The 57,671-nt window shown below is 41.7% G+C and carries 53 protein-coding genes (2 of these 53 running past the window's edge); 1 reads left to right on the forward strand and 52 read right to left on the reverse strand.

Annotated features, from left to right (window positions below):
* The 42 genes from infB to A3O17_RS07070 all read right to left on the reverse strand — a co-directional run.
* A protein-coding gene (gene infB, locus A3O17_RS06870; protein ID WP_064213247.1) for a translation initiation factor IF-2 crosses the window boundary here: on the reverse strand, window positions 1-278 show its start. It extends 2,077 nt beyond the left edge of the window; only the first 278 of its 2,355 coding nucleotides appear in the window; the start codon lies at window positions 276-278; its stop codon lies beyond the left edge, outside the window.
* Between the two features lie 63 nt (window positions 279-341).
* Window positions 342-647, reverse strand: coding sequence for a YlxQ-related RNA-binding protein (locus A3O17_RS06875; protein WP_064213246.1), 306 nt, complete (start codon window positions 645-647; stop codon window positions 342-344).
* Entirely contained in the window at window positions 640-942 is a 303-nt protein-coding gene (rnpM, locus tag A3O17_RS06880; protein ID WP_057827961.1) for an RNase P modulator RnpM, read from the reverse strand. The genes A3O17_RS06875 and rnpM overlap by 8 nt, the downstream gene beginning before the upstream one ends.
* Before the next feature lie 11 nt (window positions 943-953).
* Window positions 954-2,105 carry a transcription termination factor NusA gene (gene nusA / locus A3O17_RS06885; RefSeq protein ID WP_064213245.1) on the reverse strand — a complete coding sequence of 384 codons (1,152 nt, stop codon included), beginning with the start codon at window positions 2,103-2,105 and terminating at the stop codon, window positions 954-956.
* Window positions 2,106-2,130: 25 nt separating this feature from the next.
* On the reverse strand, window positions 2,131-2,604 hold the full coding sequence (gene rimP, locus A3O17_RS06890; protein ID WP_064207656.1) for a ribosome maturation factor RimP: 474 nt from the start codon (window positions 2,602-2,604) through the stop codon (window positions 2,131-2,133).
* Between the two features lie 123 nt (window positions 2,605-2,727).
* Window positions 2,728-2,919, reverse strand: a complete 192-nt coding sequence (locus tag A3O17_RS06895; protein WP_064213244.1) for a hypothetical protein — start codon at window positions 2,917-2,919, stop codon at window positions 2,728-2,730.
* A gap of 150 nt (window positions 2,920-3,069) precedes the next feature.
* Window positions 3,070-5,733 carry a YfhO family protein gene (locus A3O17_RS06900; protein ID WP_191979383.1) on the reverse strand — a complete coding sequence of 888 codons (2,664 nt, stop codon included), beginning with the start codon at window positions 5,731-5,733 and terminating at the stop codon, window positions 3,070-3,072.
* Window positions 5,734-5,737: 4 nt separating this feature from the next.
* Complete coding sequence (locus A3O17_RS06905; RefSeq protein ID WP_155728931.1) at window positions 5,738-7,447, reverse strand: glycosyltransferase family protein; 1,710 nt, start codon at window positions 7,445-7,447, stop codon at window positions 5,738-5,740.
* Between the two features lie 83 nt (window positions 7,448-7,530).
* Window positions 7,531-8,493: a glycosyltransferase family 2 protein gene (locus A3O17_RS06910; RefSeq protein WP_064213241.1), complete on the reverse strand. Its 963-nt coding sequence runs from the start codon at window positions 8,491-8,493 to the stop codon at window positions 7,531-7,533.
* Between the two features lie 258 nt (window positions 8,494-8,751).
* Window positions 8,752-9,585: a hypothetical protein gene (locus tag A3O17_RS06915; protein WP_064213240.1), complete on the reverse strand. Its 834-nt coding sequence runs from the start codon at window positions 9,583-9,585 to the stop codon at window positions 8,752-8,754.
* Between the two features lie 182 nt (window positions 9,586-9,767).
* Window positions 9,768-10,874 carry an acyltransferase gene (locus tag A3O17_RS06920; RefSeq protein ID WP_155728930.1) on the reverse strand — a complete coding sequence of 369 codons (1,107 nt, stop codon included), beginning with the start codon at window positions 10,872-10,874 and terminating at the stop codon, window positions 9,768-9,770.
* Window positions 10,875-11,088: 214 nt separating this feature from the next.
* Window positions 11,089-11,607 carry a hypothetical protein gene (locus A3O17_RS06925; RefSeq protein WP_064213238.1) on the reverse strand — a complete coding sequence of 173 codons (519 nt, stop codon included), beginning with the start codon at window positions 11,605-11,607 and terminating at the stop codon, window positions 11,089-11,091.
* A gap of 137 nt (window positions 11,608-11,744) precedes the next feature.
* Entirely contained in the window at window positions 11,745-11,903 is a 159-nt protein-coding gene (locus A3O17_RS07880) for a hypothetical protein (protein WP_155728811.1), read from the reverse strand.
* A gap of 38 nt (window positions 11,904-11,941) precedes the next feature.
* Window positions 11,942-12,682 carry a Panacea domain-containing protein gene (locus A3O17_RS06930; RefSeq protein WP_064213237.1) on the reverse strand — a complete coding sequence of 247 codons (741 nt, stop codon included), beginning with the start codon at window positions 12,680-12,682 and terminating at the stop codon, window positions 11,942-11,944.
* A gap of 13 nt (window positions 12,683-12,695) precedes the next feature.
* Window positions 12,696-13,301 carry a nucleotidyltransferase family protein gene (locus tag A3O17_RS06935; protein WP_064213236.1) on the reverse strand — a complete coding sequence of 202 codons (606 nt, stop codon included), beginning with the start codon at window positions 13,299-13,301 and terminating at the stop codon, window positions 12,696-12,698.
* A 172-nt stretch (window positions 13,302-13,473) separates the two neighbouring features.
* Window positions 13,474-17,823: a PolC-type DNA polymerase III gene (locus A3O17_RS06940; protein ID WP_064213235.1), complete on the reverse strand. Its 4,350-nt coding sequence runs from the start codon at window positions 17,821-17,823 to the stop codon at window positions 13,474-13,476.
* 125 nt (window positions 17,824-17,948) lie between these two features.
* The gene (locus tag A3O17_RS06945; RefSeq protein ID WP_064213234.1) at window positions 17,949-19,658 is read right to left on the reverse strand and encodes a proline--tRNA ligase; all 1,710 of its coding nucleotides are present in this window, start codon (window positions 19,656-19,658) and stop codon (window positions 17,949-17,951) included.
* A gap of 54 nt (window positions 19,659-19,712) precedes the next feature.
* A complete protein-coding gene (gene rseP, locus A3O17_RS06950; RefSeq protein ID WP_064213233.1) occupies window positions 19,713-20,993 on the reverse strand; it encodes an RIP metalloprotease RseP in 1,281 nt (426 codons plus the stop codon).
* Between the two features lie 29 nt (window positions 20,994-21,022).
* Window positions 21,023-21,814, reverse strand: coding sequence for a phosphatidate cytidylyltransferase (locus A3O17_RS06955; protein WP_064213232.1), 792 nt, complete (start codon window positions 21,812-21,814; stop codon window positions 21,023-21,025).
* Window positions 21,811-22,608 (reverse strand): isoprenyl transferase, encoded by a 798-nt coding sequence (locus tag A3O17_RS06960; RefSeq protein ID WP_064207673.1) that lies wholly within the window; start codon window positions 22,606-22,608, stop codon window positions 21,811-21,813. Before A3O17_RS06960 ends, A3O17_RS06955 begins: the two co-directional genes overlap by 4 nt.
* 77 nt (window positions 22,609-22,685) lie before the next feature.
* Window positions 22,686-23,249 (reverse strand): ribosome recycling factor, encoded by a 564-nt coding sequence (frr, locus tag A3O17_RS06965; RefSeq protein WP_057827945.1) that lies wholly within the window; start codon window positions 23,247-23,249, stop codon window positions 22,686-22,688.
* 2 nt (window positions 23,250-23,251) lie between these two features.
* Window positions 23,252-23,971 (reverse strand): UMP kinase, encoded by a 720-nt coding sequence (gene pyrH / locus A3O17_RS06970; protein ID WP_064213231.1) that lies wholly within the window; start codon window positions 23,969-23,971, stop codon window positions 23,252-23,254.
* A 113-nt stretch (window positions 23,972-24,084) separates the two neighbouring features.
* Window positions 24,085-25,104 (reverse strand): lipoate--protein ligase, encoded by a 1,020-nt coding sequence (locus A3O17_RS06975; protein ID WP_064213230.1) that lies wholly within the window; start codon window positions 25,102-25,104, stop codon window positions 24,085-24,087.
* A gap of 64 nt (window positions 25,105-25,168) precedes the next feature.
* A complete protein-coding gene (gene lpdA / locus A3O17_RS06980) occupies window positions 25,169-26,572 on the reverse strand; it encodes a dihydrolipoyl dehydrogenase (protein WP_064213229.1) in 1,404 nt (467 codons plus the stop codon).
* A gap of 2 nt (window positions 26,573-26,574) precedes the next feature.
* Complete coding sequence (locus tag A3O17_RS06985; protein ID WP_064213228.1) at window positions 26,575-27,885, reverse strand: dihydrolipoamide acetyltransferase family protein; 1,311 nt, start codon at window positions 27,883-27,885, stop codon at window positions 26,575-26,577.
* 12 nt (window positions 27,886-27,897) lie between these two features.
* Entirely contained in the window at window positions 27,898-28,875 is a 978-nt protein-coding gene (locus tag A3O17_RS06990; RefSeq protein WP_064213227.1) for an alpha-ketoacid dehydrogenase subunit beta, read from the reverse strand.
* A gap of 1 nt (window position 28,876) precedes the next feature.
* Complete coding sequence (gene pdhA / locus A3O17_RS06995) at window positions 28,877-29,965, reverse strand: pyruvate dehydrogenase (acetyl-transferring) E1 component subunit alpha (RefSeq protein ID WP_064213226.1); 1,089 nt, start codon at window positions 29,963-29,965, stop codon at window positions 28,877-28,879.
* A 689-nt stretch (window positions 29,966-30,654) separates the two neighbouring features.
* Window positions 30,655-31,011 carry a 50S ribosomal protein L19 gene (gene rplS / locus A3O17_RS07000; protein WP_057827939.1) on the reverse strand — a complete coding sequence of 119 codons (357 nt, stop codon included), beginning with the start codon at window positions 31,009-31,011 and terminating at the stop codon, window positions 30,655-30,657.
* A gap of 106 nt (window positions 31,012-31,117) precedes the next feature.
* Complete coding sequence (gene trmD / locus A3O17_RS07005; RefSeq protein WP_057827938.1) at window positions 31,118-31,849, reverse strand: tRNA (guanosine(37)-N1)-methyltransferase TrmD; 732 nt, start codon at window positions 31,847-31,849, stop codon at window positions 31,118-31,120.
* Window positions 31,849-32,361: a ribosome maturation factor RimM gene (rimM, locus tag A3O17_RS07010; protein ID WP_064213225.1), complete on the reverse strand. Its 513-nt coding sequence runs from the start codon at window positions 32,359-32,361 to the stop codon at window positions 31,849-31,851. The genes trmD and rimM overlap by 1 nt, the downstream gene beginning before the upstream one ends.
* A gap of 67 nt (window positions 32,362-32,428) precedes the next feature.
* Window positions 32,429-32,674, reverse strand: coding sequence for a KH domain-containing protein (locus A3O17_RS07015; RefSeq protein WP_064207682.1), 246 nt, complete (start codon window positions 32,672-32,674; stop codon window positions 32,429-32,431).
* A gap of 15 nt (window positions 32,675-32,689) precedes the next feature.
* The gene (gene rpsP / locus A3O17_RS07020; protein ID WP_057827935.1) at window positions 32,690-32,965 is read right to left on the reverse strand and encodes a 30S ribosomal protein S16; all 276 of its coding nucleotides are present in this window, start codon (window positions 32,963-32,965) and stop codon (window positions 32,690-32,692) included.
* Window positions 32,966-33,055: 90 nt separating this feature from the next.
* On the reverse strand, window positions 33,056-34,495 hold the full coding sequence (ffh, locus tag A3O17_RS07025; RefSeq protein WP_064213224.1) for a signal recognition particle protein: 1,440 nt from the start codon (window positions 34,493-34,495) through the stop codon (window positions 33,056-33,058).
* Between the two features lie 14 nt (window positions 34,496-34,509).
* Window positions 34,510-34,848 carry a putative DNA-binding protein gene (locus A3O17_RS07030; protein ID WP_057827933.1) on the reverse strand — a complete coding sequence of 113 codons (339 nt, stop codon included), beginning with the start codon at window positions 34,846-34,848 and terminating at the stop codon, window positions 34,510-34,512.
* 10 nt (window positions 34,849-34,858) lie between these two features.
* Window positions 34,859-36,475, reverse strand: a complete 1,617-nt coding sequence (gene ftsY, locus A3O17_RS07035) for a signal recognition particle-docking protein FtsY (RefSeq protein ID WP_064213223.1) — start codon at window positions 36,473-36,475, stop codon at window positions 34,859-34,861.
* Window positions 36,476-36,491: 16 nt separating this feature from the next.
* Entirely contained in the window at window positions 36,492-40,031 is a 3,540-nt protein-coding gene (smc, locus tag A3O17_RS07040) for a chromosome segregation protein SMC (RefSeq protein ID WP_064213222.1), read from the reverse strand.
* Between the two features lie 19 nt (window positions 40,032-40,050).
* Window positions 40,051-40,746, reverse strand: a complete 696-nt coding sequence (gene rnc, locus A3O17_RS07045; protein ID WP_064213221.1) for a ribonuclease III — start codon at window positions 40,744-40,746, stop codon at window positions 40,051-40,053.
* Between the two features lie 141 nt (window positions 40,747-40,887).
* Window positions 40,888-41,130, reverse strand: a complete 243-nt coding sequence (acpP, locus tag A3O17_RS07050) for an acyl carrier protein (RefSeq protein WP_064207687.1) — start codon at window positions 41,128-41,130, stop codon at window positions 40,888-40,890.
* Window positions 41,131-41,196: 66 nt separating this feature from the next.
* Complete coding sequence (gene plsX, locus A3O17_RS07055) at window positions 41,197-42,207, reverse strand: phosphate acyltransferase PlsX (protein ID WP_064213220.1); 1,011 nt, start codon at window positions 42,205-42,207, stop codon at window positions 41,197-41,199.
* Between the two features lie 19 nt (window positions 42,208-42,226).
* On the reverse strand, window positions 42,227-44,332 hold the full coding sequence (recG, locus tag A3O17_RS07060; protein WP_225354721.1) for an ATP-dependent DNA helicase RecG: 2,106 nt from the start codon (window positions 44,330-44,332) through the stop codon (window positions 42,227-42,229).
* 18 nt (window positions 44,333-44,350) lie between these two features.
* The gene (locus A3O17_RS07065) at window positions 44,351-46,039 is read right to left on the reverse strand and encodes a DAK2 domain-containing protein (protein ID WP_064213218.1); all 1,689 of its coding nucleotides are present in this window, start codon (window positions 46,037-46,039) and stop codon (window positions 44,351-44,353) included.
* A gap of 31 nt (window positions 46,040-46,070) precedes the next feature.
* Window positions 46,071-46,433 carry an Asp23/Gls24 family envelope stress response protein gene (locus A3O17_RS07070; RefSeq protein ID WP_057827926.1) on the reverse strand — a complete coding sequence of 121 codons (363 nt, stop codon included), beginning with the start codon at window positions 46,431-46,433 and terminating at the stop codon, window positions 46,071-46,073.
* Between the two features lie 258 nt (window positions 46,434-46,691).
* Here A3O17_RS07070 and rpmB point away from each other — a divergent pair, with 258 nt between their 5' ends.
* On the forward strand, window positions 46,692-46,877 hold the full coding sequence (rpmB, locus tag A3O17_RS07075; RefSeq protein WP_004047397.1) for a 50S ribosomal protein L28: 186 nt from the start codon (window positions 46,692-46,694) through the stop codon (window positions 46,875-46,877).
* A gap of 46 nt (window positions 46,878-46,923) precedes the next feature.
* On the opposite strand, the gene A3O17_RS07080 is transcribed toward rpmB, so the two are convergent.
* From A3O17_RS07080 to gmk, 10 genes are all read right to left on the reverse strand, one after another.
* The gene (locus A3O17_RS07080; RefSeq protein ID WP_064213217.1) at window positions 46,924-47,565 is read right to left on the reverse strand and encodes a thiamine diphosphokinase; all 642 of its coding nucleotides are present in this window, start codon (window positions 47,563-47,565) and stop codon (window positions 46,924-46,926) included.
* 12 nt (window positions 47,566-47,577) lie between these two features.
* On the reverse strand, window positions 47,578-48,444 hold the full coding sequence (gene rsgA, locus A3O17_RS07085) for a ribosome small subunit-dependent GTPase A (protein WP_064213216.1): 867 nt from the start codon (window positions 48,442-48,444) through the stop codon (window positions 47,578-47,580).
* 18 nt (window positions 48,445-48,462) lie between these two features.
* Window positions 48,463-50,172, reverse strand: a complete 1,710-nt coding sequence (gene pknB, locus A3O17_RS07090) for a Stk1 family PASTA domain-containing Ser/Thr kinase (protein ID WP_064213215.1) — start codon at window positions 50,170-50,172, stop codon at window positions 48,463-48,465.
* Entirely contained in the window at window positions 50,163-50,915 is a 753-nt protein-coding gene (locus A3O17_RS07095) for a Stp1/IreP family PP2C-type Ser/Thr phosphatase (RefSeq protein ID WP_064213214.1), read from the reverse strand. Before A3O17_RS07095 ends, pknB begins: the two co-directional genes overlap by 10 nt.
* Before the next feature lie 8 nt (window positions 50,916-50,923).
* Window positions 50,924-52,261: a 16S rRNA (cytosine(967)-C(5))-methyltransferase RsmB gene (gene rsmB, locus A3O17_RS07100; RefSeq protein ID WP_064213213.1), complete on the reverse strand. Its 1,338-nt coding sequence runs from the start codon at window positions 52,259-52,261 to the stop codon at window positions 50,924-50,926.
* Window positions 52,245-53,204, reverse strand: a complete 960-nt coding sequence (fmt, locus tag A3O17_RS07105) for a methionyl-tRNA formyltransferase (protein WP_064213212.1) — start codon at window positions 53,202-53,204, stop codon at window positions 52,245-52,247. Before fmt ends, rsmB begins: the two co-directional genes overlap by 17 nt.
* 16 nt (window positions 53,205-53,220) lie before the next feature.
* Complete coding sequence (gene priA, locus A3O17_RS07110) at window positions 53,221-55,638, reverse strand: primosomal protein N' (protein ID WP_064213211.1); 2,418 nt, start codon at window positions 55,636-55,638, stop codon at window positions 53,221-53,223.
* A gap of 1 nt (window position 55,639) precedes the next feature.
* Complete coding sequence (gene coaBC, locus A3O17_RS07115; RefSeq protein WP_064213319.1) at window positions 55,640-56,851, reverse strand: bifunctional phosphopantothenoylcysteine decarboxylase/phosphopantothenate--cysteine ligase CoaBC; 1,212 nt, start codon at window positions 56,849-56,851, stop codon at window positions 55,640-55,642.
* A gap of 84 nt (window positions 56,852-56,935) precedes the next feature.
* A complete protein-coding gene (gene rpoZ / locus A3O17_RS07120; RefSeq protein WP_057827919.1) occupies window positions 56,936-57,142 on the reverse strand; it encodes a DNA-directed RNA polymerase subunit omega in 207 nt (68 codons plus the stop codon).
* A gap of 14 nt (window positions 57,143-57,156) precedes the next feature.
* Window positions 57,157-57,671: the 3' portion of a guanylate kinase gene (gene gmk / locus A3O17_RS07125; protein WP_057827918.1), read on the reverse strand. 112 nt of this gene lie beyond the right edge of the window; the window shows 515 of its 627 coding nt (coding positions 113-627); its start codon lies off the right edge, out of view — the gene reads right to left on this strand; the stop codon is at window positions 57,157-57,159.

Here is a 57,671-nt window from a genome sequence, read left to right on the forward strand (position 1 = left end):
TTTTGTTTCATTTTATTATTGTTGTTGTGAGAATCTTTAGCTTGAACCGGCTTTGAAGCGGCCTTTGGTGCAGCCTTCTTAGCTGGAGCTGGTTGAGCTTGGGCTTTTTGCGGCTTTTGACCTTTGCCTAAGCTCTTTTTAACCATTTGTTCTTCATTTTCATCAAGCATTGACATGTGATTGCCAACCTTGATGCCATTCTTCTTCGCAGCGGCAATGACTTCCTTGCTGCTGACATCTAATTCATGTGCGATTTGATATATTCTCTTTTTACTCATATGCAAATCCCTCCATTTCGCGTATTTCAAATCATTATGTTTTCACGCGAAATGGGATTCGCATTATTCAGAAAACAATAATGATTTTAACTTCTTTCCAAAACCGGAATCTGTAACTGCAATGATCGAACGCACCTGTCCAATCGCAACGCTTAGCTCTGCCCGCGTAAAGTTCGTTGCCAGTGGAACTTGATAACTCTGACACTTATCAGAGAACTTCTTTTGCGTTGTTTGTCCGCAATCCGCAGCTAAAAAGACGATCTGTGCTTGATGCTTTTGAATCTTCTTCAAAACTAAATCTTCGCCCGTCGTGACTTTGCGTGCTCGTTGCGCTAATCCAAGCAGATTTAAAACTTGCTTTTTATTCATGACCAAACAACTTAATCCGTGCGACCTTGTGATCAACGTAGGCAATCAATTCATCGTAAAAATCATCGCTGATCTTAATTCCGAATGCCTTATCAAATGTCTTTTCTTCCTTGGCCTGCTTGGCAACATCAACATCGAGGTGGATGTATGCGCCACGACCGTTTTGCTTGCCTGTCGGGTCGATTGCAACTTCATTTTCCTTATTCTTCACAACCCGAACAAGTTCCTTTTTAGGAAGCATTTCGCCAGTTACAATATCTTTTCTCATCGGAATTTTCCGTTGACGTTGTGCCATTTTTAAACCTCTTATTCTTCTGAACCTTCGTCAGTTGCTTCGGTTTCAACTGAAACTTCTTCAACTGGTTCCTCTTCAACAGCTGGTTCAACTGGTTCTGCAACCGTCTTATCTTCTAAGTTTTCTTCTGCAGCATCGGTTTCTGATTTAATATCGATCTTATAACCAGTCAACCGGGCAGCTAAGCGAACATTTTGCCCGCGCTTGCCAATTGCAAGTGAAAGTTGATCGTCAGGAACGACCACGGTGCAGTCATGTTCATTTTCAGGATCAAACCGAACTGCTAATACATCAGCAGGATTCAATGCGTTGGCAATAAAGGTTGCCGGATCTTCATCCCACTTAACGATGTCCATGTTTTCCCCCTTTAATTCGTTAACGATCTTTTGAACCCGTTCACCCCGCGGTCCAACACAGGTTCCAACCGGATCCAAATTGTCGATTGTTGCCCGTACAGCAACTTTCGCGCGATCGCCAGCTTCCCGGGCAATTGAAACAATTTCAACTTCACCGTTATAAATTTCAGGAACTTCTTGTTCGAATAACCGTCTTAACAAGTCAGGGTGTGAGCGGCTAACAAAGACTTGCGGGCCCTTTGAGCTGTTTTCAACCTTATAAATGTAAACCTTGATCTTGTCGTGAGACTTGTATTCTTCACCTTGAATTTGGTCCTTGCGTGACAAAACGGCTTCAACTTTACCTAAGTTAACGTAGATAAAGTGGTTATCCCGCCGTTCAACTTCACCCGTCACGATTTCATTTTCATACTTAATGTATTCATTGTAGATGACGTTGTGTTCTTCTTCACGTACGCGTTGCATGATGACTTGCTTGGCAGTTTGAGCGGCGATCCGACCAAAGTCTTTTGGTGTAACTTCAAACCGAATTTGGTCGCCGATTTCATATGCCTTGTTTAATTGCAATGCATCGTCCAAGCTGACTTCCAACCGGGAATCAAAGACTTCATTAACAACATCCTTAACTGCATATACGTGAATGTCGCCCTTCTTTTCATCAAACTCAACTTCAACGTTTTGAGCCTGGCCATAATTCCGCTTGTATGCAGAAACCAATGCATTTTCCAATGCTTCAATAACAACTTCACGCTTAACGCCTTTTTCCTTTTCAAGAACGTCTAACGCAGTTAGTAATTCCTTACTCATGAAAATTTCTCCTTAGTATATTTGATTAAAACTTAATTGCTAAACGAGCTTTCGCAATTTTATTCCGAGGAATCGTAATTGTTTTGGTCCGTGTTTTATCTTGATATTCGATCGTCAATTCATCAGCTGACAAATCCGTCATCGTTCCTTCATATATTTTACTGCCTTCAAGCGGTTGATACAAAGAAACGTGGATGTATTTGCCAAGTGCGCGTTGATAATCCTTTTCCTTTTTCAAAGGACGTTCGGCACCCGGTGACGAAACTTCAAGATAGTATGCTTGCGGAATTGGATCCGGATCGCAATTATCAAGCTTTTCGCTTAATTGATCACTGACCATTGCACATTCATCAATCGTGATTCCTTCCGGCTTATCAATGAACACGCGCAAGTACCAACTTTTACCTTCTTTTACAAATTCAACGTCCACCAATTCAAAGTGATGGTCGTCTAAAATCGGTGTAACTAAATCAGTTACAGTTTCTACTACACTGCTCACTCAATATCCTCCTCGTTTTGCTAAATAACTCCACTCATCAAAAAGAGTGAGCATCGCTGCTCACTCTTACCGAGTTATTAAAATACAATAACTAATATAACAGATAAAGTTGGATTTTTCAAATTATTCTGTTATCGAACCTAATTTTTTAAAGACATCATCCAATTCAGCATGAATCTTCTCAGAATCAGTAATGAACTCCGCCTTTCGTTTTAACTTAATATCAACTCGTTGTGAATTTTCTAATGCATCAACTAATGAGGCTGCTTCTTGAGCATTCAAAATAAATTTCCGCTGAAAAATATTGGTTGTCATATAGTTTCTCCTCTTTAATTCAATAAAATTTGAATGATGTTAGTTTAACATGAAAATTCAGTTGCAGCATATTAAAAATCAAAAACGGCTTTGTAATAAAACAAAGCCGCTAAAGATTTTGTCAATATCTTTAATGATATTGAAATTCTTTTATTTTTTATTTTTCTTCTCATATTTCCAACAGAGAACCAAAATTGCCCACGTAATCAGTGTAACAATAATCCCTAATGTCAATAACGGTGGCCAGAATGACAATTCAATTCGATGTTTTCCTTTTGGAACATGAATTGCTAGGAATGTGTTAAAGGCTTTTTCAGTTTTCACTTTATGCCCATCAACTTTTGCAGTCCATCCTTTATTGTAAGGAATTGTAGTCATCATTACATCTTTCTGTCCGCCAGGCATGTCAATGTCTCCACGTAATTGAAGTCTTCCATTATGAGTTAATTGCAATTGGTTATTCATAACGCTATAAACTGAATTTTCGAGTTTTGAAAGATTCAACTTATACAACTGAACATCATTCATACTAATTGGCGTGCCATTATTAGGTGAAATATTAATCTTAATTGTATTTCCTGGATCATTAGCACAAACATTGACAAGAACTGGTTGTCCTCCGTTTTCAAATCCCGGAATTGTATTACCGTTAATTGTTACATTTGCATTCCAAATTATATCTGTTGTTAATTGTAAATAGTATGGTTCAGCTGAAACGTTTTTCAAAATTATTTCATAAGATGAAGGTTTATCTTTATCAGTCGTTACCAGCGTCCCATTCACGCCACCGACTAATGAGCAGTTTCTCATTATCACGTGATATCCAAGGAGGTCAAAGAATTTTTCATTAGTACCTGTAATTCGGTTTAATAAGTAGGATTGATCATCTGCAGTATAGTCTCCTGACGGAAAATCAGATGATGAAAGAACTTTATTATCTGCTGCAAACCCTACGGATAAAGCTAACGGATTTTGATAAATCGTCACCCCGTTTAATTTCTTTACTGAATCATAAAACGAAATATCCGGTCTATAAGATGAAGCCGGAGTCATCGCATTTGAACTTGCCAAATTACTAAACTGATTATTAGGCGCTAAGAAATATTTCACGCCCATAACAGAATCTGTAAGTAATGTTCCTTCAATATAGTCTTCTTTACCTAAATAATTCGGCTGTCCCATTGCTCCCATAAATTTCGTAACTGCCGCATTTTGAGTAGACGTAAAACCTGACATTCCATGATATCCTGCGCTTAATGAATCATTTTCACTTCGTTGGAAAGTTTTTCCAATCCGATAGAAATCATTTGGTTTTTCTTGAGCCTCAATCCAAGCAATATCTGGATCGAGGTTAGCAACAAAATCTGTATATGTATTTGCTGGAGCAAAACCTAACGTCTTAATTGATTGATAACCATTAATTCCGCATTCAACAACCGTAAATAACAACAAGAAGAATCCAGCAACTGATTGCAATTGGATTTTTTTGATTGTTTTTTCACGGCCAAATAACATCCAAACCATGATAAGATCAGTCAATAACATAAATACCAATGTTGTAATCATGTTTGGAACTGTCAGATAATCAAATTTCTTGTGTTTAATAAATACAAAAACCCAACATCCAACTGGAATGATAAAGCTAATTAACAGTTGATATATTTTAGGCTTTCCAATTTTAGTAAGACCTCTAACTGCAAGTAAAATCATCCAAGCACTTACAATAAAGCTAAAACGATATGGATAATCAACTGGCCCTTGAAAAGCATGCCACATAATATCAAGGGGTTGCCAACACATTGCCAAAATCATAATCGCTGATACAATTCCAGCAGAAATTTTTTCTTTCCAAGGGATTTCTTTAGCTAAAAAGTAAATAATAAATCCAGATAAGATTAATGCTCCAACGAATAAGTTAGGCGGTCCGCCCTGAATTGCATTATCATTCAATGAACCAACCATAAACTTCGTTAACATTTTCCACGGTGCATATTCAAATACAGCTTGAATTGATTTTTGAGTATACACGCCCTTACTCTTTGTAATGTCGAAGAAAGTTGGCAGTAAAAGGAAACTAACAGATCCAGCCGCTAAAACCGAACTGATTCCAAAGCGTGAAAATTTCTTTTCTAAATCTTTCCAGCCGTTCCACTTTCGCGTTGCAGTCCAAGCAAAATATAAAACCGCAAAGATACATACCATGTATCCCATGTAAAAATTAACAAAGAGTAATAATGCTAAGAATACCGTATAATAAAACGATTTGTCCTCATCGAAAATCTTTTCAATTCCCAATAAAATAAACGGCATGAAAATCAAAACATCTAACCACATTATGTTCAGTTGGTTAGCAATAACCCATCCCATCATTGAGTAGCATACAGTAGCAGCTGGAATCCATTTTTGATCTATCCAGTTTAATTTTTCTAAAAAGTAACCAAAAGCAAATCCTGCACAACCATATTTAATTAAGGTTAAAAGTAAAACTCCAATTGGTAATGCGCTTCGACTAAAGAATAATAAAATCAAATTAAACGGACTTAATAAGTAATATGCCCATAATCCAATGGTTTCACCGCCGATTCCGTTCGTAAAAGAATAAAGCAACTGACTGGGATGATGTAATAATGTATTACGATAAAATGAGAAGAAATCAATATATTGCTCACCCATATCCCACGTCATGACTGAAGAGTTTCCAAATGGAGCCATTCGAAGAATCATGAAAACAATTAACATTGTTATAAACGGTAATACAAAATATAACCCTCGTCGTACTATTTTTTCTTGATTTTCACTATTTATCTTTTTCATCAAATTAATTTTCTTTCTTATATTCATAACCGCTTACTCCAGATTTATATTTCCCCCGATTTTGTTGAAAAATACCCCAACAAAAAATAAAAAATGCAATTAAAGAAACTATCCATGAGATTCTAGCAAGGAATGTGTAGCCGTACTTTATCTTGATATTATTCACGCCATCAACAAGACTTACTTGAGTTGCACCATCTGCACCTGCAATTTGAGTTGCTTGCTTAACCCCATTAACAGTCACTTTTTCACCTGGGAATACATATACTGGGAGAATTGCTGTCGTTTCAGACTTTGAATTATATCTGAACGTTCTTTCAGTAGAGTCAACCATCTTTTGTTTTACGTGTACCCATTCCTGATTTACACACATTTTCTGGTCACTGATATGTCCAGCATCCCCATTTGAACTTGCAGGATAATAATCCCCTAAGCCGTTAAAATCTGCTTTGTGAGTAATTTGACTTAAATAATAATGACTATTTGAACCAACGTTATAACCGTCAATTTGATTTACACCCGTCATTGCTCCCCAGTGCGTAAATACTACTCCTAAAATCAAAAGGCCAAATACCTTAACCGATTTATTGACTGGATTATTTAACTGGTAACTCTTAACCAATTCACTTGCTGCAACTGGGAATAATAATGACGCCATCGTAATAAAGCGCCATGGGAATTGAAGTAATCCAAACATCTTTTGAAAAACATCCCATGGGAATAAAGAAGTTGAGATAAATGTAAAGAAAGTTGCTGCAAACAGCACATCTTTATAAAATCCTTTGATCTTCTTTAAATTTAAAACAATAACTAAAATTAAAATCAAAAAGACTGGATTAAACACATCACGGCTATCAGCAGCATTGTTTAAAGACCAATCAAGTAATTGACGCGGAATCAATGAACATGTGTATAAATTCATCGTACCAGGACCATTTACTTTACCATTAAGCATCGTTTGAATCATTGGAACAAGGAATCCTAAACCTAATAAAATCGTCATTCCAACTGATTTTAATAATGCTTTAAAACGTTCTTTAGTAAATTGTTTTCTTACTAAGCTTACGCAAATGAAGAATAAAACTAATAATGACGCAATTGCTAAAGATAAAACGTGGGTATATACAAGAAATGTCATTCCAACTACAAGCGTCTTCCAATTTGGTTTTTCTTTATAGAAAATTTGATAAATCCCTAACAAAACAATTGGGAAAAACGTCATTGAAATAACTTCACCCATATCAACCCGATAATAAATATCTGAAGTTCGACAAATTGCAAAGGCATAAACTACAGATGCAAAAATTGATGGTAAAGATGATTGTCCCATCTTCTTCACACATTGATATGTAATTTCAAGAGTTGCAAAGGTTATCAAGAAGAAATAAATATAATAACCGCCAACTATACTCCCAGTTAACTTAATGAGCAAATACATTGGATAAACCGTTGCCCATGGATACATCAAATTAACAGCTGAAGCATTATGCTGGAAATATTTAAAATTGACTGGTGATTTCCAAATATTTTCAAGACTCATAACTCTTGAAAAATTAAATTGTCCGTCAATATCTGCCTTAATGATTGGTTGTCTTTGAGTATTAAAGAAAAAGATCAAATAACAAAAACTGAGAATTATAAAGAAAATAATCCTAATTATATTTTTCTTAGTCTCATCATCAATCTTAATTTTACCCTCTTTTAGCTTTTGCAATCCGCTCACTCCTTCTCTGTTAATTAAAATAAAATAATAACTCTTTGAGTTAAATTGTTATCTAATTAAAGGTAAATAATATCTTAAAATTTATCAGAATAATCATCTTCTTCAATCGTAAATCTTGGACGACCTTTTACCTCAGAATAAATCTTACCAATGTATTCTCCAATTACACTGATACAAATCATCTGAACTCCACCAAGAACCCAGATTGAAATCATCATTGATGACCATCCAGCAACAACATGTCCGAAACAACGTTGAATAAAGGTATAAATCATTAAAACAATTCCAATAAAGACAACGCCGATTCCTAAACCCATGATCAATTTAATGGGGACTGTTGAAAATGAAGTGATCCCATCTAACGCAAACTTGATCATTTTCTTTAATGGATACTTTGATTCACCGGCAAAACGTTCTTTTCGAGCATAGTAAACCTTAGCTGATGGAAATCCAACCATTGGCACCATTCCACGAAGGAACAGGTTTCGTTCCTTAAATTGAAGCAATGTTTCAACCGCCCGTTTACTCATTAAACGGTAATCGGCAGAGTTTGGAACCATGTTGACCCCTAACTTCTTCATCAAATCATAAAAAGCAAGCGCCGTTTTTCGTTTAAATGCTGTGTCGGTGTCACGATTATTCCGCACACCATAGACAATATCCTTCCCTTCATGGTACTTCTGAACCATCTTTGGAATGGCATTGATATCATCTTGAAGATCAGCATCAATTGTAATCATCATATCTGAATAGTTAACTGCCGTTGTTAAGCCAGCAACAAGCGCATTTTGGTGACCAAAGTTCCGGCTAAACTTGATTCCAGTAATATAATCATGTTCTTTTTCAAACTTTTGAATTAAACTCCATGTTTTGTCCTTGCTGCCATCATCGACAAATAAAATTTTACTGTTATCAGCAACTTTTCGTTCGGTAATCATATTTTCAAGAACTCCGCCAAGTTCCTTAACGGTTTCAGGCAATACTTCTTCCTCGTTGTAACATGGAACAACGATCGTTAGCATTTTTTCTTCTTTCATTACTTGACCTTTCAATCCAGTAACTATTGTACAGGAAAAGATTGTGAAATATATTTTACAAATAATTTCTCTTCATACTCATTAAAAAAAGCAACTTCTCCGTACAGCGAAATTGCTTAAACATCAGTATTAATTAACTCAAATTAATTGTAAAAAAATTTTGATTAAACGTCAAATACTTCTCGTTGGATTATCAAAAATACAAATTTTCTGATAAAGGACTTTTATCCATAATCTGACATTTATTTTAATACAAACTTATAATTTACTCTGTTTTTTAAGTTGTATATATCCGTTCAAAGTATCACCCTTAAATATGAAATCCGCATACTTATTAAATCCAATACTATTTTTGGTAGGATTTAAAACTGACTGACTAGCCTTCATTTTTGTCGAAGCGTAAACTACTCCCAAACTATTACAATTGTTAATCATATCTCTATTAGATAACCAATTAGTTATCCAATAAAGTTTTTCTTTTATAGTTTCAGTTGCTTCCTTTGTAAGTATCTTGTTTTTAAAATATAACAATTGTTTAGCAATCTTTCGATCATCTTCTGTTACATTTTGCATACATACAATATTATCAAAATAACAATATAAAACCGGTATGTCGTTTACAACTTCATACTCATTCAAATAATTCTTCTGAAATTCAGGAACCTCTCTTAAAGCTACTTTCTCATTGAAAGCAGTATATAACACTGGTTCCCCCTCTTCATTCATTCTTCCAAGATGGGAATTAAAATTGATTCCCTTATAATTCTTGTCTTCTACAACCCTATACAATTTTGTTCCTTTTGAAATTACCTTTTTAAAAGGAGAACTTACTGAAAATCCCCCTTTTCCTTCTGAGTTCTGTAAATTAACAAAATTATAATATATATTTTGAAACATTTCTAAACATTCATCTTTTTCAGATACCTTTGTATTATAAAGTAAATCATTCACTTCATTTAATTGCTTTGAACAATCCTTAGTTTTCTCTAGCATTTTCTTAGCTCGTTGCCCCTTAGAAATGTCTGTAGAAAAAGCTTCTCCAAAATGATTTTCCGTAAGTTCATTGGTGTCCCATAATTCTAATTTTTCCATAAACTATTTCTCCATTCACGTTTATATATTTATAATTTTCTTAACAAAGAATATAAACCAATATTTAATTGTATACCCATAAAACCATTCTTTAAATAGTGTTACACCTTTTACATTTAAGACTCTATTCATTAATATTCAAAAAAGGATGAAACACTTTTCAGTGCTCCATCCCTTCACAATTATTTACTTCTGCTGAATTTGCTAAAAATAAATGAGATCGCATTAAAAATCAAAATTCTGACGTAATCGATCAGAGAACAAATAATGAAAATCAACGGACATACAATTACCGCTGTAACCAAATAATGTTTTACATTTGGAACCAATAAAGCTGGCATTTTGAGCCACTTCAGCCAAATCATTTGTTCCATGATTGGGTTATCGTGGATCAGATAAACGCCAAACGTGGTTGCTGCAATTGTATTGATCAGTCGATTATGACCGAGATGCATATTCTTGAAAAGCAAAATGATCCCGGTTGCCATTAAAACGATTGACGGACTAAATTGCCCTGCAATGTTGATGAAGCTATTGTGATAGAACTGTTGATTATGCGTCGTTGCTCCCATGTAATCATAGTAGAAGATTACGACCGCCATCAAAGCGGCACCGGAAATTGTCAAAAACGTTCCTAAAAGACATTCATGCTTTGTTCCGTAAAGTCGGATATAACCACCAATAAGATAGTACAGAATAAAGACTACCAGCTGACCATACCAGCCATAACTTCCAAAGTTTGGAATAAGCGTTGGAACCAGCGTAAACGTGATGGCAATAATGATAATCAGATTACGGTATTGCTGCCGGGTAATGTTATGTAATGCAACGTTGATGTACGGGTAAACTAAGTATAAAAGAATATACTCACTTACGAACCAGCAACTGTTATAGAAAAGCGGTAAGAACGTTTGTTGAAGAACAATCGTACTCTTCGGATTTACCCACTTAAAGTGCACGGCAACAAAGTAAATGATGATCGAGTAAAGGTAAACTTGAACGATCAACATCAAAATCTTTTTGAAAGACTTCTTGCCATTGATCGAAGAATTTACTAAGAAATAACCTGAAATCATTACGAAAATTCCAACGGCAACCTTTCCGAGCGTTGCGACCATTTGCCCCGTAAATGTCGTTAACCAAACCTTAGTAGCAACTGGCGTCCAGCCACCAATACTTGTATTGTTATTCAACAATCCATGAACAACCGAATGGTGGAAGATAATGAAAAGCATTGCGATAATTCTCAATAATTCAAAGTTCGAATTTCTCTCTTTCGTTGATCTCACAATTACACCTCTAACTATTTATGTATCAGTTCTTAATTTAATGAAAGATTGACTAAAGGTCAAATATTTTTAATAATTTTCCCCCACCAAAAAAGTGGAACACAGCATTGCGCTCCACCTTACAATCATTAATTTGATATTTTTATTTTATCCTTAATTCTTCATAAATCAAGCTTGATTTAAATTTTTTAGGGATATTTAAGGTTTTGTGGAATTACCGCTTTTTCTTTATTGCATGCCGGTTCCTTTCAGGATCCTTAGAAGTTAAAATGCTGCTAATCCAATCCTTAACCTTATCTGGCAAATTATTCCAAAATAAATCAGCTAAAATGGTATATAATCCAACAGTTAAAAAAAACAGGTTATATGCCCAATCAATCAACTGATTCAAAGCCGAATTTTGATTTTTACTATATATTCCGCTGCTTATATGATAATACGATGAACGGTGTCCATGCCAATCCTGCGGAATCAAATAATTAAATGTATCTTTTACCCTTAATCCAAAAGATTGAATTCCATCATTATAACTTATTACTGAACCTTCACCATCATAAAAATGATCATGGCTAATTAGTGATAAATCTGGCCCCACGGATATTAAATATTCATCAGCATGAAATTCGATGTGACCTCCTCCGCCATCATCATGAAAGCCTTTCGCAAAAGCAACCCTTGGCGTTAAAATCGTCAACAAAACAATTCCAATTACAATCCATTTATTCCTTTTCAATCACTTTAGCTCCTTTATAATTTCCCTAGATTTTTACATAGCCAGATAAGGATAACAATTATATATATAAAATTCAATATTCAAAAATAGCCTGCAACATTAGGGTTACAGGCTAACATATCTATTTTTCCAAATCATTAAAAAATTTCACGTCCCTGTGGCATTCCCCAATTTACCATTCCAGGAACATCATGTTTTTTATAATACTTGTCAGGATCAAAGTCGTTAAATAATTCATCAATAACGTCATGTTCTTTTGGTTTCTCTAAAATGATCTCGTTCACTGTAATCGACATATTGTTCCCTCCTCGATTATTATTCAAGTGTATGTTGATTATCGACACTCAAGTTGATGATATTTAATAATATCACTATCTAAAATTTGACTGTTTTGTCCCCTTTGATAGGCACGGTCCCAAGGTGTACCTTTCTGGTGAGTTAAATTATAATCTGAATTTTTGCCTTTATAATTCTTCCAAACTCGATCATAATAGTCTGAATACTTAGTAATATCTTCATCTACAAGCTTTATAATTTCCTCACTTTTACTTAAAAAAGGAACCTTCAACTCAAATGCGTTACTTTGCTTTAATTGATCTTTAAAGTATTTTTTAACTTGATACACTTCCGTATCAACCGGTCCATGATCAAAGGCTTTAAAATGTGACGTAAATAATGACGTTCCAAATCTTTCTAAAAAATCAGCGTAAATATAATAAAGTGTTTTTTGCAACGCAAAGTTCCCAATTTCTGGAACTCTTTGCTCAATATAACCCGCAACATCAAGGGCTGTTAAGTTGAGATTTGAATCAATTATCTTGATAAACTCATTAATGTCTTTCACTTGTTCTGCCTGCTTGAAATAAGGATCCAACTTCTTTACACTCTCAAAAGTTAAATCATCTGTTTTCAAAGTGTGAACTGTATATAATGCCTTTTCTGCATCGGAGGTCATATCTATAAGTTCTTGGTTTTTCTTACTAATTAATTCTGAATCAGATTCAGTAGCAGAAAAATCATATCCAAATTCTTTCCCATTATCAAAACGAGCAAATGCTATTAAATGAATATACATAGTGTGGCCTCCTTTAATACATTCTTTTCTCTTTTTCGTGAATATCATGCGATTGAGTGTTCATTACTTTATCTTGAACATCCCAGATTTGTAATTCCCATGGAAAATACTTATTTTCTGCTTGAAAATAACAATGTACTGCTCTATAACTGCCGTTATTCTTTATATAGTACTTAAAATTATTATCCTTGGTACTTAAAGTATCAAATAATTCTTTTAATTCGTCAATATCATTGTTTACATTCGGAATAACAATTCTTGCTCCCCAGATATCATTTAATGATTTTCCAATGTAAAAGGTTCCATGCTTTTTTTCAAGGTAATGATAGTGTTTTAGCTTAATATGAATACTATCTGATAATTTAATTCGAATTCTAAAATCATAGTTAATAATATAATTCATAAAGCACAAATCAAAATTTATACTCATTAATGTTTTTCGATACATTGGAAGCAGTTTAAACATGAAATAATTATCTTTTAACGCTTTTCCAATTCCATACTTTTTTAAATTTTTTATTCTATTAATATCATTTGAACTATAAAATTCATCTGAAAATTCCAAATACTCTGATTCAATATCTTGAATCAATTGCAATAATAAAGTTTGATTAACCATTAAAGCTTTATTCCTCTTGACACACCAAACTTGTTTGATTAATTATATCATGATCAAAAGAATACATTCTATAGTTTTTTGTTCTTAATGTGCTCTTTTGCGTTACTTCAAACTTTCACTGTATAAAAAACAAAAGCCTATGAACGTTAAATTCATAGACTTTATTTTCTATTTAAAACATATTATCAAACAAACTCAACTGGTTTTCATCCGGCAAATCATCGAGAACGTGTTGTTCGTTCATAAATTCAATGATCGATTGGGAAACCTTTCCACGCTTAGCTAAGTCTTCCTTTGAGAGGAAGGCTTTTTCTTCCCGCGCCGCGATGATTTGTTTAGCAACGTTCAATCCTAATCCTGGAATGGCTGAGAACGGTGCCAGCAAAGTCTTCCCGTCTTCCATGATCAACCAGTCAGAAGCATCCGACTTATTGATGTCGACCATCTTGAACTTGAAGCCGCGTTCGAGCATTTCGTTCGCAATTTCAAGCACCGTCAACAGGTTCTTTTCCTTCGTTGAGGCATCCATTCCCTTGTCGTTGATCTCCTTCATTGCATTCTTAACGGCTTCTTTTCCATGAGCCATTGCGACCAGATCAAAGTCATCCGCCCGCACAGAGAAGTATGCAGCGTAGTAGATGATTGGGAAGTAAACCTTAAAGTACGCGATCCGCAATGCCATCAAAACGTAGGCTGCCGCGTGGGCCTTCGGGAACATGTACTTGATCTTCAAGCATGAACCAATGTACCAGTCAGGCACATCGGCTTCGCGCATTTCCTTTTGCCAATCATCCGGAATTCCGCGCCCTTTCCGCACATGTTCCATGATCTGGAATGACGTTTCTGAATTTACGCCGAAGTGGATCAGATCCATCATGATATCGTCACGACATCCGATGATTTCACTCATCTTCGCCGTGCCGTTTTCAATCAATTCTTCGGCGTTGCCTAACCAAACATCTGTCCCGTGAGAAAGTCCTGAAATCTTCAGCAATTCCGCAAAGGTTGCGGGGTGCGTCTTTTCAAGCATTCCCCGAACAAACCGCGTTCCGAATTCAGGAACCCCTAACGTTCCGGTCTTCGATTGAATTTGTTCCGGCGTAACGCCTAAAACATCCGTTCCAGAGAACAGGGACATCACACCAGGATCATCAGTTGGAATCGACTTCGGATCAATTCCGGAAAGATCTTGCAGCATCCGAATCATCGTTGGATCATCATGCCCCAGGATATCAAGTTTCAAAATATTATCGTGAATCGAGTGGAAATCAAAGTGAGTCGTCCGCCATGGAGCATTCAGATCGTCTGCCGGGTATTGGATCGGTGAAAAATCATAAATTTCCATGTCATCCGGAACAACCAGAATTCCGGCCGGGTGCTGGCCAGTTGTCCGTTTAACGCCAGTTGCGCCCTTTGCTAAGCGGTCAACTTCAGCGCCGCGGAAGGTTTGTTCCGTATCCCGTTCATATGCTTTAACATATCCGTACGCCGTCTTGTCAGCAACCGTCCCAATCGTTCCGGCCCGGTAAACATTATTTTCCCCGAACAGAACTTTCGTGTAGTTGTGCCCGATTGGCTGATAGTCCCCCGAGAAGTTCAAATCGATATCCGGAACCTTGTTTCCCATAAATCCAAGGAACGTTTCAAATGGAATTTCCTGCCCGTCCTTGATCAACGGCGTGCCGCATTCAGGACAGTCCTTATCCGGCAAATCGTATCCCGAACCGTATTCACCCTTTGTGAAGAATTCCGAATACTTGCATTTTGGACACCGGTAATGCGGCGGCAATGGATTAACTTCGGTGATTCCGGTCATGGTAGCAACAAAACTTGAACCAACGGACCCCCGGGAACCGACCAAGTACCCGTCTTTGTTTGACTTAAATACCAGTTTTTGGGCAATCAAGTAAATAACCGCAAACCCGTTCCCAATAATAGATTTCAATTCTTTATCCAGCCGCGCTTGAACCAATTTCGGCAACGGATCGCCATACCATTCATGCGCCTTGTTCATCGCTAATTCGCGGATTTGATCATTGGCACCCGGCATATTTGGCGTATACAATTTATCCTTAACTGGCGAAATCTCATCGCACATTGCCGCAATCTTGTTCGGATTATCGACAACGATTTCCTTGGCCGTATCTTCACCTAAGAAATCAAAGGCTTCAAGCATCTCATCCGTTGTGCGAAAATGGGCATCCGGCAACTTGCGCAACCGGTTCAACGGATTAGCCCCGCCTTGCGAGTGAATCAGAATCTTGCGGTAGATTGCATCTTCCTTGTTCATGAAGTGCACATCGCCCGTAGCTGCAATCGGAATATTCAATTCATGCGCTAACTTCACCATGTCAGCAATAATTTCTTCAAGGTTGTGTTCATCTTTGACCAATTCCTGTTCGATCAACGGTGCATAAATGGCTTTCGGTTGGACTTCAAGGTAGTCGTAATCCTTGGCCTTTTCCTTCGCAACCCCGTAGCCCTTTTGCATCATCGCCGTAAAGACTTCACCGTCAGCGCATGCTGAACCAACAAGCAAGCCTTCACGGTATTTATCCAACACGGACCGCGGAATCCGCGCAACACGATAGAAGTACTTCGTCATTCCATCTGACATCAGCTTGAAAAGATTCTTCAACCCCGCCTGCGTTTGCGCCAGGATCGTTGCATGGAATGGATGTTCATGCTTATAAGCATCATTTTGCCCCATGTATTGATTGAACTGATCATGGAACCGGATGTCATACCGTTCTTCTGCGTCCTTCAACATTGCATAGTAAATATACCCGGTGGCTTCAGCATCGTAAATTGCCCGGTGGTGGTGTTCCAAGTTAACATCCAACTTCTTCGCCAAGGTATTTAACCGGAATCCTTTCATTTCAGGGTACAGGAACCGCGCTAATGGTAACGTATCGATCCACGGTTCGCTGATCAACGGCAAGCCATGCCGCTCGTAACCGGTATTCATAAAGTCAACGTCGAACGTTGCGTTATGCCCAACGATCACACAGCCCTTGCAGAAATCTTGGAACATCTTGAAGACTTCTTCTTCCGACTTAGATCCCCGAACCATATCGTCCGTAATACTGGTCAGATTGATCGTCGTTTCTGAAAGCGGGTGTCCCGGATCAATAAACTGTTCAAACTGATCGATGACCGTCCCGTTTTTCATCTTGACGGCCGCCAATTCGATGACCTTGTTATACCGCGCCGACAGCCCCGTTGTTTCGGTATCGAAGACGACATAAGTGGCATCTTTCAAATTGACGTGCTGTTCGTTGTATGCAATTGGGGTGCCATCTTCAACGATGTCCGCTTCAACGCCATATAAAATTTTGACGTTGTTCTTCTGCCCTGCCGTGTGCGCTTCGGGGAAGGCTTGCAGGCCACCATGGTCAGTAACCGCAATTGCCTTTTGGCCCCACTTAGCAGCTTGTGCGACGTAATCCGAAATGCTGTTCGTAGCATCCATTTGACTCATGTTGGTGTGCAAGTGCAGTTCAACCCGTTTCTGATCTTCCGGCGCAGTATCCTGGCGTTCCTCATGATGGACTTCCATAATGTCATATGCATTGATCGTCAAATCCCGCATGTAAGTATCTTCCTGGACACTTCCACGCGCCTTGATCCATTTTCCCGGTTTCAACGCGTCAAACAGAGCTTCATCATTTTCATCCCGCGAAAACTTCTTGATAACGAATGATGAGCTGTAATCCGTAACTTTCAAAATCAGCAGTTTGCGTTCTGAACGTAATTGCCGAATTTCACGGTCAAAAATATAGCCTTGAACAACCACTGACCGTTCTTCTTCATTAATATCGACCATTTGCCGAACCGGAATGTCATCGGCAATTTTCCGGCCAATCACAACCGGACCGTCAACTGGAGCGGCCTTCTTCGCAGCTTTCTTGCGCTTTTCATTTTGCTTTTGGATCGCTGCCATTGCTTTTTGCGCTAATTCAGCATCGCTTTTCGCTTTGCGTTCCTTAAATTCGTTGATTTTTTCTTGGGATTTAGAATCATCAACGATCGTCGCAAACGTCATCTTCGGAAATCCAAGTCGTTGATACTCCTCTTCGATCGGGCCAAGGGCTTTCGTCGTCAAAAAGTCCTTAATGACTTCGTTTTCCGCAACGATCATTGGCCGTTTATGATCCAAGTACGGCACTTTGCCGCGAAAAACTTCATGAATCATCGGTGAATGAACTTCACTGTGCGTCACCGCCCATTCCCAGTAATCCGCTAAATTGTGATCCGTGACCGTCGGAGCTTCCGTTTCAACAATTAACCGGGTTGCGGCAATTTCCTTAAAAGCAGCGGCAACATGGTTCGCTAAGTCCTGATAAGCATTGAACGGCAAGATATCATTGACCTTTAAATGAAAATCCCACCGGTGCGAATTTACATGAACTTCAACCTGGTCGATTGCTGCATCTTTGAATGCTTCTTGAAATTCCGCATCCGGTTGCCAATCAACCTGTTCAAGCAACTTTTCAAATAATTCTTGTTTACTAAGTGCCACGCTTTTGGTCCTCCCTCGTATTTATGTGCTTGTTCTATCATAACAAAAATAAGACCGGGACAAAAGAACCCAGTCTTATCTTTCTTCAGTTTTTGACGATCTGACGTGGCGGAAAAATTCGCTAATTAGTCGACATTTTTCAATAGAATTGCAAGAGAATCAACTAATTCGTCAACCTTAACTTCAACCGTTTCGCCAGATTTCCGTAATTTAATTTCAACAATACCATCATCAGCCTTCTTGCCGACCGTGATCCGCACTGGCAAGCCCATCAAGTCTGAATCAGCAAACTTAACACCGGCCCGTTCCTTCCGATCATCAAGTAAGACTTGGTAACCGGCATCTTGCAACAGCTTTTCAATATCTTCAGCTAATGTCCGCTGAGTTTCGTTCTTCACGTTAACCGGAACAACATGGATATCAAATGGCGCAATGCTGCGTGGCCAAATCATTCCATTGTCGTCATGGTTTTGCTCAATGATTGCTGAAAGCAACCGTGAAATTCCGATTCCGTAACATCCCATAATCATTGGAATTGAACGCCCATTAGCATCTAAAACGTTGGCGCCCATCTTTTCTGAGTAGCGGGTACCTAACTTAAAGATGTGGCCGATTTCGATTCCGCGGGTAAACTTCAACTTGCCTTCGCCGTCTGGAGAAGTGTCCCCTTCGCGAACCGTCCGTAAATCAACAAACTGGTCGACCTTAAAGTCGCGGTCAAGGTTAACGTTCAAATAGTGATGACCGTCTTCGTTGGCCCCGGCACTCGCATTGACCATGCCTTCAACGTCAAGGTCAGCGTATACCTTAAGGTTTTCATCGATTCCGACCGGGCCTAACGAGCCAAAGCTTGCACCTAAGTACTTTTGGGCTTCTTCTTCAACGGCTGGCCGTAAGTTGTCAGCACCTAAGAAGCTCTTCAATTTCGTTTCGTTTAATTCGTCATTTCCGCGCATCAAAATGACGATTGGTTCATCATCTGCGACAAACAACAACGTCTTAATTTCATCTTGCGGATCAACACCTAAGAATTCAGCAACTTCGTCAATCGTCTTTGCATTCGGGGTTTCAACCTTCTTCAATTCTTGCGGCGTTTCATGTGACTTTTGAACCGTGCGTAAGTTCGTTGCCTTTTCAATGTTAGCGGCGTAATCACTGCTGTCAGAGTACACAACGGTGTCTTCCCCGATTGGAGCAATCGCCATAAATTCGTGGGAATCTTTCCCCCCCATTGTTCCTGAATCCGCAATAATTTCCCGGAATGTCAATCCAACACGGTTAAAAATGTTCCGGTAAGCATTTCCCATGTCATTGAAGACTTGGTCAAGGCTTTCGCGATCAGCGTGGAATGAGTAGCCGTCCTTCATAATGAATTCGCGGCCCCGCAATAAACCAAACCGTGGCCGGTTTTCATCACGATATTTTGGTTGAATTTGGTATAAAACCAACGGCAGTTTCTTGTATGATTTCACTGAATCCTTCACAACTTCGGTAAAGGTTTCTTCGTGGGTTGGCCCTAAGATAAAGTCGCGCTCATGGCGATCCTTTAACTTAAACAATGTTTGACCGTAAGTATCATACCGGCCAGATTGTTGCCATAATTCGGCTGGAATTACGGCCGGCGCAAGCATTTCAACGGCGCCAATTTTATCCATTTCTTCGCGAACAATTGCTTCGATTTTTTGTAAAACGCGGTTGGCTAACGGTAAATATGTATACATTCCGGCTGAAATTTGCTTAATGTAACCGCCCCGCAGCATCAGTTGGTGACTGACTGCTTCCGCGTCGCTCGGGACTTCTTTCAGTGTCGGAATTAACATCCGTGTTTGTCTCATTAATATCCTTCTTCCTTCGAACAATTATTTTAATTCTAAGTTTACCATAAACTTTTAAAAGAAGTAACGGCGAATATCATTCCAGGTAACCAGAACCATTAAGATCATCAAGAACGTAAAGCCGATCATCGTAATGACAACTTCCTTGTTCGGATCCATTGGTTTCTTGCGGATTCCTTCAATGATATTCAGTAAGATCTTGCCACCGTCAAGGGCTGGGATCGGTAACAAGTTCATGATTCCCAGGTTGACAGATAACAAGCCCATCAAGTTGATGACGGTAATTGCCCCGTGGTGGGCCGCTTGCGCCGTCATCGAGTACATTGCGACCGGGCCACCCAAGTCATTCAGGCTGAATCCGTGGGTGATCATGTGTCCAATTGCACTAAAGACTAACATAATGATATTCCACGTTTGGGTAAATCCAAATGCAAGGATTGCCCCAATTGAGTGGTCATTCTTAATTTTTTCAGTAATTCCAATTTGACCGGTCTTTTGACCATTTTGTTTAACTGTCTTGGGTGTTAATTTGATCTCCTTAGTTTGTTTTGCTTGTTTGACCTTTAACGTGGTCTGCTTACCGCCGCGATCACTAAGATCACTTACAAGATCTTGCCAATTCGAAACTTGGTGACCATCGATGGCGACGATTTGATCTCCCGCCTTCAAGCCGGCCTTCGCAGCAACGGAGTCCTTTTGAACCGTTCCAATCACATTTGAATTCGTTGGAATCTGGACGCCGCCTTGAAGCATTGCGACCAGGCCAAAGGCGATGATTGCTAAGATAAAGTTATTAAACGGCCCGGCAAAGTTCGTCACGATTCGCTTCGGAACACTGACGGATTGATATTGAACGTCTAACGGTGCAACTTGAATTTCAGTTCCATCTTCTTCAGTGATCATTGCATCGCGTTTAACATTGAACCGTTTAACCTGACTTTCATCGCCATTTTCGTAACCTTCGATCCACATTTCCTTTTGCAGATCCCAGTCAGTCACGATCAACGGTAACCCGCCCTTTAACATTTTCTTTTGACTTGTGTTGATTTTGGTAACCTGGTCCTGCTTATCAAGCAACAAGGTTACCGGCGAACCCTTTTTTAGTGATTCTTCATCATCTTCAAGGCCGGCCATTCGCACGTAACCACCTAACGGCAACAACCGCCACGTATACGTCGTGCCATTTTTATGATATGCAAAAAGTTTCGGTCCCATTCCGATCGAAAATTCCCGGACCAAAATTCCTGACTTTTTGGCTGCATAAAAGTGACCAAATTCATGAACAAATACCAGCACGCCAAAAACGATCACAAACGCAATAATTGTTACAATCATTGTTTTGGGTTTACCCCCTTCTTTTTAAATTAAATCAAACCGGCAAAGTGCATTAACGGTAAGACAAATAATAATGAATCAAACCGGTCAAGAATGCCGCCGTGACCTGGAAGAATCTTGCCTGAATCCTTAACACCGTAGTGCCGTTTAAAGGCTGATTCGATCAGATCGCCGAATTGGCCCCCAATTGAAAAGACAAGAGTCAAAACAAGCATCAATGCGAAATTGTACTTGAAGTACGGCTTCATAAAGAAGACATATGCCCCCACAATGACAACTGCGGCAAGCGTTCCGCCAATTGAGCCTTCCCAGGTTTTATTCGGACTGATTTTTGGAGCCAACTTATGCTTCCCGATTTTCCGGCCAATCAAGTATGCGCCGCTATCAGTGATCCAAACGATCAGCAACGCATACAAAAGCATCCATAAACTTTCGGTCCGCGCCTGAATCATAAAGTGAAAACCGAAGCCGGCATAAACTGCTCCTAACACAAGCGCCCCAGCATCGTCAAAGTTGAACATGTTCTTTGAAATCACGCTGAATGCTAACAAGCACAGTAAGAAAACAAAGAAAAGATCCATGTAGCTTTCATCCTTGGGCAAAAACTTCAACCATGTCCGTGGAACCAGTAAACTGGCGATTGCAAAGTAACTAATAAATGCCGCTGGTGAAACGACAAATAATTTTTTCATTGAAACAAATTCAGTCATTGCAACGATTCCCATTGCAACAACTAAAATATTAAATGGTGTTCCGCCAATAATTAAAAGCGGAATAAAAATAATTAAAGCAATAATTGCGGTTGTCACGCGTTGCTTCATTTCGATTTTCCTCCCTTAGTATCCTTTACGCCACCGAAACGCCGGTCGCGTTGTTGGAATTCATAAATATCATGGACCAGATCATCTGGTTGATATTCCGGCCATAATTTATCGGTAAAGACTAATTCGCTATATGCAATTTGCCATAACAAGAAGTTTGAAATTCGTTCTTCACCGCTTGTCCGGATTAGCAAGTCTGGATCATTGTATGGCGCAACTTCTTCTGTCATCAAAGACTTCGAAAGCACCTCTTCATTGATCTCATCAACGGCTAAATCGCCATTTTGAACTTCAGTGGCGATTTTCTTTACCCCCGTGATGATTTCAGCCCGACTGCCATAATTCAAGGCAAAGTTCAGCACCATTCCGGTATTATTTTTCGTTTGTTCGATTGCATCATTGACCGCCTTTTGCGTTTTTTTCGGTAAGTATTCCGTGTAACCCATTACGTTGACCCGGACATTGTTTTCGATCAATTCCGGAACAAACGTATCAAAAAATTTAACCGGCAGATCCATTAAAAAGCTGACTTCGCTTTCGGGGCGTTTCCAGTTTTCGGTTGAAAAGGCATAAAGCGTCAATACTTTGACCCCTAAGTCGCTTGCTGCTTTCGTAATATCCTTAACAACTTCCATTCCGCGTTTATGACCGGCAACCCGCGGTAATCCGCGGCGTTGAGCCCACCGGCCATTGCCATCCATAATAATGGCAATGTGTTGCGGCATCTTTGCGGGATCTAAGTTAACTTCTTCAGTTTCGCCCGCCGTTGTATTCTTAAATAAGTTCTTAAACATTGTTCTTCTCCATTCACTGATGACAATAAAAAAGGGTAAAAACAGCCACTGCCTGTTTTACCCCAAATCTGTTGATCTTAGCCTTCAAGAATTTCCTTTTCCTTGTCAGCAACAATTTCGTCAACCTTTTTTACTGCTTCATCAGTAACTTGTTGTGCTTGATCTTCTAAATCATGTAATTCGTCTTCTGACATTTCGCCGTCTTTTTCAGCCTTCTTCAAAGCTTCGCGAATGTCCCGCCGTGCATGGCGAACTGAGCCCTTGGCCTTTTCGCCAACAGCTTTAACTTCTTTTGCTAATTCTTTCCGGCGTTCTTCAGTCAATTGCGGAATAACTAACCGAATCACCGTTCCATCATTGACCGGATTCAATCCAAGATCTGAAGCCAATAATGCATGTTCAATATCATCCAATGATGACTTGTCATATGGTGAAATCAACAATACCCGGGCTTCAGGAATTGAAATTTGAGCAATTTGATTCAATGGAGTCGGTGCTCCATAGTAATCAACCGTTACCCGGTTAAGCAAGCTGGCATTTGCCCGGCCGGCCCGAATGCCGCCAAGTTCGTGTTGCAAGGCTTCTTCAGCCTTAACCATCTTTTCTTGGCCTTCTTTAATAATTTCATTTGTAATCTTCATGATTATTTTCCTTCCACTGTTGTTCCGATATTTTCACCTTGAACAACCTTCTTGATATTTCCACGTTCATTCATGTTGAAGACAACCAACGGAATATCATTATCCATTGACAACGTTGAAGCCGTTGAGTCCATGACATGAAGACCCTTGTTGATGATGTCTAAGTGAGTCAATGTTTCAAACTTAATTGCACTTTCATCCTTCTTCGGGTCAGCTGAGTAAATCCCGTCAACCCCGTTCTTTGCCATTAAGATGACATCGGCGTTAATTTCTGATGCCCGCAAAGCAGCGGTTGTATCCGTTGAGAAGTATGGTGAACCAGTTCCGGCAGCAAAGATTACGATTCGGCCTTTTTCAAGGTGACGAACAGCTTTCCGCCGAATATATGGTTCAGCAACTTGCCGCATTTCAATCGCAGTTTGAACACGGGTTGGAACGCCAAGTGATTCCAAAGTATCTTGCAATGCTAATGCGTTCATTACCGTTCCAAGCATTCCGATGTAGTCTGCTTGAGCACGTTCGATTCCAAGTTGTTCACCGGTAACTCCGCGCCACATGTTTCCACCACCAACAACGATGGCAATTTCAACGCCAAGATCGTGAACATCCTTGATTTCTTCAGCAACTTTCCGGATCTCAGGCGGGTTGATTCCCTTGCCTGCATCCCCTGCTAAAGCTTCGCCACTCAATTTTAATACGACACGTTTATACTTAATAGCCATGTGGACCCTCCTACTTGATTGAAAATGATACATTCATGTAATTAATCTCAATATATTCTATCATATTACAATCAATGTTACAAAAGGGATTATTCATTTAATGCGCATCGTTTTTAATGTTGATGTGCAATCAATTCGATCACATCGTTGGTTGGAATTCCATTGAAGAACTTGTTCAAGTCAAATGATCGCAACACCTTAGTGATCGCATCAACGTCGTATGGCTTACCGATCAAGGCTTTTTCCAGCTGGTGGACATCTTCAACGCCAAAGAAATCGCCATAAATCTTCGCCATTTTAATTTTCCCGTCTTGAACCTCAAAACGGGCATCGATCGTTCCGGCATCAAAGTGCTTCCGCTTTTTGACTGTAAAGGCTGGCGATTGCCCAAAGACCCAATCCCAGTCACGGTAACGGTCAGTTTCAATTTGATGAATGGCTTGCTGATCTTTGGACGTTAACTGATATTCATTGATTTGCGCCTGACTAAGGTCATCAACGTGATAAATGCGTTTGATCAGTTCATCCCGAAAACCGGCTGTATCAAGGGTTTGAAATTCAGGCTTCAAATATGGTTTTAAATTTGTAACCCGGCTGCGAACCGATTTAATCCCCTTGGATTCAATCTTATCCATCGGAACTTTCAATGCTCCAGCAACCGCATTGGTATCAACATCAAACATCAGCGTTCCGTGACAGAAGGTCTTACCATTGCGGGTGTACATTGCATTCCCCGAAAACTTCTTTCCATCGATCACGATGTCATTTCGGCCAGTGACTTCAGCCCCCGTTGCCCCCATTTCGTGCAACGCATCAACGATTGGCTGAACTAAGGTTTTAAAGTCGCCAAACCGCTGCCGGTCAGCCGGAACGATAAAGCTAAAGCACAGATTGCCTAAGTCTTGATACATCGCGCCGCCACCGGACAACCGTCGCGTGATCGTAATTCCGTGTTGACGACAGTAATCTTCATTGATTTCTTCGACCGTATTCTGATTCCGCCCGACAATAATGCACGGCTTTTCAATGTAAAAAAGCATAAACGGCGGCGTCATGACTCCCGAATTCATTAAATATTCTTCAGTTGCCAGATTTGTTCGAATATCGTGAGTTTGCATTGCTAAGTATTGCATTTCTTCATCTCCATTTGAAAAAGAGGTTGCGACGATGATTGTCTCAGCCTCTTAAATAAAATTGTTAAATATTTGTTGGATATCCAATTGCGATATCGGCAGCATCCCAAACTGCTTCCGTCAGCGTTGGGTGCGGGTGAATCGTCAATGCTAAGTCGTCAACGGTGTTGCCCGATTCGATCGCCAATGTTAATTCACTGATCATATCTGCAGCATCCCCGCCGACAATTTGAGCACCGACTAAAATTCCTTCATCTTTTGTATATACCAGCCGGACAAAACCATCAGTGGCGTTCATTGAAATTGCCCGTCCGTTTGCCAAGAATGGAAATTGGGCTGTCTTGACTGCCAAGCCTTGTTGTGCAGCTTCTTTGGCCGTTAAACCGGTCGTTGCCAACGGAATATCGGTATAGCAGACCGCCGGCATCGCATGATAATCAACGGTTGCTTTTTTGCCGGCAATGGCTTCCGCAGCAACTTTGCCTTCGTATTCAGCCTTATGCGCAAGAGAAAAGCCTGGGACAACATCGCCGATCGCATAGATGTTTGGAATCGTGGTCCGCCCTTGATTGTCAACTTTGATCAAACCGTGTGAGTCAAGTTGAATTCCAGCATGTTGCAACCCGATGCCCTTCGTATTTGGACGCCGGCCAACTGAAACCAAACAGTAATCGGCGACTAACTGTTTTTCTTCACCGTTAACTTCAAAGGTTACCTTGACGCTTTGATCATCCTGTTCGGCCTTTTTCGCCATCGCATTTGTGTAGATGTCAACGCCTTGCGAACTGAAGTGTTTCTGAATAACGCGAACCATGTCGGCTTCATAATTTGAAAGAATCTGGCCTGTTCCTTCAATGATTGAAACGTGCGCGCCAAGGTTAGCATAAACGGATGCCAATTCACACCCGATATAGCCGCCGCCAACAACGATCAGGTGTTTCGGAATTTTTTTCAAATCAAGGGCGCCAGTCGAGTCAATCACCCGGCCTTCATACTTGAAATTTGGAATCTCGATCGGGTGGCTTCCGGTTGCGATAATCAAGTTCTTAAACGTATAGGTTTGAGCCTGATCGTCCTTGATAACCCGTAAAGTGTGGTCATCCTTAACATAGGCACTACCCCAGATCACGTCAATGTGATGTTTCTTAAACAGGCTGGCAACGCCGCCCGTTAACTTATCAACCACGCTTTGTTTCCAAATTTGGGTTTGTTGAAAATCAAGTTGGGCAGCCGTTACCTGCAACCCCATTTTCTGTGAATTCATCGCGCTTTGATAATGGTGGGCCGCTTCAACAAGTGCTTTTGATGGAATACAGCCTATGTTAAGGCAGACTCCTCCAATAAATTCACGTTCAATGACCGTTACCTTTTGTCCTAATTCAGCCGCTCGAATCGCAGCAACATAGCCGCCGGGGCCGCTGCCGATGACAACCGTATCTAAATCAATTGCAAAATCACCAACAACCATTGTTATCCCTCCATCAATAAGAGTTCCGGATTACCTAAAAGTTCCTTCAACCGGTTAAGGGCCTTTTGCGCAGTTGCCCCATCAATTGCCCGGTGATCAACCGAAAGTGATAACTTCAGCACTTTTCCAATCGTGACGTTTTCAGGATCTTGGGCATCAATGATCGGTTGGTCAGTAATGCGGCCAATTCCTAAAATAGCAACTTCTGGGTAATTAATAATTGGGGTGAAGTATCCCCCACCGATCGAACCAATATTTGTAATCGCGATCGTGCCGTTTTGCGCAGCTGCCGGATCAAGACTGCCATCCGCAATCTTTTGCGTGTGGTCTTCAATTTGTTTAGCAATTTCAAACATACTTAACCGATCAGCGTTTTTAATATTCGGCATGAACAATCCGCGTTCCGTATCAGTTGCGATGCCAACATTAATGTCGTTTTTATATACGATCTCGTGTTGATCCATATCAAGTGATGCGTTGAAAATCGGGAATTCTTTAGCAACCACTGCCAACGCCTTAACGACATATGGCATAAATGTTAAGTGGATTCCCTTATCAGCTGCCATCTTCTTAAATTTGTTCCGGTGATCCCATAATTGATCCACCACGACTTCATCAAATAACGTAACGTGTGGAATTTCTTGAACTGAACGACTGACTGACTTGGCCGTTGCCAACCGGACGGAACTCATCTTTTCCCGCCGTTCGCCACCGGATACCGGTTGACTTGAATTTGATGAAACTGATTGATTTTCACGTAAATCTTGTTGCGGAACAATCTTTGATGCCGTTCCGTTTTGGTTACTCAAGAAGAGATCCACATCCGCCTTCAGAATTTGACCATGATTTCCAGTTCCCTTGATTTGGGTTAAGTCAACCTGCTTTTCACGCGCATATGCCCGCACTGATGGCATTGCCAACACTGGCAAACTGTGATCTTGCGGGGTCATTTGCCGTGGAGCAGGTGTTGCCTGCGAGTTTGATTGCGAAGTCGACGTTGGCGCAACCTTCGCTGGTTGGGATTCGGCTTTTGAATCCGTTGGTGCTGGTTGAGCATCTTCCGGAACGGCACCTGCCGTTTCAATTTCGATCAATGGATCCCCAACGTTGGCGGTGTCGCCTTCTTGAACAATAATCTTTTTGATTTTCCCCGTGACTGGTGAAGTTAGATCTTCAACCGACTTATCATTTTCGATTTGAACCAAGTCAGCATCTTTCTTGATCGAATCGCCTTCATGAACGTACCATTTTCCAATTGTTCCTTCGGCCATTCCTTCACCGACATCGGGAAGTTTAAATGCATAAACACCCATTAATTTTTCCTCCTAAAAATTAACAATTTCCTTGGCTTTCGCTACAATGTCGTCCTTGGTTGGCAACCAGCGTTCTTCGGCTTCACTGAATGCATAAACGGTATCAGGCGCACTGACGCGTGCAACCGGAGCATCCAAACTTAAAATTGCCTTTTCAGCAATCAACGATGCGACCTGATTACCAACCCCTGCCATGTTTTGCGCTTCTTGAACAATGACCACTTTCCCCGTCTTCTTTACACTTTCAAGAATCGTTTTTTCATCTAACGGTGAAACAGTTCGTAAATCAACGACTTCCGCATTGATGCCTTCCTTCTCAAGTTCATCAGCAGCCTTCAAACATTCTTGAACCATGTAACCGTATGAAATTAAGGTTAGATCCGTTCCTTCCCGTTTAATATCAGCCTTATCCAATGGCAAAGTGTATTCCTGTTCCGGAACTTCTTCCCGCATTGACCGGTAAAGCTTCATGTGTTCCAAGAAGACAACCGGATCATCCGACCGAATTGAAGAAATTAATAATCCCTTGGCATCATACGGTGACCCCGGAATTACGACCCGTAATCCTGGAACTTGACCAACGATTCCTTCCAGACTGTCAGAGTGCATTTCAGGAGTATGCACCCCGCCGCCAAATGCTGACCGAATCGTGATCGGCATCTTCTTGGTTCCGCCAGTCCGGTAGTATTCACGGGCAATTTGACCAACAATTTCGTCCATTGCTTCATATAAGAATCCAAAGAATTGAATTTCTGGAACTGGCCGGAAGCCTTCATATGCAAGTCCGGCAGCTAACCCGGCAATTCCGGATTCAGCAAGCGGGGTATCAAAAACTTGGTCTTCGCCGACATCGGCCTGCAAACCATCTGTTGCCCGGAAAACACCACCGTTTTTCCCAACATCTTCACCGAAAACGAGCACTTTCGGATCACGTTTCAATTCTTGATCGAGTGCCTGATTAATTGCCTTGATCATTGTTAATTGTGCCATGTTACTTTCCCTCCTTTTCACATTCATCAATTTTTGCTTGAATTGATTTTGGAATTTCTGAGTAGCTTAATTTATAGAAATCACTAACTTTTTGTTGGGGTGCATTTTCAGCCTTTTCCATTGCGGCATCGATTTCCTTATTGACCGCTTCTTCCCAATTCTTTTCCATGTCTTCATTCCATAAGCCTTTGTGATCCAAGTATGTTCTGAACCGAATCAACGGATCTTTCTTCCGCCATTCCTCTTCTTCGTCAGCTGTCCGGTAACGTTTTGGATCATCACCTGATAATGTGTGCGGGCCATACCGGTAAGTTAACGTTTCAATTAAAACCGGACCATTTCCGGCAACTGCCCATTCACGAGCTGCCTTGGCAACCGTGTAAACAGCTAATGCATCCATCCCATCGACTTGAATTCCAGGGATTCCGACTGCAACTCCCTTTTGGGCCAATGTTTGAGCTGCGGTTTGTTTCCGCCGCGGAACTGAGATTGCATAACCGTTATTTTGAACAAAGAATAATGCTGGAACCTTAAATTCACCCGCAAAGTTGATTCCTTCATAGAAGTCACCTTCAGAAGTTCCGCCATCACCAGTGTATGTATATGCAACGGTTGGTGATTTCTTCTTCTTTAAGCCCAATGCAACGCCAGCTGTTTGAACGGTTGCAGATGCGACAACGATTTGCGGCGTCGTTGCCTGGACGTCATCTGGAATTTGACCGCCCATGTAGTGTCCGATTGACCATAAGAATGCACGGTCTAATGGAAATCCATGTTGAATTAACTGTGGAATATCCCGATAAGCTGGTAAAAGGAAATCTTCCTTTTCCATTGCGTAACTTGATCCCATTTCACTGGCTTCTTCACCTGCTGTTGGAGCATAGAATCCTAAACGTCCTTGACGGTTTAATTTCGTTGACCGTTCATTTAAAATCCGTTCCCATAACATTTTTTTAAACAGATCAACTAATTGATCGTCAGTTAGATCTGGAAATAGATCCTGATTTACAATTTCACCTTTTTCATTCATTACTTGAATTGGTTTCATATTCGGTTGATTCATATAATTATTAAAATCAATTTTCGTCATCAATGTCCCCTCCTTCTGAGACTGCTTCGATATATCGCTTACATTCTTTATTCTACTTAATTTGTCATTGATTGTTAATTGATATGGTATGCGGGACTTTGCTTATGATTTGACTACTCCGGAAGTTTTTAATGATAAATTAATTTGGAAAGGATTTCATTCGTACTAATATTATTCTTTTATCATTTTTAGAAAAAAGCATCATAAATTATATTAGAATAATTTAGTACTTTAATATTCAATTCTAGATATGTACAAAATGGGTACAACATAGATACAAGATTTGAGGAACTAATTAAGCCCCTCTTTTTGTTTATAAAAAAAACCTACCTAAACCTACTTCAGCATCAAATGATGGCACAAAAAGTAAGGTTGAAACAAAATAATTAATTAGAGATTAAAAGAGGTTGTGGCCTATGTTATGCCACAACCTCTTCATTTTTAATTTATTCAATTTGGTAATAAAAAAATAAGACTTTCCCCAAAGCCTTATCCCTAACGAAAACTAATTTTTAACACTTAGTCCTTTTCTCTCTAACACTTACAAGCTTATATTACTCCGAGGCAGAAAAAGCGGACTAAAGTTTCCTCAATCATGGATTTTAATTCCTGAATGAAAATAAATATTGTGTACAATTCATATTTGAATAATAAAAAAACAGCTGTGCCGTAACACAACCGTTCTCTTATTATTTACGACGACGTTCTGGAATACGTGCAGCCTTACCTTGACGATCACGTAAGTAGTACAACTTAGCACGACGAACGCGTCCTTGACGTACAACTTCAATCTTTTCAACCCGAGGTGTGTGAACTGGGAAAGTCCGTTCAACCCCTACACCGTTACTGATCTTACGAACAGTGTAAGTTTCTGAAACGCCTTCGCCGCGACGTTTGATAACAACACCTTCAAAGATTTGAATACGTTCACGCTTACCTTCAACGATCCGTGCGTGAACCCGTACTGTATCCCCAGCACGGAAATCTGGAATATCATCACGTAATTGTGATTCAGTGATCTTCTTGATCAATGGATTTACTGACATGTTTTTCTTCCTTTCCCCGATATTCATGTCCAGTTGCAGCGGAATACCGTTAATATGGCAACTAAGCCAAATAAAATATTATCATATCTGCTATTAGTTTGTAAAGCTATTTTTGAGTTTTAAATTCTCGCAACCATTTCCGATCTTGATCCGTCAACGGAAAATCTTCAAGCAGATCCGGCCGCCGTTCGAATGTCCGCCGCAATGATTCTTTCCGGCGCCATTCAGCAATCTTTTGGTGATTACCGCTCGTTAAAACTTCAGGAACCTTCATTCCGCGAAAATCAGCGGGCCGCGTATATTGCGGATATTCAAGCAATCCGGTTGAAAATGAATCACCAACCGCTGACTCATCATTTCCAAGAACGTTTGGTAATAACCGCACCGTTGCATCAATGATGACCATCGTTGCTAATTCGCCCCCGGTCAACACATAATCTCCCAGTGAGATTTCATCCGTTACCCGGGTCCGAATTCGTTCGTCATAGCCTTCATAGTGACCGCAAATAAAGGTCAAATGCTTTTCTTGGGCCAACTCTTCCGCCACTTTTTGATTGAATTGCCGTCCAGCCGGATCAAGCAAAATCACTTTCCCCGGTTCCGGATGTTTTTCCTGAACCGCATCAAGCGCATCAAAAATCGGTTGGGCCTGCAATAGCATTCCAGCACCGCCACCATACGGCGTATCATCCACGTGGTGCTGCTTATTGGTCGTGTAATCCCGAAAATCCGTGACATCAATGTTTAAAATTCCATTTTCCTGAGCTTTACCGATCATTGAGGAATTCATCGGGCCATCGAACATTTCGGGAAAAAGGCTTAAAATATCAATTTGCATTAGTCATCCAACCCATCTAACATATCAATAATCACTTGCTGGTTTTCAATCTGAACGTCCCTTACAACGTCCTTAATTGCTGGAATCAGCAAATCTTTCTTGCCTGCGCGTTGAATTACCCAGACATCATTGGCACCCGATTCCATAATTTCCTTGATCTTGCCGATCGAATTTCCGTCCAAATCAACAACGTTTAATCCCACAATCTGATGGTAATAGTATTCACCATCTGCCAAATCATCTTGCTGATCTTCAGCAATTTTTAAATCCGCCTGCTTTAACGGTTCAACCAAATTAATGTCTTCCATTCCTTCAAAGCTTAACAAATCAAATTGTTTGTGCTTGCGGTGACTTTTAACCGTTAATGCGACCGGATCCTTTCCTTTTTGAAAAGCATAAACCGTTGCTCCCGGTGCAAACCGTTTTTCAGGAAAGTCCGTAATTGCCTGAACGCGAACTTCGCCTTTAATTCCATGAGTATTAACAATTTTTCCAATTTGGTAATAATTCATGCTTATCCCTTTCTAATAAAAAAACCTCCACAAAACATCTCTGCTTTATTGGAGGTCCGTTAAATAATCAGTCAATAACGTTCAATTTAATCCGGCGATCATCGTCAATGCGAATTCCATAGATCAATGACCGAATTGCTTGAACGACCGTTCCATTTTTTCCAATAACCCGGCCGACGTCCTGGGAAGCAACCTTCAAATTAAAGTTCACAAACTGATCATCATTTGCCACTTCAATTGAAACTTCATCAGGCGTCGTAACCAACGCTTTGACAATCGTTAATAACAATTGCTTAACCGTTTCCTTTGTCATTGAACTTTACCCTGCTTATTTCTTTGAGTATTTTGCTTCGTGGAACTTCTTCATTACGCCTTGACGTGAAAGAATGTTACGAACTGTGTCTGATGGTTGAGCACCATTGTTTAACCACTTCATAATTTCTTCTTCCTTAAGGGTAACTGTTTCTGGGTTTGTTAATGGGTTGTATGTTCCAACATTGGCGATGAAACGACCATCACGTGGTGAACGTGAATCAGCAACAACGATCCGGTAGAATGGACGCTTCTTTGAACCCATACGCTTTAAACGAATTTTTACTGACATGTTTGCACCTCCTATTAATTTATCAACATTAATAATATACCAAGTTTTGAATTAGCTGTAAAGGAAAATTTCTTGACAGTTAATATTTTTTTACCGTTTCCGTCTTCTCCGGGCTTTTTGAAGCTTCCGAAGCTTTTTCTTCTTATTCTTCCGCACCATCTTCGACATTGACATCTTCGCTAATTTACCGCTCATGCCGTTGCCAAAGAGGCCTTCCATACCAGAAAAGTCTCCGTTTGAAACCTTCCCCATCATGTCGCGCATTTGCTTAAACTGCTTGATCATCCGGTTAACGTCTTGAATCTTAACCCCGCATCCGGCTGAGATCCGGCGCCGCCGACTCGGATTCAAAATATCTGGATTTTCCCGTTCTTCCGGCGTCATTGAGTAAACAATTGCCTTTGTCCGTTCAATATCTCGCGGATCAACCTGCACGTTCTTCAATGCTGGGTTATTTGCCATCCCTGGAATCATCTTGATCAAATCTTCCATCGGGCCCATCTTTTGAACTTGAGCTAATTGTTCAAGAAAATCGTTAAAGTCAAACGAGTTGGCCTTCATTTTTTCTTGAAGTTCAACGGCTTTTTGTTCATCGTAATCTTGTTGCGCCTTTTCAATTAAGGTCAGCATGTCCCCCATGCCAAGAATCCGGGAAGCCATCCGATCTGGGTAGAAAACATCTAAGTCCGTTAACTTTTCGCCTTGCCCAATAAACTTGATCGGCTTGCCAGTAACGGCACGAATTGAAAGGGCAGCCCCACCACGGGTATCCCCATCTAACTTCGTCAAAACAACCCCGGTCACATCAAGTTGATCGTTAAAGCCTTTTGCAACTTCAACGGCGTTTTGACCAGTCATGGCATCAACGGTCAAAAGAATTTCATCTGGGTGAGTAAGTTCCTTGATTTGAGCTAATTCATCCATTAACTTTTCATCGATCTGCAACCGGCCGGCCGTATCGATCAAAACGTAATCGTTCTTTTGTTCTTGCGCCTTAGCCATCCCTTGGCGAACAATTTCAACCGGATCAACGTCCGTTCCCATTTCAAAGACCGGAACGTCGATTTGTTCACCTAAGATTTTTAACTGATCAACCGCAGCGGGACGGTAAACGTCGGCTGCAATCATTAATGGACGGGCTTTTTGTTCATTTTTTAACTTTAAGGCTAATTTCCCGGCCGTTGTCGTTTTCCCGGCCCCTTGAAGCCCAACCATCATAATGACGGTTGGAATCTTCGCTGATTTGTTTAATGGGACTTCCTTTTCACCCATCACCTTAACTAATTCTTCGTTAACGATCTTAACGATTTGTTGTGCCGGTGTTAAACTTTCAAGCACTTCCGCTCCGACTGCCCGTTCGCGGACTGTCTTGATAAAGTCCTTTACAACCCCGTAGTTTACGTCGGCTTCCAGCAATGCCAGCCGAATCTCACGCATTGATTCCTTAACATCATTTTCCGTGATTTTTCCTTTGCGTTGTAAACTATGAATTGCATTTTGAATTCTTTCTGTTAACCCTTCAAAGGCCATTTGATTTCACCAACCTATTCTTCAATACTTTCCAATTTTTCTGCAAGTTCAAGTAACCGCTCATCGTGCGGATAACGTTGCTGAATGTAATCGATCAACGCATCTAAATGAGCCGCATTTTTCAGAAAATCAGCATACAAATGCAACTTTGATTCGTATTCTTCAAGGATTTTCTCTGTCCGTTTTATATTATCATAAACTGCCTGCCGCGACACATTATAATTTTCCGCAATCTCGCCAAGCGAAAAATCATCCCGGTAATACTGGGCCAAATATTCCATCTGTTTTTTGGTCAACAGCGGCTCATAAAATTCGAATAACGCATTGATTCGATTTGTTTTTGCAATTTCCATTTAAATCACCCTAGTCTTCGCGGGGAGTAATCAATCCCTTAAATAATCCGTATGCAAAGTCTTCGGTATTAAAGTCGCGCAAATCATCAACCTGTTCACCAAGGCCGACAAGCTTAACTGGAATGTGCAGTTCGTTCCGGATCGCCAACACGATTCCGCCGCGAGCCGTTCCATCCAGCTTGGTCAAAATAATTCCCGTTACATTGGTTGCATCCTTAAACTGTTTAGCTTGGGACAATGCGTTTTGACCAGTTGTTGCATCAAGTGCCAGTAAAACTTCATGCGGGGCCTCTGGAATTTCACGGGTAATTACCCGTTGAATCTTTTCAAGCTCATTCATCAAGTTGACCTTGTTTTGCAACCGGCCAGCCGTATCAACAAGCAAAATATCGTAATTTTCCTTCTTCGCTTTGGTAACCGCATCATAAACAACCGAAGCCGGATCGCTCTTTTCAGGTTTCTTGACGATCGTCACGCCAACGCGTTGAGCCCATTCATCTAATTGTTGGATCGCACCGGCCCGGAATGTATCCCCGGCGGCAACCATGACCTTCTTCCCTTCGTCCTTATACCGTTTAGCAAGTTTTCCAATCGTGGTTGTCTTTCCAACGCCGTTAACCCCCACAAAGAGGAAGACGGTTGGGCCTTCTTCAGCAAAATGCAACGCTTCATCCTGATCTTTACCGGCCTCTTCATATAAGTCAACCAGTTTTTCAACGATGACTTCTGAAACTTCAGCCTTACTCTTCGCATTTTGGAATTTAACTTCATCCCGCAACTCGTCACTGATCTTCATCGCAGCTTCAAAGCCAACATCAGATTCGATCAGCATTTCTTCAAGGTCATCGAAGAAATCTTCATCAACGTGACGGAAGTTAGCCAGCAATGCATTAATCCGGCCCTTGAATCCTGTCCGGGTCTTCTTCAAACCATGCGTGTACCGTCTGGTTTCCGATTCCGTTTGGGCTTGCTTTTCGACCTGTTCCGCTTGACCTTCATGTTCAGCAACATCTTCAGCCGCTTCGGTTTCTTCTTCGGCCGCCTTTTCAGCTGTTTCCGCCGGTGATTCTTCACCCGTGGTTGCGGCTGGTTGCTCAACGGAATCCTCTTCTTCAGTTGCCTGGTTCGCATTTTGCGTTGTTATTTCCCAATCATCGTCAGCTGATTCCGATTTTGTTTCTGTTTCTGTTTTAGAATCGGCTGCTGGTTGCGCTTTGTCAAGTTCATTGGCTTGAACTACCTCAGATTCTTCCGTGGCGGAATCGGCCGGTGATTGCTTGGCAATAACTGGTTGGTCCTTTTCTTCAGCAATAACTTCAGTTGACGAATCTTCATCAGCTGATGCTTTTTCAACTGGTTCAGCAATTACATCATCTGAAGTTGACTGAGTTTCAGCAGATGCCTGATCCTTTTCACCTGCTTCCGATAATTGATCTTCAGTTTCAGGTTGAGCCTCATTTTCAGTTTCATTCGTTGAAGATGATTCTTCGGTTTGTTCTGCTTGAGGCTTTTTGTCTTCATCTTCGGCTTGATCAGTTGAATTTTCAACCTTTTCATCTTGTTTGACTTTTTCATCATCATCGCTGGTAAAGCCAAACGCCTTCTTTAACTTATCAAATAATCCCATTCAGTCTCAATCCTTTCTAAATTACGTCCGCAAGCGATACGGAAACCATCTTGGAAACCCCCGATTCCTGCATCGTTACTCCATAAAGAACATCAGCTTGCATCATCGTTCCCTTCCGGTGAGTAATGACGATAAATTGGGTTTCATCATCAAAGTTCTTCAAGTATTGCGAATACCGGGCAACATTGGCATCATCCAATGCCGCTTCTGCTTCATCAAGCACCGCAAACGGAACCGGACGAACTTTCAAAAGCGCAAACAGCAAGGTGATCGCCGTTAGTGACCGTTCACCACCCGAAAGCAAGCTTAATCGCTGGGCTTTCTTTCCCGGCGGCTGCGCGGTAATTTCAATTCCGGTATGTAAAAGATCATCCGGGGCCGTCAACGTTAAGTAAGCTTTCCCGCCACCAAAGATTTGCGGGAATAATGACGCAAAGGCCGTCGCAACCTGATCAAAGGTTTCTTTAAACCGGGTCTTAACTTCATTATCCATTTCATCCATACTCTGAACCAATGTTTCCTTCGCATTGTTGAGGTCATTTTGCTGGGCATTTAAGAATTCGAACCGTTCATTGACCCGTTCAAATTCGTCAATGGCACCTAAATTAACTTCTCCAAGTTCGTCAATTCCACGTTTCAAGAGCTTCAAATGACGTTGAACCTCATTCAGATCAGTTTCTTGAGCTTCTTGAACCGCCTTTTCAAACGTCATTTCATACGTATCGGTCAATTCTTGAAGGTGCTGTTCAAGCTTCGATGTTAACCGGCCAAGTTGCAAACTCGCCTTGCGCTGATCATCATTTGATGCTTGCTGTAATTCATTTGCCCGCCGTAAGCGGCTTTCCGCATCCGCAACCTGATCATGCAACTCATCCCGTTGCGCCCGCATTTGCTTAACCTTAGCGGTGTATTCGGCATGTTGCTTTTCAATTTCAGCTTGCTTTTTGGCCAATTCATCACCATGCATATCATTCAAGGATTGCTGGCTTTGAATTCGTTCAAGGGACTGCTTTCCCTGATCAAGCGCCCGGTTAAGCTGATTGATCTGCGTTTGATATTCGTTGGCCTGTAATTGAGCATTCGTCAACCGTTCATTCACAAGCAATAATTGTTGTTTAAATTCATTTAACTTCGCCGAACTTTCCCGTTGCGTTGACCGCGCATCTTCACTGAACTGTTTTTTATCATCCAATTCAGTTTGAAGCTCCACAATTGACGCTGTTAACGATTCAACTTGTTTTTTTAATTCTGCTTGGCGGGCAGCGGCTTTCGTCCCATCCAAGTCCTGCAATTGCCGGTGCAACTGTTCTTGATGACGGTGCTGTTCATCAAACTGTTGTTGAATTGCAGCAAGGTTCTTCTGCATTGCTGTCAATTGTTGATGCAGTTCGTTGACCTGCGTTGCATTTTGCTGATCCTTAGTGATCACATCCGCTAACTGACGTTTAAGCTGCTTCCCATGTTCCTCAAGTTCGCCAAGTTTGGTCTGCATCGTCTTTAACTGTTCTTTTAAAACCGTGCTTTCCTGTTTCTTTTGAAGCAAGCCATTTCGTTGAGTGCGGTTTGCACCCCCGGTCATTGAGCCGCCAGGGTTTACAACTTCGCCCTTTAACGTTACCAGTTTTACGCGGTGATTGACTGCCCGCGCAATCCGGGTCGCTGCATCAATATCCTTAACGATCAACGTTGTTCCAAGCAAATATTGGATCACGTTGCGATTGGAAGCATCAAAGGTTACCAAGTCACTTGCAATTCCAACCATTCCGGAATCATTCCGGGCTTGCTGGAGCAGCCGTGAATCGATGGACCGAGCCCGCATCGTCGTTTGCGGTAAAAATGTCGCCCGGCCTAACCGTTTTTGGGTTAAGAACCGAATTCCGGCCTTAGCTGCATTTTCATCCTTCACAATGATATTTTGCAGCTGACTTCCAAGAGTCGTTTCGATTGCTTGAGAATATTGTTGATCAACGTTGATTGCTTCGGCAACTGAGCCAACAATGCCTTGCAAGTGGTTCCGTTGTTTTAAAACTTCGCGAACCCCTTGGTAATACCCAGAATAATTATGAGCAACGCTTTCTAACGCTTCCAGCCGGGCCTGAGCTTTTTGCATGATCTCGCTTGCTTGATACCAGTTTTGCCGTTGCTGATCGATCTGCGCGTTCAGCTTTGTCCGCTTTTCGCGATACGTTTCAGCTTGACGTTCAGCATCCTCAAGGTTCGCTTGGCATTCAGCCGTTTGTGTCTTGGCCGCCGTTAATTGATCTTGAAGCGGCTTCGTTTCTGCTTGGGCCGTTGCTAACAGCTTTTGAACCTGCGCCAGTTCTGATTGGCGCTGGGTTTCGCTTTGTTCCAATACATGAATTTCATTTTCGGCCTGCATCTTTTGCTGGGTTTGCTGATTGATTTGATCAGTAAGCTTAGCAATTGCTTGTTCAAGTTCTTCGGGCGCAAGCTTTTGATCCGCACTCAAACTTTTAATTTGATGCTGCAGTTTTTGCTTTTCACCCTTCAATTCTTCGATCCGCTTTTGAGCCGTTGTCAACTTTTCTTGAATCTTTGCTAAATCGTGTTGATTTTCATCGATCTGCTTTGTCAGGCTTTCGATTTTTTCAATTTGAAATTGCCGCTGTTGTTCGGAAATATCCTTCTTCCCGGCAAGGCGTTCCCGTTGCTGAGTTAAAGTAACTAATTGTGTTTGAACTTGGTCCAATTGATTTTCGATTGTCTGCTGTTGCTCGTGCAATTGGGTTGTATGTTCTTCTTGATCAAGCGCCGCCTGCTTATACTTGGCTAATAATTCCTTAGCCTGCTTTAACTGCTGATCAAGTTCAGCTTTTTGCTTTCGACCCTGCTGAATTTCAAGCACCAATTCATTTAAGTGATAATAATCAAATTGCTTCTTTTGTTCAACATAATCCTTCGCAATGCTGGCCTGTTCTTCAAGAGGTTCCCGTTGCCGCTTCAATTCCGTTAGAATATCAACAACGCGGTCTAAATGGTCCGTGGTTTCCTTTAATTCTTTTTCGGCCCGTTCCTTTTCTTTCTTATATTTCAAAACCCCCGCAGTTTCTTCGATCAAAACCCGGCGATCTTCAGGCTTACTGTTAAAAATTGATTCCACTCTACCTTGAGAAATAACCGAAAACGATTCTTTTCCCAAGCCGGTATCCATGAAAAGGTTGACGATATCCTTTAACCGCACTTTTTTCCCATTCAAAAGAAATTCACTTTCACCGCTGCGATAAATTCGGCGAGTGATGCGCAACTCATCTGGCTGGTCTGGCAAAAAGCGGTCAGAATTATCAAATTCGATTTCAACTTCCGCCCGGTTCAACGGCGCGCGGGTTGCCGAGCCGGCAAAAATAACATCCGGCATCTTGCTTCCCCGAAGACTTTTGGCTGACTGTTCACCTAAAACCCACCGGAGCGATTCAATGATGTTGCTCTTCCCGCTTCCGTTCGGACCGACGATTCCCGTAATTCCAGGTTGAAAGTCAATTTCAGTTTTATCTGCAAATGATTTAAAACCATTGATCGTTAATGATTTTAATTTCAACGCATTTCCTCCATCTCATCTATTTGACTTGGAATTTTTTCAACGCTTCAAAAGCTGCGGCCTGTTCGGCAGCTTTCTTCGTATGGCCAATTCCTTCACCAATTTCATCGCCGTTATACAAAACTTTCATCTTGTAAGTCCGATCGTTATCCGGTCCCTTACTCCAAACTTCTTGATATTGAATATCACACTGGCCGTCTTTTTGTAAGTATTCTTGCAACGCCGTCTTGTGATCAAAGAAGGTGTTGAACCATCCCATATCAAGTTTAGGAAAGACAACTTCACTGATAAACTTGACAACGGTTGGTTTGCCCTGGTCAAGATACAATGCCCCAATAAAAGCTTCAAAAATATCACATAGAAGTGATGGCCGCTGCCGTGCATTGTTTTTCTCTTCACCTTTTCCCAGTCGAATAAATTCATCAAAGTGGCATTCCTTGGCGAATTTACTAAAACTGTCTTCACAAACCATTGCTGCCCGTAAACGTGATAATTTTCCTTCCGGCATTTCTGGGAACCGCTTAAAAAGGTATTCTGAAACGCAGAGCTGCATTACCGCATCTCCCAAAAACTCGGTTCGTTCATAGTAATCGAGTTTTTCTTTCGGATGTTCATTGACATATGATTTATGCGTAAACGCAGCGTCATAATAATCCATGTTATTAATCGTAATTCCATAGTTTTCTTTTAAATGTTGAGCTAATCCGATTATCATAATTTCTCCTTATCTTTTCTAATTGTCGACAATTACTCCGATGATACATTATACCATATCAAACGGAGTTACAAATTCGGCCATTCAGATATAACAAAGGAGGTTGTGCCATAAGCCGCAACCTCCTTGAAAACTTAACCATTATTCCATATTTTCTTTGATGTATTGAACTGCATCACCGACGGTATTCAACTTTTCAGCTTCTTCGTCAGGAATTTCAGCGCCAAATGCGTCTTCCAAGTCAAGGATGAATTCAACAAAATCAATTGAATCAGCATCCAAGTCCTTCTTAAAGTTCAATTCGTTTGTAATTTTATCTTTTGTAATTTCAAAGTGGTCAGCCATAATGCCGGCGATCTTATCAAAAATTTCTTGTTCGCTCATGAACATCCCTCTTTTCTATTAATTTATGGAATATAATTTAACACTTTTAATTCGATTTTGAAAGAATTAATTTTGTTCTTCATCTTGGGTTTGAAATGCCGTTTCAAACTTACTTAATAATTTTTCATTTAAAATCGTCCGAATCTGCTTCATGGTGTAGTAGACTGTCTGAGCATCACTTGACCCGTGAGCCTTAACAACTGGAGCTTTAACTCCCAGCAAAACGGCGCCGCCATACCGTGATGGATTGACCCGGTCCTTGATCTTCATCAAGTTCGGCTTGAACATCAATGCGCCTAATTTGCCGAAGACATTGGCATCCTTTACACTGTCTTTTACCAAGTGCATTACCGCCGAAGCTGTTCCTTCGATTGCTTTAAGAACCGCATTGCCGGTAAATCCATCCGCAACCGCAACGTCGCATACCCCATTTGTTAAATCGCGGGATTCGACATTGCCAACAAAATTCAATGACGGATCTTCACTGATCAATTGATATGCTGCTTGCGTTAATTTGCTTCCCTTATGCGGTTCGGTTCCGTTATTCAAAAGTCCGATTCGGGGATTTTCAATTCCACGAACCGTTTGGGCATAAAACTTCCCCATCACGGCAAATTGATGCAGGTACTCCGGCTTGTTATCCGCATTTGCTCCACTATCAAGCAGGTTGAAGCCCCCTTGAGCAGCTGAAACAACCGGCAAAGTCGAAAGCAAGCCTGGCCGTTCAACGCCTTTGATTCGCCCAATTAAAAGCAACCCGGCAGCAAGCAAGGCCCCAGTGTTTCCGCATGAAAACAGGGCATCGGCTTGCCCTTCCTTAACCGCTTTAGCAGCCAAAACTAACGATGATTGTTTCTTCCGCCGAATTGCTTTTACCGGTTCATCGTTCATTACGATCACCTCATCAGCCTGTTCAAAACTGATTCGGGTTTGATCCTTCACTAACGGTTTAACCTCGTCAATCTTCCCAAATAATACAAATTCCATGTCTTCAAAGGCATCGCGGGCTTTTTCAACCCCTTCAACAACACTTTGCGGGGCGTTGTCGCCGCCCATCGCATCAACTGCAATTTTCATCTTCTAATCTCCTCCACTTCTAATCCAAATTATCACCTTGGTTGCGATGATGATTTAAATAACGAATCAACTCTTGGTTCTCTTCCCGAGTTTCAAAATCCGGTTCATTGATTATCCGGTGCGCCTCTTCCTGCGCAATCTGCAAAATCTTTAAGTCCGCAACCGGATCGCCGACTTTAAATTCTGGCAGTCCAGCTTGAGCAGTTCCAAGAACGTCTCCTGGTCCCCGAAGTTCAAGGTCGCGTTGCGCAATTACGAACCCGTCCGTCGTTGAAACCATCGTCTTCATTCGTTCTTTGCCATAATCACTATTCGGATCAGCAATCAAAAAACAATATGATTTCCGTTCACCCCGGCCGACCCGACCGCGCAACTGGTGCAACTGTGCCAGTCCAAACCGGTCAGCGTCAAGGATCATCATGATCGACGCGTTCGGGACATCAACCCCGACTTCAACGACCGTCGTTGAAACCAGAATATCATATTCGTGGTCTTTGAACTTTTGCATGACTAATTCCTTTTCGTCCGGTTTTAAACGTCCATGCAACAGTCCAATCTTAAACCGTCCATTGAAATAGTCCTGCAGTTTCTGGTAAACTTCCTCGGCATTTTGCAAATCCAGCATTTCAGATTCTTCAATCAACGGAGACACAACGTATGCTTGCGCGCCATCATTCAGCTGCCGCTCCATGAACTTCAACGCGTCATTCGTTTGCTTTTTCCGTAACCACGTTGTTTCGATCGGTTGCCGGCCTTGCGGCAATTCATCAATGATCGAAACATCCATTTCACCATACGTGGTAATCGCTAATGTCCGCGGGATTGGGGTCGCCGTCATTGCCAAGACATCCGGATTATGTCCTTTTTCCCGGAGTTTCTTCCGCTGATTAACCCCAAAACGGTGCTGTTCGTCCGTAATCACTAACCCTAAATTTTTAAAAACAACATCGTCCTGAATCAACGCATGGGTCCCAACGACAATTTGAAGGTCATTATTCGCCAAATGCTTTAACATTTCACGCCGGGCGGTTACCTTGCTGACCGTTGTTCCCGTCATTAACCCGACGTTAATTCCTAGCGGAGCAAACAGCTTACTTAATTTTTCGGCATGCTGCTGGGCCAAAATTTCAGTTGGGGCCATTAATGCCGTCTGAAAGCCCGCCGTTACCGCCGCATACATCGCAATGGCCGCGACAATCGTTTTTCCGGAACCAACATCTCCCTGTAACAGGCGATTCATCTTTAACGGTTCGCGCATGTTGCGACAGATCTCATTGACAACCCGCTTTTGCGCATTCGTTAACTCAAATGGTAACCGGCCAATAAACTGCTTCAATTTTTGATTATCATAGTTGATTGCAATTCCTTGATTTTGGCGATCTTCCTTTTTCAGCATCTGCAATCCGGCCTGAAAGCGGAAAAACTCTTCAAAAATCGCGGATCGCCGGGCTAAATCAGCCTGCTTTTTACTGGTTGGAAAATGCATATCGTGAATGATCTGTTGTCGCGGTTCCAACCGGTACTTATTCCGCAACGAAAGCGGCACAAGGTCGCGAATCACATCATGATACTGGTCATATGCAAGCTCAACCAGCTTTTGGACTTGATTCGCCTTCAATTCCTTCGAAGCCCGGTAAACACCCTTAAAATCATTTTGCTGCCCGACTGGAATGATCTTCATCCCCGTAAAACTTTGCCGCTTAGCATTGTACCGGCCATAAACTGCAAGTGAAGCTCCTAATTGAACCTTTGATTTCAAATACGGTTGGTTGAAAAAGGTTACCATGATCACTTGATGTTCAACTAACAAGCGGAAATTTAACCGGTTGCGGCGCCGGCCAAACCGAATCACGGTCGGTTCCGAAGCTACCGTCCCCTTTAAGGTCACCTTTTCCTGTTCACTAATTTCAGAAAGGTCCTTAACTGCCAAGTCATCGTAACGAAACGGATAATCAGTAAGAAGGTCATCGATCGTTGAAATGCCAAGTTTATTCAATGCAACTGCTTTTTTAGGACCAACACCCTTTAACATTGTCACTGGATCATTTAAACTTCGAGCCATCTGCTGATTCCTCCTTTCCGTTCTTGAATATGGAAGGAGGCTGTCCCATCGTCCAGCCTCCACTTGAATTTTTAAATTTTATTATTCAACCGAAATCAAGTATGGGTAAACCGGTTGGTCACCTTCATGGATCTCGATTTCATAATCTTCATCCCATGATTGGATCTCATCAGCAATTGCTTGGGCTTCTGCCTGATCAGCATCCGCACCGTAGATGATCGTAATCACTTCACTATCCTCATCAAGCATTGCTTTCACCATTTCAAGGGTTGCTTGCTTGCGATCCGGATCAGTTACCTTGATCGAACCATCAACAATTCCCATATAGTTATCCTTCTTGATTTCTTGACCATCGATCGTTGTGTCCCGGACAGCAACCGTTACTTGTCCAGAGATCACATCATCAAGGGCTTCTTCCATTGCAGCCACATTTTCATCAATGTCGGCTTCCTTATTGAAGTTGATCATTGCGCTCAACCCTTGAGTAATTGACCGGGTATGAACAACCTTCACGTTTGCATCCGCAACGTCGGCTGCCTGTTCAGCTGCCAAGAAAATGTTCTTGTTATTTGGTAAAACAATTACCTTATCCTTGCCCGTCGCATTGATGGCATCCACGATGTCCTTTGTACTTGGATTCATCGTTTGCCCGCCTTGAATAATTTGGGTTACCCCAACGCTGTGGAATAATTGGGCAAGCCCATCGCCTGAAGCAACGGCAATGATGCCATAATCGCCGGCAATTTGATTGATTTCAGCTTGTTGTTCTTCTTCGGCTTCTTTATCCTGTTCAAGGATCGTTTCGTGTTGAAGCCGCATGTTATCAACCTTAACCTTGATCAATGAACCGAATTTTTGACCATACGAAAGAACCTTCCCTGGTTGTTCAGTATGCACGTGGACCTTAACCACTTCATCATCCGCAATTACCAAAAGGGAATTTCCGATTTCTGAAAGATAGCCGCGGAAAGTATCATAATCGAATTTTTCATCCACTAACCGGCCAGCACCTAATTTAACCATGATTTCAGTACAGTAACCGTATTGAATGTCTTCCGTGTTTAATTGACTTTGGACACTCTTATGGTGTTCAGCACTTACCATGTCGTCCATATCAGCCGGAGTTGGGTGGTATTCCTGTTCGTCACGAACATTTCCTGATAAAGCATCAAAGAATCCCTGATAAACAAAAGTCAATCCTTGACCACCGGAATCAACAACGCCGACTTCTTTTAAGACTGGCAATAAGTCAGGGGTCGTCTTCAATGCAGCTTCAGCGGCTTCATAAGCGGCTTCCATGACTTCCACACAGTCATCAGATGTCTTAGCTGTCTTCGTTGCAGCTTCAGCAGCTTTCCGGGCAACCGTTAAAATCGTTCCCTCTTGGGGCTTCATAACGGCTTTATATGCCGTTTGAACTCCCGCAACAAGGGCATCAGCTAAATCTGCGGGGGTCAACTCTGCTTTGGCTACCGCATTCTTGCTGAATCCGCGAAAGACTTGTGAAAGAATAACGCCTGAATTTCCGCGAGCGCCCATCAGCAATCCCTTTGCAAGGGCTTGTGAAAGTTCGCCAACACTTGATGATGTTGATTCTGAAACGTACTTTGCACCGCTTGCAAATGAAAGACTCATGTTAGTCCCAGTGTCACCATCTGGAACTGGAAAGACATTTAATGAATTAATAAATTCCGCATTATTATTTAACCGATTTGAACTAACCGCAATCATCTTGCGGAATTCATTTTCAGTAATCTTTGAAATTTTCAACCTTCAAAATCCTCCTTGGTACCCATCAACGTTAATCTTCAATAACCTTTACGCCTTGAACGATCACGTTAACTGCTTTGGCCGTTACCCCAAGCATTGAGTCCAGATTATACTTAACTTTTTCTTGAACATTTCGGCAAACTTCTGAAATCTTCGTTCCGTAACCGACAATAATGTAAACATCGATTACAATTCCGTCGTCAGTTTGACGAACAACAACTCCCTTTGAGTAGTTATCCCGTTTTAAAATTTCGTTTAAATTATCCCGAATTTGATTTTTACTTGCCATGCCGACAATTCCAAAAATTTCAGTTGCAGCTCCACCGACAACAGTTGCGATTACATCGTTACTAATATCAATTTTACCGAGTTGGTTTTGAATCTTCACTGCCATTCGAATTTGCCTCCTTATTTATGACAATAATCGTTATCGCCATTGTATCATACGCAATTTTGAAAAAAAAGCCAATTAAACACCATTCAGGATATTTAAATAAGCACTATATTATCATAGCACAAAAATCGATTTTAGCTGACAAGTTAATTTACTTTACAGAAAAATCTTGCAATCACACCTTATGTATGATAATTTAGTCTAGTGAATAAAGAATCTTTATTTTTAAGATCGTAAAGGTAAAGGAGGGAAATCAAAATGGCTAAAGATTTTGTAACCGGTCGGAAGACAACTTTCGGCAAGAAGCGTTCACACGCTTTGAACCAAACAAACCGTAGCTGGAAGCCAAACTTGCAAAAGGTTCGCATCTTAGTTGATGGTAAGCCAAAGAAGGTTTGGGTTTCTGCTCGTGCCTTGAAATCAGGTAAGGTTACTCGTGTTTAATTAAAGACGAAAAAACAGGATGGACAATGTTGTCCATCCTGTTTTTTTAGTCACAACTTTGAACCGTCATTAAAATTCCCTGTTCAAAACTAAAGGTTGCCTTCTCACCAACAAATTCATTACTTGACAGTGCAACTGGAAAATCAAAATCGGTCCGTTGCAGCTGATACTTTTCATCTGGAAGGACCAACCCGTCAACCGCTGTTAACGGAATAAATGCCAAATACTTCATTTGCGGATTCCGCTTAAGCTGGTGGCGTCCCGGTTTGAAAAAGCGAATTTCATTCCACCGATCAATGATCGTGATTCGTTCAACCTGTTTCCGATACTCCGGTTTCAAAATAAAAAACAAGTTTGCCAGCAGCTGATCCATGCGTGCACCGGTTGCCCCATAAAGATTAAGCTGGTCAATTGTGTAATGCGCAAACAAATATCTTAATGCCAACTCCGTATCCGTAATATCATCCTTTAACGGCCGGTAAACGAATTGGTGACTTTGACTTTTAACCTGCAACCGTTCTGCAGCAGTCGCCGTGTCAAAATCGCCAATTGCAAGGATCGGGTTAATTCCATGATTGATCAATTCAACTGCACCGTAATCAACCCCGCACCACTGTTCATCTTTTTGTTCAAAAATCGTTTGCGGAACGCATGCAAGCGGTCCCCCAGTTAAAACATTGACCTTCATCGCAATCCTTCCTTAATAACGCGGTTTGCGTTCCAAAATCATTTGATGAAATTGCAAGTAATTTTCATACCGGGACTTCAAAATCTCGCCGTTCGCTACCGCTTCTTTAACCGCACAGTGCGGTTCATTCACGTGCAAACAGCCACGATACTTGCACTGATCACGATATGCAACGAAATCCGGATAATAATTCGGTAAATCTTCCTTCGCAATTTCAAGTAAGTCAAATGACGAAAAGCCCGGCGTATCCGCAATTAAATTATGCTCGATCTCCATTAATGTTACCTTTCGGGTCGTGTGTTTCCCCCGACTTAATGCTTTCGAGATCTCACCGGTTTCCAGTTTCAAATCCGGATTTAATTGATTTAGTAAAGTCGATTTCCCCGCACCGGTCTGCCCCATTACAACGATCACCTGATCTTGAAGATCGCGCAGAAGCTTTTGCGGGGCGTTGTTTCCGGCAACTTCAACCGGGTAGTACTTTTGATAATAATCGATCACCAGTTGCATGGCGGCCTGCTGGTCTGCATTTAACAGGTCCCACTTTGAAAAATACAGAAGCGGGTCGATTTGATTAGCAGCCAGCATAATTAATTGCCGGTCCAGTAAATTACTCGAAAAATCTGGCTCCACGCACGCCGAAACAACAATTGCATCGTCGACGTTCGCAATCGGCGGCCGGACCAATTGATTCTTCCGCGGATCAATTTTTAATAAATAGCCGCCATCCTTTTCAACTTTAAATTCAACCCAGTCACCGACTAAAGGTGATTGTTTGCGTTTGCGAAATACCCCGCGCGCCCGGGTCCGGTATTCCGCCCCATCAGCAGTTACCACATCATAGTAACCGCTTAAAGATTGCCTAATTTGGCCTTTCAATAATCTTTATCCTTTCATTTAACTCTGACTTGTTGCGGAGTTATTATTCCCGTTTTCTGAATTATTATTCGGTCCAAGCGATAACGTTACGATCACCTGCGAACCAGCCTTAACGGTCGTATTTGCCTTTGGATTTTGCGAAATCACTTGTCCCTTTGGCACCGTATTTGAATACTGTTGTTCAAAAATAATCGTAATGTTATGTTCTTGGGCATAGTCGATCACACTTTTCTGCGTGTAACCCGTCAAATCACGAATCTTAAACGTTTGAACCCCTTCACTGACCGTAAAGGTAACCGGAAGCTGATACAAACTGACCTTCATTGACGGATCAATGCTTTGACTAACGATCTGACCTGCCGGATACTTGTTTGAATACGTCGTTTCCTTATCCACAAGGACGCCCTTCGCCTTCAACTTTTTCCGAACCTGATCAAAGTTTTGTCCAATATATGATCCAAATTTAGTTTTTAACGGCCCTTTTGAAATCACAATGTTGACCTTCGAATTCCGGCTAACCGTCGTTTCGCGCGCTGGATCACTACTGATCGTTTGCCCTTTCAAATACGAACTACTGTATTCATACCGCTTTTTACCAAGTTTAAGGTTATTGCTCAACAAAACTTCCTGGGCTTCACGCACGCTCATTCCACGTAAATCTGGAACCTGGACCTTCAACGACATCAGTAAGATCGTAATCACAACGATCACACCAAGCGTTCCAATCAAAAAAGCGATTGGATGCCGGCGATAGACTCGTTTTTTCTTCTGCTGCTTTGTTTTTTTCGTCTTGCGTGATCCGGTTGAAGGTTGCCGCTTGGATGATTCGGTCGTCGGAATGACCAACGTTTTCGTTTCAGCGTCATCTTCCGTTGGGACTTCCCATTTCGGTTCGTTTTTCCGCACCGGTAATAACGCCGTTTTTAAATCCCGCGCCATTGTTTCGGCATCCGGATAACGGTCTTTCAGCTTTTTTGCCGTTGCATGCAAAATAACATTTTCCAATGCTTGCGGAACCTTGGGATTGATTTTCCGTGCTGACGGCAAATTATCCCGGTAATGTTTAACCGCAATTGAAACCGCCGTTTGCCCTTCAAACGGAACCTTTCCGGTCAAAAGTTCAAACAGGATAATTCCAAGTGAATAAATATCAGATTGCTTCGTGATGATCGATCCACGGGCCTGTTCAGGTGAAATGTAATGAACAGACCCAATCATGGTATTCGTTTTCGTAATCGTTGCCGATTCCATTGCCGCAATTGAAATTCCAAAATCCGTAACCTTAACCTTGCCGTAATTGTCGATCAAAATGTTTTGCGGCTTCAGATCCCGGTGAATAATACCGATTCGATGGGCACTTTCAACTGCCGAGAGAATCTGCTCCATAATATCAACCACTTTTTCGCATGATAGCGGATAGTGTTCTTTTAAATACGTCTTTAAATCCGTCCCCTTAACGTATTCCATGATCAGGTACGGCACCCCATGATCATTACCAAAATCATAGATTTGGACAATGTGCGGATTATCAAGTTTTGTTAATGAATTCGCTTCTTTATGGAAACGTTCAACGGAACGCGGATCATCCTGCAAATCAAACCGCAACATTTTAAGGGTCACGCGGCGCTTTTGAACAAGATCTTCGGCTTCATATACATTTGCCATGCCGCCTTCACCAAGTGAACGAATAATGCGGTACCGTTTACCAACTTCATATCCTACTCGCATCGCCGTTCACCACTTTCGTCTGCCGCAACCAAAAGAGCAGTAATGTTATCATCGCCACCGTTGACCCGTGCTTGGGTGATTAGTTGCTGGCATTTTTCTTCAAGCGAACCCGGAGCCGTTAAAATCGCTTTGATTTTAGCCTCTGCCACCAGTTTGGAAAGCCCGTCAGTACACAGTAAGAATAAATCGTGTGGTTCAACCTTCAACGCATAATGATCCATTTGGGCATCGTGATTGATTCCCAGGGTTTTAACGATTACGTTTTTTTGCGGATGGTTAGCTGCTTCTTCCTTCGTGATTGCACCCTGTTTGATCAACTCATTGACAAGCGAATGATCCCGCGAAATTTGCTGTAACTCATTATTTCGCAACCGGTAGCCCCGGCTGTCTCCAATATTTGCAATAATGCAGTTTTCCGAATCGATCAGAATCAAGACTAACGTTGACCCCATTCCTTCAAGATCCGGGTACTGCTTACCTTTCTGGATCAAAAGATCATTTTCAACTTGAACCTGCTTTTGCAACCACTCATAAGCCTGGGCAACCGTTTCAAATGACGATTCTTCAAACAGGTAACCGAGATGCTGAACGATCATTGCCGATGCAACGTCGCCGCCACGATTGCCGCCAATTCCATCAGCAACTAATCCTAAAGTAATTTGTTTTTGATTTTGATACAGTCCGACCGAGTCTTCATTGACCTTGCGAACCTTGCCAATATCACTTAAAAATGAACTTTTCAAAATTGCACCTACTTTTTCACCAGCGTTGCAATAAAGAATCCATCCGAACCGAAATCGTCCGGATAGATCGTTAATCCAAGCGCTGACCGTTGATCCTTAACATTCTTTTTCGTCTGTGTTTTAACCTGTTCGAAATCCGGATGCTGTTTCAAAAATTGATCAACAACCGTTTGATTTTCCGATGGTAAGATCGTGCACGTACTATACGTTAATTTTCCCTGTGATTTTAATGTCGGCGCAACGGCGTCTAAAATCTGCAACTGGATCTGGGCCAGTTGATGCGAATCCTGCAACGTTTTTTCATAACGAACTTCTGGTTTTCGCCGCAACAATCCGATTCCAGAACACGGCGCATCAACTAAAATCTGATCAAACCGTGCATTTCCAAGTTTTCCGGCTTGGCGGGCATCCAAAAGTTGAGGATCAATAACGTTCTCAACTCCGAGCCGCTCTGCATTGTGTTGAATCAATTTTAGTTTGTGTTGATGAATATCAAGCGCAACGACCTTTCCTTGACCGGCAAGTGCAGTTGCAATTTGGGTTGTTTTTCCGCCGGGAGCAGCACATGCATCCAAAACACTTTGACCGGGTTGAACATCCATTGACTCAACCGCTAACATTGCACTTTCATCCTGAATAATAAAGTCGCCCTGCTTGAATTCGGCGGTTCCCGCTAAAAAGCCCTTTTGCGCAACCAACCCAGCAGCAGCGATTTCACTTGGAGACGTTGGGATTCCTTCCTTTTCAAGTTGAGCTTGTAGTTCTGCACCCTTGATTTTCCCAGTGTTCACCCGTAAACTGTCATGCGGCGTTTGGTTAACGGCCCGCGCAATTTGGGTTGTTTTCTCAAGCCCGACCTTTGAAATCAATTGCTCAATGATCCATTGCGGGATACTTTCTTCAACTGATAACTGTTGAGCGCCCGTTAAATCGTCAAAATTACGCAATCCATTCCGTTTGATCGCATGCAAAACACCCGTCACAAATTTACGTGTTCCGGCATGGCCTTTAACCTTTGCAATTTCAATTGTTTCATTAAAGATCGCATGGTCCGGAACCTTGTCTAAATACTGCATTTGATAAATCGCTAATAAAAGCAATTCCCAAACCCATGGGTCAACTTTTTTCTTATTTTTAATAAACGGTTCAAGCCAATATTCCAACGTTAAGCGATGCTGCAAGCAACCGTACACAAGTGTCGTCAACAAATTGGCATCGGCCCGTGATAATCGGTTTTGCCGAATCACATCATTTAAAGCAATGTTTGAATACGTCCTGTGCTTTCGAATCCGCAAAAGCAGATCCAGGGCTAAAAAGCGCGGCGTCTGTTTAATCGTTTTCTTCATTGATCAATTCCTGTCCTGCTTTAATTCCTTGGCCAACCCCATTCAAATATGCCGTAATATCCATTTGCGGTTTCCCAGCCGGCTGAATTCGATTGATTTGATAAACTGTTCCATCCGCTGCAGCAACTTTTAATTGATGCTTGCCAACTTCAACCACAGCTCCTACGGGAAGATCTGTTTGTTCATCCAACACCGTTACGTCCCAGATCTTGGTCCGTTTTCCTTTGAAGGAACTGAAATATGCTCCTGGAGCGGGACGAAGAGCGCGAACCTGCCAATCAATTTGGTGAGCAGTTTGCTTTAAATGCAATTCTTCTTCTTCAGGACTGATCGTTGGTGAAAAGACAACTTCATCTTCATTTTGAGCAACCGGATGAATGTTGCCTGCAATTAAATCAGGAAGAAGTTGCAATAAAGTATCCCGCCCAAGATCACTCATTTTTTCAAAAATTGAGCCCGCATCATCATTTGACGTGATCGGCATTTCAGCCTGTTTCAGAATATCACCGGCATCCATTTTCTTTACCATGTAAATAATCGAAACGCCCGTTTTTGAATCGCCATTCATAATGGCATGCTGAATCGGGGCCCCGCCACGATACTTTGGCAAAAGTGATCCGTGAACATTCACGGCCGCAATTTTCGCCGCATTGATCAACTTCATTGGTAAAAATTGGCCAAACGCTGCCGTGACGATCAAGTCCGGTTGAAGATCGATCACCCGTTGACATTCCGGACTGCCTGAAATTTTTTCCGGTTGAAGAACTTCAATTCCATGGTCCAAAGCAACCTTTTTTACCGGTGTCGGGGTCAAAACGTGTTTCCGTCCGACCCGCCGGTCTGGTTGGGTCACAACGGCCTTTACATCATACCCAGCATCGATCACGCCAGCTAAAATGTTGGCAGCAAAGTCGGGGGTTCCCATAAATACAATTGATGTCATTCATTTCACTCCTCAATTAAATAAAGTTCATCGGATCGCGATCAATTACGATTTGCAATCCGTTTCGTTCTTCTTTTTGACTGGTTAATAATAAGTTTTGAAGATATTTTTCAAGTTGTGGTTCATTTTTATATTTAATTACTAATTGGTAATAATACCGGTTATTGATCCGCATAATTGACTGCGGTGTCGGCCCCAAAATCACGGCTTTTTGAGACAAATAATTGACGACCTCACCGCGAATTTGGAACATTTTTTGCGCCGCATCCGCTTCCGTTCGCGCACTTGCAGTAATTTGAATCGTATAGTAATACGGTGGATATCCACCTTGATGCCGAACCTGCATTTCTTTTCCGAAAAAATGTTCATAATCTTGCCGCTGGGCATACTGAATAGCATAGTGATCCGGATTGTATGTCTGAATCAAAACATTGCCTTCTTTTTCAGCCCGGCCGGCACGCCCACTTACCTGGGTCAAAAGTTGAAATGTGCGTTCACTTGCCCGAAAATCCGGCAATCCCAGCGAAGTATCGGCATTTAACACTCCCACAAGCGTTACGTTGGGAAAATCAAGCCCCTTGGCAATCATTTGAGTTCCAAGCAAAATGTCTGCATGATGCTTGCCAAATTCATCTAAGATTCGTTCATGCGCTCCTTTGCGCCGGGTCGTATCAACATCCATGCGTAAGATCCGGGCAGTTGGGAAAAGTTCAGTCAATTCCTTTTCAACCCGTTGCGTGCCGGTTCCAAAATACCGGACTGCCTTGCTGTGACAATTCGGACAAACTTGCGGAACCGGTTCTTCATGGCCGCAATAATGACACTTTAATGAATTCGTATCTTTATGATACGTCAATGAAATATCACAGTTCGGACACTTGATCACTTCACCGCATTCGCGACACATCAAAAATGAAGAATATCCTCTTCGGTTTAACATTAAAACAACTTGTTCATTCAACGCAAGTTTTTTCTGAATCTCAGTTGCCAATTCTTGGGAAATATCTGTCGTTGGCGCATAGCGGCCTGCCTGCCGCATATCAACTAATTGAACATGCGGCAAATCCTTCCCGTTAATCCGCTTCGTCAATCGTAACCATTGGTAAACGCCCTTTTGCGCCCGTGCCCGGGATTCAAGCGATGGCGTTGCACTTCCAAGAACAACTGGACAATGGTGATATTGGCCGCGCCACTGGGCAACATCGCGCGCATGATACCGCGGCATGTCCTCCTGTTTGTAACTTGTTTCATGCTCTTCATCCATGATAATGACGCCCAGATTTTTGATCGGTGCAAAAATTGCTGAGCGGGCGCCAACAACGACTTGAGCATCGCCCTTTTCAATCCGACGCCATTCGTCATATCGTTCACCGTCGGATAATGCACTGTGTAAAAGCGCAACCTGATCGCCAAACCGGGCTTTGAATTGCCGTACGATTTGCGGGGTCAACGAAATTTCCGGAACAAGCATTAAAGCTGATTTGCCCTGCGCAAGCGCATGCTGAATGATCTGCAAATAAACTTCAGTTTTGCCGCTCCCCGTTACTCCTTCAAGTAAAAAGGTTGCTGCTTGTTTTCCGTCAATTGCCTGATCAACCGCATTCGTCGCCTTGGCCTGTTCAGCAGTCAACTTTTTGGGCGTCGACGGTTGGACCTGGTCAATTTGATATGGATTACGGTACTTTTCAATTTGATACCGGGTAATCCATCCTTTTTGGGCAGCCATTTTCAAGTCGCTTGCAGTAAAATTATTTTTCCGGGTCACATCACTTTGAACAAATTCTTGCTCATGATTCGTGATCAAAAAGTCAAGCAAGCGTTTCTGTTTGGCTGCATTTTTTCTTAACGTTTTCTTGGCTGTCTGCAATTCTTCGACCGTCATTTGAGCTTTAAATGCCCAAACTAACTTTGATTTTGCCCGGTCATCAACGTGATAGACAATTTCAACTTGGTTTGCCTTGCGTAACTTCTCAACTTGATTTAATTGACTTGAAGTTAACTTTTGTGGATTAAACTCAACTTCACTTTGGTGATCAAAAAGAGTGGCAAGGTCTGGGGTTATATTTTTACCGGTCAACTTAAGCGTTTTGCGGTAACTTGCCCGCATTGCATTCGGGAGCATGACTTGCAAGCAGCGAATCTTAAATGCAAACGTCCGCTGCGTCAGCCAATCTGCCATCGCCATGGCTTCATCACTTAAAACCGGATTCAAATCAATCACATCGATCACTGATTTTAATTGGTGTTCACCTGAATATTCATCTGTCAGTCCCGTCACAAATCCCTGAATTTTCCGGTTTCCGTTACCGAATTCAACCACAACGCGCATCCCGATTTGCAAAAAGTCCTGAAACTTTGCTGGAATTTGATAAGTAAACGGATGGTTGGTCTGCATTGCCGGAACATCGACAATTACTTCTGCATATCGACTAATTTTAACCTTCCTCTTTTCTGATCAATTTTTCGATTTCATTTAATATTTTCTGTGCAAAAACCTGCTTTGAAACCTTTGAAACTTCAAGTGGTTCCTGATGCGGCTGCAAAATATAGCCGGCATTTTGGTCACTGCCAAATCCAATATCGCTGCGCGAAACATCATTGGCAACGATCATATCGACCTTTTTATCTTCCAGTTCAGCCGTTGCATTTTGAAGCAGGTGATCCGTTTCAGCAGCAAAGCCAACTAAAACTTGGCGATGCTTTTGATTACCTAATATCCGCAATAAATTTGGATTCCGTTTCAGTGTCAACTGAACTTGCTGGTTAGCATTCGCTTTAATTTTTTGATCATCCGGCCGTTCAACGTGGTAGTCTGAAACCGCGGCGGCCATGATCAAGACATCATTTTGCGGAAACTCTTCCATTAATTTAGTTTGCAGATCCGCAAACGTTTGGATGCGGATCACGTTCACGTTCGTTGGCAAATCAACCGTAACCATTCCCGCAATCAACGTTACATCGGCTCCTTGAAGGGCTGCATTTTCAGCAAGCGCGATTCCCATTTTGCCGCTTGAACGGTTTCCAATAAACCGCACCGGATCAATTGGTTCTTGCGTTCCTCCAGCCGTTACCAGCACCTTGATTCCCCGAAGCGGCTGATCATTCGCTTGCTTTTCAATCCACTCTAAAACTGCTTGCGGCTCCGGCATTCGCCCTTTTCCGGCATATCCTTCTGCTAAAAAGCCGGTCGCCGGTTCCATTATGTGAATTCCATCGGCTTTCAACTGATGAACGTTTCGTTGAACAGCAGGGTTAGCCCACATCTCATCATTCATTGCGGGAACAACGAATTTATCCTTCGCCGTTGCAGTCAGTGCCGACGAAACAAGGTCATCAGCAATTCCATTTGCCATTTTCCCAATGATATCTGCCGTGGCCGGAATGACGATCGAAAGGTCTGCCCACCGCGCAATTTCAATATGCGGAATAAACTCCCCGCGTTGCTCAGCGTCATTAAAATTTGTTAATACCGGATTTTTGGACAACGTCGCCATTGTCAACGGTGAAATGAAATTCGTCGCTGCCGCCGTCATCGCCACGCGGACTTCAGCTTTTGCCTTGATCAAAAGCCGAACAAAGCTTACAACCTTATAACTTGCAATTCCCCCGGTCACATAAACCGCGATTTTTTTACCTTTCAATGCCATTTCTTCACCCCATCGCTTATTAATACAAGAAAAGAGGTCGGACACCATGTCACAACCTCCCATCATATTGATTTAAATTAAAAATTAGTTTTCACCTTTAATTGTCAACTTGCCAGCTTCAACTTCTTCCAAAGCCTTACCAACATTCTTATCTGACTTGTATTCGTCTTCGTTTAACAATGGTAATGCGCCAGCATCTAATTCATGAGCACGTTTAGCTGCTAACATTACTAATGAATAACGTGAGTTAACATGTTCTAAAAGTTTATCGACAGATGGATATAAAATCATTTGACAGCATCTCCTTATTGTTGATCATCGTCTAAGCCAAGTTGTTTCTTGTAATCAGGTAAGAACCGTTTTACGCGCCAGCGTTCAGCCCGAATGATCGTTTGAATCTTTTCTGCAGCCTTTGGAACTTCATCATTCACAACTGCATAATCATAATTCTGCATCATTTCGATCTCACCGACAGCCTTTTCCATTCGCTTGTCAATTGTTGCTAAATCATCCGTTCCCCGATTAATGATCCGTTGACGTAATTCCATTAAATCTGGTGGTGTTAAGAAAATAAACAACCCATCCGGAACCTTTTCCCGGACTTGCATTGCACCCTTAACTTCAATTTCAAGGAAAACATCCTTACCTTGATCTAACATTTCATTAACATATTTTAAAGGTGTTCCGTAATAGTTGTCAACATATTTAGCGTATTCCAACATCCCGCCATTTTCAATTTCCTTTTCAAATTCTTCCTTTGAAACAAAGAAATAATCTTTTCCATCAACTTCTCCGGGACGCTTCTTCCGGGTCGTCATTG

The organism is Ligilactobacillus aviarius, from assembly GCF_001654615.1.
Classification (GTDB): domain Bacteria; phylum Bacillota; class Bacilli; order Lactobacillales; family Lactobacillaceae; genus Ligilactobacillus; species Ligilactobacillus aviarius_B.

Bases quoted from the DNA above. Each gene is read 5' to 3' on its own strand.
- rsmB (WP_064213213.1), bottom strand. From the start codon at position 52,261: ATGAAGAAAACGATTAAACAGACGCCGCGCTTTTTAGCCCTGGATCTG.
- pknB (WP_064213215.1), bottom strand. From the start codon at position 50,172: ATGCGAGTAGGATATGAAGTTGGTAAACGGTACCGCATTATTCGTTCA.
- A3O17_RS07030 (WP_057827933.1), bottom strand. From the start codon at position 34,848: ATGGAAATTGCAAAAACAAATCGAATCAATGCGTTATTCGAATTTTAT.
- A3O17_RS06960 (WP_064207673.1), bottom strand. From the start codon at position 22,608: ATGTTTAAGAACTTATTTAAGAATACAACGGCGGGCGAAACTGAAGAA.
- A3O17_RS07880 (WP_155728811.1), bottom strand. From the start codon at position 11,903: ATGTCGATTACAGTGAACGAGATCATTTTAGAGAAACCAAAAGAACAT.
- A3O17_RS06930 (WP_064213237.1), bottom strand. From the start codon at position 12,682: ATGTATATTCATTTAATAGCATTTGCTCGTTTTGATAATGGGAAAGAA.
- rnpM (WP_057827961.1), bottom strand. From the start codon at position 942: ATGGCACAACGTCAACGGAAAATTCCGATGAGAAAAGATATTGTAACT.
- pdhA (WP_064213226.1), bottom strand. From the start codon at position 29,965: ATGACGAAAATTGATTTTAATAATTATATGAATCAACCGAATATGAAA.
- A3O17_RS07015 (WP_064207682.1), bottom strand. From the start codon at position 32,674: ATGACAAAGGAAACGGTTAAGCAATTGTTATTAACGATTGTCAAAGCG.
- frr (WP_057827945.1), bottom strand. From the start codon at position 23,249: ATGAAGATTACAAATGAAATTATTAAAGAAGGCCAAGAAAAGATGGTT.
- ftsY (WP_064213223.1), bottom strand. From the start codon at position 36,475: ATGGGATTATTTGATAAGTTAAAGAAGGCGTTTGGCTTTACCAGCGAT.
- A3O17_RS06975 (WP_064213230.1), bottom strand. From the start codon at position 25,104: ATGCAATACTTAGCAATGCAAACTCACGATATTCGAACAAATCTGGCA.
- A3O17_RS06910 (WP_064213241.1), bottom strand. From the start codon at position 8,493: ATGAAAGAAGAAAAAATGCTAACGATCGTTGTTCCATGTTACAACGAG.
- rplS (WP_057827939.1), bottom strand. From the start codon at position 31,011: ATGTCAGTAAATCCATTGATCAAGAAGATCACTGAATCACAATTACGT.
- A3O17_RS06990 (WP_064213227.1), bottom strand. From the start codon at position 28,875: ATGGCACAATTAACAATGATCAAGGCAATTAATCAGGCACTCGATCAA.
- A3O17_RS06895 (WP_064213244.1), bottom strand. From the start codon at position 2,919: ATGACAACCAATATTTTTCAGCGGAAATTTATTTTGAATGCTCAAGAA.
- nusA (WP_064213245.1), bottom strand. From the start codon at position 2,105: ATGAGTAAGGAATTACTAACTGCGTTAGACGTTCTTGAAAAGGAAAAA.
- pyrH (WP_064213231.1), bottom strand. From the start codon at position 23,971: ATGGCTATTAAGTATAAACGTGTCGTATTAAAATTGAGTGGCGAAGCT.
- trmD (WP_057827938.1), bottom strand. From the start codon at position 31,849: ATGCAAATTGATATTTTAAGCCTTTTTCCCGAAATGTTCGATGGCCCG.
- A3O17_RS06875 (WP_064213246.1), bottom strand. From the start codon at position 647: ATGAATAAAAAGCAAGTTTTAAATCTGCTTGGATTAGCGCAACGAGCA.
- A3O17_RS06935 (WP_064213236.1), bottom strand. From the start codon at position 13,301: ATGGTTAATCAAACTTTATTATTGCAATTGATTCAAGATATTGAATCA.
- A3O17_RS07070 (WP_057827926.1), bottom strand. From the start codon at position 46,433: ATGGCAGTGAAGATTCAAAACCAACTCGGTAAAATTGATATTAGTAAC.
- A3O17_RS06945 (WP_064213234.1), bottom strand. From the start codon at position 19,658: ATGAGACAAACACGGATGTTAATTCCGACACTGAAAGAAGTCCCGAGC.
- acpP (WP_064207687.1), bottom strand. From the start codon at position 41,130: ATGAGCGAACAAGAAATTTTTGATAAGATCGCCGGCATTATGGCTGAC.
- rimM (WP_064213225.1), bottom strand. From the start codon at position 32,361: ATGAATTATTACCAAATTGGAAAAATTGTTAATACTCATGGAATTAAA.
- fmt (WP_064213212.1), bottom strand. From the start codon at position 53,204: ATGACATCAATTGTATTTATGGGAACCCCCGACTTTGCTGCCAACATT.
- A3O17_RS06915 (WP_064213240.1), bottom strand. From the start codon at position 9,585: ATGGAAAAATTAGAATTATGGGACACCAATGAACTTACGGAAAATCAT.
- ffh (WP_064213224.1), bottom strand. From the start codon at position 34,495: ATGGCCTTTGAAGGGTTAACAGAAAGAATTCAAAATGCAATTCATAGT.
- A3O17_RS06955 (WP_064213232.1), bottom strand. From the start codon at position 21,814: ATGAAGCAACGCGTGACAACCGCAATTATTGCTTTAATTATTTTTATT.
- rnc (WP_064213221.1), bottom strand. From the start codon at position 40,746: ATGATAATCGGATTAGCTCAACATTTAAAAGAAAACTATGGAATTACG.
- rpoZ (WP_057827919.1), bottom strand. From the start codon at position 57,142: ATGATTTTATATCCATCTGTCGATAAACTTTTAGAACATGTTAACTCA.
- rseP (WP_064213233.1), bottom strand. From the start codon at position 20,993: ATGATTGTAACAATTATTGCGTTTGTGATCGTTTTTGGCGTGCTGGTA.
- A3O17_RS06900 (WP_191979383.1), bottom strand. From the start codon at position 5,733: ATGAAAAAGATAAATAGTGAAAATCAAGAAAAAATAGTACGACGAGGG.
- A3O17_RS06985 (WP_064213228.1), bottom strand. From the start codon at position 27,885: ATGGGTGTTTATGCATTTAAACTTCCCGATGTCGGTGAAGGAATGGCC.
- coaBC (WP_064213319.1), bottom strand. From the start codon at position 56,851: ATGGCATTGAAAGGTAAAAAAATCGCGGTTTATGTGACCGGGGGAATT.
- rpsP (WP_057827935.1), bottom strand. From the start codon at position 32,965: ATGTCAGTAAAAATTCGTTTAAAGCGTATGGGTTCAAAGAAGCGTCCA.
- A3O17_RS07080 (WP_064213217.1), bottom strand. From the start codon at position 47,565: ATGAAGGTCAATGTTTTAACTGGGGGACCGCTTGCATGCGTTCCGCAA.
- plsX (WP_064213220.1), bottom strand. From the start codon at position 42,207: ATGAAAATTGCAGTTGATGCGATGGGCGGCGACAACGCCCCGCAAAGT.
- rpmB (WP_004047397.1), top strand. From the start codon at position 46,692: ATGGCTAAAGATTTTGTAACCGGTCGGAAGACAACTTTCGGCAAGAAG.
- lpdA (WP_064213229.1), bottom strand. From the start codon at position 26,572: ATGGTTGTTGGTGATTTTGCAATTGATTTAGATACGGTTGTCATCGGC.